11 protein-coding genes and 2 pseudogenes (2 of these 13 cut by a window edge) are annotated in these 57,671 nt (G+C 54.1%); all 13 read right to left on the bottom strand.

Annotation, left to right across the window (positions count from 1 at the left end; genetic code table 11):
• Positions 1 to 863: pseudogene (locus tag ACFYU8_RS31515) on the bottom strand (class I SAM-dependent methyltransferase); its annotated part reaches 166 nt to the left of the window's first position; the annotation flags it as partial.
• Entirely contained in the window at positions 863 to 6,688 is a 5,826-nt protein-coding gene (locus ACFYU8_RS17335; protein WP_390301190.1) for an SDR family NAD(P)-dependent oxidoreductase, read from the bottom strand. The gene ACFYU8_RS17335 and the pseudogene ACFYU8_RS31515, both read right to left, overlap by 1 nt.
• Positions 6,689 to 6,710: 22 nt before the next feature.
• The gene (locus ACFYU8_RS17340) at positions 6,711 to 7,457 is read right to left on the bottom strand and encodes a polyketide synthase (protein WP_390301187.1); all 747 of its coding nucleotides are present in this window, start codon (positions 7,455 to 7,457) and stop codon (positions 6,711 to 6,713) included.
• Positions 7,458 to 7,463: 6 nt separating this feature from the next.
• Positions 7,464 to 8,228 carry an enoyl-CoA hydratase/isomerase gene (locus ACFYU8_RS17345; protein ID WP_390301184.1) on the bottom strand — a complete coding sequence of 255 codons (765 nt, stop codon included), beginning with the start codon at positions 8,226 to 8,228 and terminating at the stop codon, positions 7,464 to 7,466.
• The gene (locus ACFYU8_RS17350) at positions 8,228 to 9,478 is read right to left on the bottom strand and encodes a hydroxymethylglutaryl-CoA synthase family protein (RefSeq protein WP_144619016.1); all 1,251 of its coding nucleotides are present in this window, start codon (positions 9,476 to 9,478) and stop codon (positions 8,228 to 8,230) included. The genes ACFYU8_RS17345 and ACFYU8_RS17350 overlap by 1 nt, the downstream gene beginning before the upstream one ends.
• A gap of 25 nt (positions 9,479 to 9,503) precedes the next feature.
• Entirely contained in the window at positions 9,504 to 10,742 is a 1,239-nt protein-coding gene (locus tag ACFYU8_RS17355) for a beta-ketoacyl synthase N-terminal-like domain-containing protein (RefSeq protein WP_390301181.1), read from the bottom strand.
• Complete coding sequence (locus tag ACFYU8_RS17360) at positions 10,720 to 10,962, bottom strand: acyl carrier protein (protein WP_390301178.1); 243 nt, start codon at positions 10,960 to 10,962, stop codon at positions 10,720 to 10,722. Before ACFYU8_RS17360 ends, ACFYU8_RS17355 begins: the two co-directional genes overlap by 23 nt.
• On the bottom strand, positions 10,959 to 24,323 hold the full coding sequence (locus ACFYU8_RS17365) for an SDR family NAD(P)-dependent oxidoreductase (RefSeq protein WP_390301174.1): 13,365 nt from the start codon (positions 24,321 to 24,323) through the stop codon (positions 10,959 to 10,961). The genes ACFYU8_RS17360 and ACFYU8_RS17365 overlap by 4 nt, the downstream gene beginning before the upstream one ends.
• A gap of 18 nt (positions 24,324 to 24,341) precedes the next feature.
• The gene (locus tag ACFYU8_RS17370; RefSeq protein WP_390301171.1) at positions 24,342 to 29,867 is read right to left on the bottom strand and encodes an SDR family NAD(P)-dependent oxidoreductase; all 5,526 of its coding nucleotides are present in this window, start codon (positions 29,865 to 29,867) and stop codon (positions 24,342 to 24,344) included.
• A gap of 24 nt (positions 29,868 to 29,891) precedes the next feature.
• A complete protein-coding gene (locus tag ACFYU8_RS17375) occupies positions 29,892 to 44,741 on the bottom strand; it encodes an SDR family NAD(P)-dependent oxidoreductase (RefSeq protein WP_390301348.1) in 14,850 nt (4,949 codons plus the stop codon).
• A gap of 24 nt (positions 44,742 to 44,765) precedes the next feature.
• A pseudogene (locus ACFYU8_RS17380) lies at positions 44,766 to 45,626 on the bottom strand (polyketide synthase dehydratase domain-containing protein); the annotation flags it as partial.
• A gap of 2 nt (positions 45,627 to 45,628) precedes the next feature.
• Positions 45,629 to 53,599 carry an SDR family NAD(P)-dependent oxidoreductase gene (locus tag ACFYU8_RS17385; protein WP_390301168.1) on the bottom strand — a complete coding sequence of 2,657 codons (7,971 nt, stop codon included), beginning with the start codon at positions 53,597 to 53,599 and terminating at the stop codon, positions 45,629 to 45,631.
• Positions 53,580 to 57,671 carry the final stretch of an SDR family NAD(P)-dependent oxidoreductase gene (locus tag ACFYU8_RS17390; protein WP_390301165.1) on the bottom strand. 5,640 nt of this gene lie beyond the right edge of the window, so 4,092 of the gene's 9,732 nt are visible here — the last part of the coding sequence; the start codon falls outside the window, past its right edge — the gene reads right to left on this strand; its stop codon occupies positions 53,580 to 53,582. The genes ACFYU8_RS17385 and ACFYU8_RS17390 overlap by 20 nt, the downstream gene beginning before the upstream one ends.

The raw sequence follows: 57,671 nt of genomic DNA on the forward strand, positions 1-57,671 counted from the left end.
ACCGTCTTGACGCTTCGGATCGTTGTCTTCATATTTCGAGTTGCATGCAGCACATTGGTTGCAATCGCAAGATCGAATGCGCCTTCCTCAAGGCCCTGCACCGCCGCCGGCTTCTGGGCATCATATAGACGATAGGTCAAAAACGGGTATTGCGGTCCGTACTCATGCTGGGCATGAAGCAAAAACGCTTGAGAAATATCCGTATAGCAGTATTCTGCAATATGCTCCTGCAGCGGTTTAAGTCCGGCCAGCACCCGTGCGCTTGTTCCGCCCGTTCCTGCGCCGATTTCCAAAATGCGCAAGCGGACAGCAGGATCTTCTTGAACCCGTTCCCTAATAAACGCAAGCGTAAGATCCGATACGATCTTATTGAAGTAATCCGCGATATGATTGTTTTTGTAGACACCCTCGACAAGCGTCATCGATCCGTTCGGGAATATAATATCCGTAGCGGCCGTATTTCCGCACAGCACCTGCGGAAGTGCTCGGAGTGCAGCGTCGACAAGGATCATTTGCGCGCCGGAATCCGGGTGATGCCTCCACTGCTCCAAATGCCGATCCCAATGAGCCCAGACGTCTGCATAGTCTTCTTTCCGATTCGAATCGACGACGTATTCGCCGACAACCTCCGATATAAAGCCATAGCGAAGTAAATAATCGATGCTAGTCTCCAACCATCTGTCGTAAAGCCGAGATTGGCCCAGCAATCCGGCCAGCTCCTCCTTGGATTGCCGCTCTCGGTTAAAGAAGCCGGCAGCTTGCAGCTGCACCCAAAGAAGCTTGACCAGAAGCTCTTCTTCCAGGCGTTTCACATCCCGTATGCTCTCCACCATACCGTTCACCTGACCGCTCCTTTCGTCCATTACGATACACCCAGCTTCCCTCTTATATCTGCGATCCTATCCGCCAACTCTCTGAAGCTCCTGTGCCGGATGACCAGCTCCGGCGTTACATCTATTCCGAGCCGTTGATTGATCATTTCCGTGAGTAAACTCATCTTAACCGGATCAAGGCCGTATTCCGCTAATTCCGCGTCGGGTTCTATGTCCTGTTCGTCGACCTTCAAGAGCATTGCTACTGCTTCCCTCACGAGAGACAGCACCTCTGCCCGCTGCTTCGCATCCGGGATGCTTCCCGTCTTTTCCTCTATAGGTCGTGCTGCAGACGAGAGGGCTTGAAAGGGAGCCGGAGCGAAGACGCTTCTGATCCTGCTGATGACTGATCCGAAGCGTTCAGGTAGAACCGTTATATGCTGGTCTGCGGCGGTTTCCTCTATATACAGCGGCTTGGTCGTTTTGACGAAGCACAGTTGATTCACCTTCCCGGCAAGCAGTCTTTCCACGACGTCCATGGCTTCGTCCGGCTCGACGGACCCCATTCCGATCCGGGCCATTTTCTCGCGGAGAGCCTCGGTTGAAACCGTCCCCACACTTCCCCAATACCCCCAATTGATCGTCTTGACGGCACAAGACCATTCGGAGGCGAGCTTCGCTGCGAAAGCGTCGCTAAAAGTACACCCGGCTGTGTAATTGCTCTGACCACGCGATTTCAGAAACGAATTAAAGGATGAAAAGAACAAAACAAAATCCAACTGCTCACGATCAAATACTTGAGCTGTTCTTACAGCTGTGCCGTTTTTGGCTGCATACCCCGCTTCAAACCGCTGCTCGTCCATTTTTGCCAAACTTTGATCGAGCAGGACGATCGCGGAGTGAACAATGCCATGAATACGCGTATACCGCGCCTTTATCGTCTCGTAGGCCTGTTGAAGCGATGCCAAATTTGCCGCATCCGCCCGGATATAGGATGGCGCAGGTCCAAGATCCCCTAACCGTGCGATCTTAGCCCGAATGGCTTCATCCATCTCTCTGCGGCCAATCCACACGATTTGTGCTTGATAGGTACGGATCATATACTCGGTCCATACCTCGCCAATGCCTCCGGCTCCCCCGATGACGACATAAACGCCGCCGTGCCGGTAAGCGGTACGCTCCATCGGCAAGCTTTTGACAGGAACCAACATCTGCTTGTACCAATCGCCTTTTCGGTAGCCCCATGCGTTTCCCTTGGCATCCCTTGGCAGCGATGGCAGAACGTCCAACGGCAGTTCGTCCTTCAGGCCTATATCTAACAGACAAACGCTCCAGTTCGGATATTCCTTCGCCATCGACCCGACCAAACCATGGACACCGGCATGTGCAAAGCCAGATGTTTCGCCTGCACGAATCGGCTGAGCCTCCACGGTGATGATGGACCAGTGCAAGGGCCTCGATCCGAAGCCGATTTCGAGCAGTGACTTTATTAGCCTAAAAAGCTGGAATACCCCATCCTTTTGTTCGCTGATAATACCTTCGTCCCGCACGGTTTGAATCGGATGAACCGGCGAAATCCATATAATATGCTTAAGATCGTTATAGTTGCTCAGCTTCTGAGCCATATCCTCAATCGAAGCTTCGTTTTCAAACGACAGCGGCTGAGTCGCGGGATACCTGTGGTTGATTTGGTTTATTTGCTCTGGCGTTCCGCCGATCACGATGTCGGCATCCGGAACATGCTGCAGGGCTGGCGCTTCGTTGAATGCGGCAAGTTCCCAGGTAGGAAGCAGAAACAATCCATCAGGTAATTGGTGAGAACCATCAGTCTCGGCTTGATGGGGGTTAAAGCTCCATGCCCCTGATTTCCCTGCACTCTTGGTTGCCAATCCCCGCATGGCCGCACAAACATGGCCTTCCTCGTCACACAAATCGATATCGAAGACGCGTAGCGAATCTCCCGAAGCTTCTGCTTTCCTTATGCGAGTGACCGCCCACATCTCTGAAGTACAAGGACGGTAGACCGTAAGCTCCTGAATCGCAAATGGCACATAGGGCCCGTTTGCACAAGCGTCGATTTGGCGTCCATGATTGTGCAGGGCGAAGCCGATCGTGGACTGAGCGGCAGCGTCGAGCAATACCGGATTGCATCCAATCCGCTGCGTCTCGTCACTCAAGGCGGCCGGCAAATGAATCTTAGCGATCGCACAATCTTCGCCGATTTCAATCGTCTTTACTGCTCTATAACCTGGACCATATGCAATTCCCATATTTTCGAAAGCGCCATAGCACGTTTCCGAATCCAGCTTTGCGACCGAGCATTGGGCGCGAATGGCCTGCACGTCCAGCTGAGGAGGGGCAGAAGCCGCATGAATAACAGCTGTCCCTTTGCTATAAATCGGGCCTTCATTCGCATCAGCCTTCGAAGGTCCTGCCAGAATACAAAATGAAACTTGGTTGTCACCCTCCTGCGTTAAGGAAACATGAAGGTGTCCGGCCGTCGCTTTCGCAATAAAAGGCCGCAGCCATACCACATTTTCCAGCGTAATGGCCTGTCCCTTATGCACGTAATCGGTCGCAAGCTCGACTGCAGCACGGGCCATCTCAAGGTAGGCCATTCCTGGCATGATAGACTGTCCGGAGACAACATGGTCTCGCAGCAGCGTCTCCTCATTTGTAAAAGAAGCGCTGAACCGGGTCTTCCCTAACACCGACGTATTTCTGTGCACAAGCGGATGAAGACGCTCAGTCAAAATCTTCGTATGGAGCGGGTCCCGGTCTGAAGCCTTCGCTTCAAGCCAATACCGCTCCTTCGCAAACGGATAGGTCGGCATGTGGATGCGCTCCCCCCCGTTCACCAAAGGCAGCGCTTGTAAGCCCTGCACCCACTTCTTTGCGGCATCGGCAAGCTTTACCGCTTGAGAGGAACTGGTCTCATGCTCCGATGGAAGTTCTTCGCTGGATGCGATCGCATTCCTTATCTGCCGTCTGTTTACTTTCCCAGAGAATACACAAGAAGAAGGCCTCCGCAGCAAATGGTCCTCCATTGCCTGCAGGAGCTCCTCCTTCGTGTTTGCCGTGAACGCCGCACGGACATCCATCTCTTCCCTCCCCGCTTGCAACGTCAACGCCACATCTGACAAACAAATGTCTGTTTCCCGCAGAAGGAAGGCTTTGAGGGATGCGACAGCGTCGTCCAGCCCATCTTCGGTCTTGGCCGATACCGGGAATAATAGCGGTTGATCCATAGGTGGGGCCGAATGTCCGGGCGATTCCGGATTGTATTCCTCAATGACCATATAGGCGTTCGTTCCGCTAAACCCGAAGGAGCTGACGGAGGCCCGTCGAATGCCGGATTCGATCTCCCACTTCTTCAAGGACGTGTTTACAAAGAAGGGGCTTCCATCAAGTCGGATATGCTCATTCAAGGAATCGAAATGAATGGTTGGCGGCAGCATACGGTGCTTCAGCGACTGTACGACCTTGATGACGCCCGATACGCCGGATGCCGCGAGCAAATGACCGATATTGCTCTTAATGGAACCGAGTGCGCAGTAGCCTTTTTTGTCCGTATATGCGGCGAACGATGCCGTAAGGGCTTCGACCTCGATCGGATCGCCGAGCTTTGTTCCTGTACCATGTGCTTCGACAAGCGAAATGGTTTCCGGGTTAATGCCGAATTTATCAAAGACGGATTTCTCCAGCTCTTCCTGGGAAGCGGCGCTGGGCGCTGTAATTCCGTTTGTCTTCCCGTCCTGATTAATACCCCAGCCGCGTATGACGGCATAAACCGGGTCTTTGTCGCGGACCGCATCGGACAGCCGCTTAAGCAGCAGCACGCCCGTTCCTTCCCCCGGAACGAATCCGTTCGCCCTGTTATCGAACGTATAGCAACGCCCATCCTTGGACAGCATCCCGGATTTGCTCGTCATAATATGCATGGCCGGTCCGCTCATGATATTAACGCCTCCGGCCAACGCCATGTCGCAATTGTCCAGGAGCAAGCTGCTGCAGGCCTCGGAAATCGCGACAAGCGAGGAGGAGCAAGCGGTGTCGATCGCCATGCAGGGACCCTTCAAATTCAGCAGGTAGGAGATGCGTGCGCTTAAAATGGAAACCGAGGTCCCCATCAGATTTTGCGCATGGAGCTCTTCTCCTCTCTCCATACGTCCGTAATCGCCGGTGCCGCATCCGGCAAAGACCCCGCAGCGGCTGCCGGACAAGTCGGACGGACGCAGTCCGGCATTCTCGATGCATGCCCAGCTGTTCGCCAGGAATAGCCGCTGCTGCGGATCCATGTATTCCGCTTCCACGGGCGATATTTGGAAAAATAACGGATCAAATTTGTCTGCATCCTCCAAGACGCCCATCCATTTCGAATACGTTTTGCCCGGCTTCTTCGGATCGGGATCGTAGTATCGCTCGAGAGACCAGCGTTCTGCAGGAATCTCGGATACGCAGTCTTCACCTTTGCAAATGTTGTCCCATAATTCGTCAATATTAGCTGCCTTGGGGAATTGGCCTGACATCCCGATGATGGCAATGCCATCCAGATCAGGCATTTTCCGGCTTTTCTCCTTGGGCATATCTTCCTGGCTACGGACGGCCGCTTGCGCACTGTGCAATTCAAAGGATTCCTGCCTCTGACTTTTCTGCCTTCGCATCCGCTCGATCAGCTCGTCGGTCCGGTCCGTCATGTCCTCCGCCATACGGCTTATGACGACTTTGCCGATATGCTGCCCACTGCTGACATATTCAAGCGCCTCTTGAATTCGCTGAAAGGGGTAAATCCTGGATACGATGGGTACGATTTTCTCCGTTTGAAGCAGGTCAACCATCACATGGAGCAATTCCTTGTTAAATCCCTTCTGGGCACTTAACCGCCGTAAATCAATGCTATGAATCGTTTGGTTATGTACAAGCCCGGAAAGATCCAGATTTCCGCTCGTCTTCAGCGCATGCACGGCCAGCTCCAGGTAGCGGCCAGAAGGGGCCAAACAATTCAAGCCCTTCTGAATCGCGTCCCCGGCCAGCATATTTAGCACAACATCAACCCCGCGGCCATTGGTTAAGGAGGCGATTTCCCGATCAAAGGGCGAGGCGCTGTAATCGATCGCCGCAGCAACGCCAAGCCTATCAAGCAGATCGAGCTTTTCGGCTTTGCTGCTCGTGCCGTAAATCTTGCAGCCTTTCAAATTCGCCAGCTGCAGGGCGATAAGGCCGCAGCCGCCTGTCGCCGTCTGAATGAGCACCTGCTCGCCGGGCGCAAGCTTCCCTGTCTCGAAAGCGAGATAGACTGTGGAGAAAACGACAGGCAGACTGCACCCATCTTCAAACGTTATGTTGGCAGGCTTCCGTACGGCATTAGCGGCGGCAACGTTCACTTCGCTGGCATGGCCGCCCAGCTGCTTGCCTGTAAGAGCGATGACCTCATCGCCGATCCGGAACTCCTCTACGCCTTTGCCGATGCGTGTGACGATTCCGGCTACTTCAAACCCCGGCACGAATGGATAGTCGGGCATCGTCGGGTATAGCCCGTTTACGCACATGATATCCGGAAAATTAACCGCCGACGCCATGACTTGTATCGTCATTTCACCAAAGCTGGGCTCCGATACAGACCATGGCCGCAAAGAAACCTCGCTGATGTGATGAACGTTTGACACGACTAGGCCGGCAGAATCCGATTTCGCTGACTGCCGGCTGTCGACTTTCAATCCCGCTTTCTCCGGTTCCGGACTGCGGGAATCGGCTTGGTCAGCTGGAGACGGGATTTTCAACCCTTCGGCAGCCTTCAGCGCCATAATTCGACGCTTGGCATCTTCAGAACTAACCTCCCCCGCTTGCAAAGCGCTAAGTATCTCTTGAATATTCACCCTCACACCCCCTGCCTGTTCGCTATTTGCCAAATAAGGATAGAATCTTGTCCCGAACTTCTGTCTGATGGAAGGTTAGCTCATGCATCGCGACTTCTTTCTCAATATAATTCGGGAGCTCGGCTCGCATCGTCTCAACCAGATGGTCCTTCAAAGTAACCAACGAAAGGCGCGGCTTTTCCGCGAGCTGCCGCGCCAGCTCCAGAGCATGGCTCATCACTTGGTCCCGGGGAAGGACCGCGAAAGGCACGCCTCTCTTCTCCAGATCCGCCCCGCGGTAATTGCTACTGCTTAGCAGCATTTCATTACCCAGGCTCAATCCCAGCTTTCGCGGCAAGATGTACGTTGCGCCCATTCCCGGTGTGAAGCCGTATTTCATGAAATTGGCCGTATAGACACTCTCACGGCTCATGACGACAAAATCGGCAAACATTCCGATCACAAACCCGCCTCCGATCGCATGGCCCTGCATAGCGGATATGACGGGAACCGGGCATTCCAACGCCAGGCTGTAAATGTTGCTGTCCGTAAATTTCAATTGCCCTTCGAAAATGGCAAGCAAAGCTTCTTGCGTCCCGCCGGAAGCAAAATAAGTATCATACCCGGTCAAAATAACGGCTTTATACCGCTCTGTTTCCTTTACAGTTAGGAAAGCATGCGCCAAACCCTTTACCAGGTCGTCGGAGAACGTGTTTTTGTATACGCGGTCCTGCATGGTGATCCGTGCGATACCCGGCTCGATTTCACGTAGCTCTACAACCGGTTGCATTACACATCAACCTTCCCATGGAAATTGGCCTTTATTGACAAAATTATAGATAGCTGCGAGCGTATCCGGGTCGGCAAACATGGTTTGATTCGCAGCTATTGCCAGCTCCCTGCCTTCCCGGATTAAGGGCTGCAGCTCAATCATATAGCGTTTGTACTTCGCAATCCCTGCCTTCGGTAGACGCTTCAATCGAAGCAGATGACGGCGCAGCAGCGACTCGCTTTCCGGCTCCCAGGCATCGATCAACCCCCAGCGGAGTGCGGTTTCCGCATCGAAGGCCTGTGTCATTAGCGTCATATAATGCGCGCGCTGCATGCCCGTTTTTTGAATAAGAAACGGCATCACACAAGCCGGATACAGACCGAACAGCAGCTCGGACAGGCTGAATTGGGCCGTCCCGTCCGCCAGAACGATATCGCTTGCGGCGATAAAGCCAAGCCCCCCGGCATTTGCCTTACCCTTGACGTGAGAAAGAACGATGTACGGTCCGGTCCGCATTCTCATCCATAACGCATACAGAGGTTCAGGATTGCTTCGCATGGATCGGCCTTCTGCCATATGAGCGTGAATCTCCTGGAAATCTGCGCCCGTGCAGAATGCATGAGGCAGACCTTCCAGCACGACAACCGTCACTTCTTCCTCGCATTGGTCCAGCACGCAGCCCAGTTCCTCTACAAGCTGGTCATTGATCGCGTTGTCCGCTTCGGGCCGGTGCAGTCTGATAAAGCATACGGTTCCCTGATATCGAACATGCAGCGTCTTAAACTCCATTACAGCCACCTGTAAATCCGATGGAAGTCCCGGATCTCTTCCAGGTAAAGCCGTTGCTCGCCCCGCACAGATGCGGGTATACCTTGCAAGTCGAGCTTCGCGTTACGAGTTCCAAACCGGATGCCGTGACCGCTTCTCAGCATCGCTTCATATTCGTCAAAGCCGAGCAGACGGCGCTCCTGCAGACGTTCGCTCAGCTTGAATTTACGCAGTGCCGCCTGGCTTTGACTTGTGGCGACACCGCTGTAAAATTCCGAGCAGCAGCCGGAGCCGTACGAATAACAGCCGATCCGCTTGGGCGTATCAAATGTCCCATGCTCGATTAGGCCTGCCAGTGACAGGAAAACGGTGCCGCCCATGATATTGCCGACACGCTGGCAAAATCGAATGCCGGGAAGGACACGCTGATTAAAGTCCGCGTCGATCTCCGGCGCTTTGGCCTTCGCGATTCTTCGCATCATTGTGCGATGCGCGCCCTTCACCATACCGCCGAAGGGAGTATGAAACGCTAAATATTGAAACGTATCCTTATAGTCGGCTTCAGGCACCCGCGATTTGTAGGCCATAAAGGTTTGTTCGCAGCAATCCAAATACGTGGACAGCGACAAATCGGAATTGCCTGCTTCACTGTCCGGCATCGGGCGGCACGTATCCATCACTTCATAACCGTAATAACCGCTCGCGCCCGTATCGATTTGGAAGACATACGGCGTATCGCTGACCAGAAGGGCAACAGCTCCGGCTCCCGCGCTTAGCTCTGCATAGGACCAGTCTTCGGTCAGCGAGCTCCCGCCCTTAGCCACGAAAAAACGGGATATGTCCGTGGCGATCACCAGCGCCTTGGCCCCCGGGGATGTGCCGGAGAGAATAAATTGGACCGCGGCATGCAGGCCTGCTGTTCCCGAATAGCAGGCCTGCTTGATTTCGTACATCCGGCATCGGCGATTTAAGCCGAGATAATGATGGATATACGTGCTCATCGATTTGCCGAAATCGATGCCGGATTCCGTACAGGTAATCACCAGTTCGATCCGGTTCCGCTCTTCTTCAGACAGCGAATCCACGATCGGCTTCGCGGCATTGACACCGAACGTAATAGGGTCCTCGTAAGACAAGGCAACGGTTTTCTCGAGCATCATCAGATTCTCGAACCGGGCAGTATCCAATTGACGCCTTGCTGCAAGTTCCGGGACATCCAGAAAAGCAGTACCGCCAAAAACATTCATCGCTTCTATTCCAACTTGAGTCAAGCCCCATTCTCCTTTTCCGTTCGTTTTAAATCTTTTGCAAGATGACCGCTGTATTCATGCCGCCAAAGCCCATGCTGAGGCATAAAGCACGAGAAATGGAGTACGGGACGAATTGTTCCTTCACCCAATTGAACGACTCGTCAACCGGAAGCTCCAGATTACGCGTCGGATGAAGGCGGGAGTTGCGCATTTGAAGCAATACCGCAATAATTTCCACGGCTCCTGCCGCACTAAGGCCATGGCCTGTTATGGATTTGGTCGCATTAATGTAGGCATGCGACAATCCGCTGTCTTTAAGCGCGCGCAGCTCCGTTTCATCACCGACCGGGGAGCCCGTTCCATGCGGATTGACGTAGTCGATGTCGGCGGCTGCAATGCCGGCCCGGAGAAGAGCTTCGCGGATCACGCGCATTTCTCCCTCGTAGGACGGATTCGGATTTCGGTTGCCGTCCATCGCGATCGCCGTAGCGGTAATGGCTGCATAAGGAAGAACCCCTCTCTTACCAGCACAAGACGCGCGCTCAATGACGACGGCAGCGCAGTTTTCCCCGTAGATGAAGCCGTCCCGGCCGCGGTCAAATGGCCGGCATGCCAGATCCGGTCTGTCGGCATATTGATCGGAGCCCATTGCGCCCAGATTGCGAAAGGCCGCAAGCTCCATATAGGAAAGGTCGGCCAATGCCCCGACTGCGATGCAAGCATCGACTTCCCCCGAGCTAACAGCTTGAACGGCTTGAGCGATAACAGCCTGACCGCTTGCGGATGCGCCTCCCAATGTAAACGCAAATCCGCGAATCCCAAACTGCTCCGTGCAAAGTCCGCATAAATCACTGTCCATGTACGTCATCGCATAAGTGGGCCTCAGAAACGAAGGACGTTCCGAATACGAGGCATAGGCTTGGAGAGCCTCCCGCTGCTGTAAGTTGGAACCTCCGATAATGAGGCCGATACGCTCTGGCTCAACCTGTTCCAGAACTGCATCCTCCCAAGCCTCATGCATCGTTGCCATCGCAGCCTGCCCGGAGAAGGAAGCCGTTCGCAGCAGCCGTTTAGAAAGACGTTCCGGCATAACCAGCGATTCGATCTCCGCCCCCAGGAAAGCAGAGCTTCCTTTTTGGCGACCTGGACGGTTCAGCACAGAAAAGGCGTGCCGGCCGTCAAGGAGGGCTGCCGCGAAGGCCGCCTGTCCTTGACCAATGGCCGATGTGATGCCGATGCCTGAGATGACGATATCGTCCGGCCTACAGCTTACCCAAGAACCCATCGGCCAGTTCCCCTATGCTCGACATTCCAATAAACTGCGATCTTTGAGTCTGCAAAAGCGACAAATCCTCCATCACCATCGAAATTAGATCCGCGCGATCGACGGAGTTCAATCCGAGATCCGAAAGCCGGTCCTCCAGCCTCAGTTCCCGTCCCTCTAATTCGGGGACGATCTCATACAAATTTTTTATGATAACGGCTGTTATTTCTTGTCTGTTCAATTCCGTTCCTCCTCAAGGATAAGACGACTGACGTAATCGTTAGCCTCATGAATGTCCAGCCTACCGCTTTCTACTTGCTGTAAAATGTCATCCAGCATAAGCGGAGAACGTACGGTCTCCTGTTCCGGGGAAGCGCCTTGACCCCGGCTCAGCTCGGAACTCAGATAGGCCGCGAACTGTCTGATCGTCGAATAGTCATATATTTTCGTCGCCGTGATGCTCGTGCCGTATTGCTTATTAACCGCCTTGATCCATTCGACGCCGACAATCGAATCAACCCCGATGTCCACGAATTTGATTTCAGGATCAATCTCGTCAGGCTGCATAAACATGGCCTCCGCCATGCTCTGGACCAATTGTTCTTCCAGTACCTCCAAGGAAACACCGTTGTTTGGAGGGGGCATTCTTTCTTCGGCAGAGTTCTCATGTTCGGCTGCCGTAAGTGCCGCCGTTTGTTTCGGCAACCGGCTTACGTGATCGTAATCGTGTTCTGCTTCTGCTTTTGCTTCCGTTTCGTTCCCAACCGAAGCGGCCTTCTCAGCGATTACGCCGTGCAAATAGGCGGCAAATTCGCTTAAAGTCGAGTAATCGTATATTTTTGTCGCCGTAATGGATACGTCATACTTCTTATTTACTGCTTTGATCCATTCCACGCCGATAATCGAGTCCACGCCGATTTCGATAAACTTTCTCTCTGGGTCCAATTCGGCACGTTCCATAAACATCGCATCGGCCAAGCTCTCGGCCAGCTGCTCTGTCAACACGTCGAGCGATATGCGCTGCTTCGATACCCCGTCGATCTTCTTCAATTTAATCGGCGGGAGCCGCAGCGAGTGTCCGCTTCCGTGATCGATTTGATCGGGAATGTTCGATAACGGCCTTAACGTAATTGTCTCCACCGCTTCCCGGTCCATCGTTCCAGGCTCATGAATATGAACTTTTGGAGCTGGAACTGGAGCAGGTTCGCTTCCATATGTTCCTTCGAATTGATGTCCTTTGCCGCTAATGTTATACCAGCATTTTTCTTCAGCGAACGGATAGGAGGGCAGACTAATGCGTGTCGGTGCCGTTTTGCCGTAGACAAGCCGCCAATCGAAATCAATACCGCTTACCCATAAAGACAGAAGCGGATCAAACTTCTCAGAAGCAAACCATCCTAGCCAGGTCGATTCATCCGGCGCTCCAGCCTGCAGCTCAGACAGTGCCGCGCCTGACTTCACCCTGCCGAGGTGCAGCTTCTCCATTCGGCCGTTCTCGGCAATCGCCTGCAACCCGCGTTTTAGCTCCAGAACCGAAGAAACGGACATAGCCGCTCGTTCTTCCATCGCCTCACGACCCACCTGAAGGGTATAAGCCGCATCAGACAAGTTATCATCCGTAATCTGCCGCATCGCTATTGCATCCAGATAGCGAGAAGCCAATCGTTTCAATCCCTCTTTGTTCGGCGCAGACAAAACAATCGGAACGGTACTCCCGGCCTGATCGACCGAATGTACCGCTGCGGGCGGATTATATTCTTCCACGATTAAGTGAGCATTGGATCCTCCCGCACCGAACGAAGAAATGCCCGCTATGCGCGGCATTTCCTGCTTTTCTCCGCCTGCTTCGACGACGAGCCGCTTCCATTCCTCCAGCTTCTGCTGCACCCTAAACGGTGTATCCGGGAAGACGATATTCGGGTTCAGCTTCTCGGAATGAAGCGATGGCGCCAGCTCCCCGTATTTCAACTGCATCAGAACCTTCGTTAAGCCCGCAATTCCCGCTGCGCTCTCGCAGTGACCGATGTTGGATTTTACGGAACCGAGCGCACAAGCGGATGTCGGAAGGGCACTCGTTTTCCATACATCACTTAAACCTTTTACTTCGATGGGATCGCCAAGCGCCGTACCGGTCCCATGCGCTTCGATATAGCTGATCGCGCCCGGATCAATGCCCGACTTCCGGATCGCCCGCTCGATCACACTTGCCTGCGCTTTCGGATTCGGAACCGAGTAGCCGTTCGTCTTACCGCCATGGTTGACGGCTGAGCCTTTAATGACGCCGTAGATGCGGTCATTGTCGGCAATGGCCCGTGACAACGGCTTTAACAGAACGGCGCCGACGCCTTCGCCCGGCACGTAACCGTCGCCTCCCTCGCCGAAGCTCTCGCACCGGCCTTTGCTCGACGCGAATTTTCCTTGCGCAAGCGCCAAGTACTTATTCGGATGAATGGAAAGGTTTACACCCCCTGCTATAGCTGCATCGCATTCTCCCTCCCGCAGACTTTGGCAGGCCAAATGTATCGCGGAGAGTGAAGATGAGCACATCGTATCGATAGCCAGGCTCGGTCCATGGAAATTGCAAAAATACGATACGCGGTTCGCAATCGACGAAGCGCTGCCCGACAGCGCCATCGGCCGGCCCCGAACCGTTTCTTCCGCACCATAAAGCTGATATTCCTCGTACATGACACCGACGTAAACGCCTACATTACCGCCAAGACCGGACGAATCGAGCTGCTGCAGGTCCTGCCTCGTGTATCCGGCATCCTGCAGCAGTTCGTACGTGCACTGTAGAAACAATCGCTCCTGAGGATCCATAAACGCCGCTTCTTTGCGCGAAATGTGAAAGAACAGCGGATCGAAGCGATCCACCCCTTCCAGGAAGCCTCCCCATTTGGAATAGGTTTTCCCCTGTTTATCAGGCTCTGCATCAAAGATTGCCTCATGATTCCAACGGTCTGCTGGGATTTCGGTGATGCTGTCGACGCCGTTCCGGATATTGTGCCAAAACGCCTCCACGTCTCTTGCTCCCGGATAGCGTCCGGCCACCCCGATAATCGCGATATCCTCCGGCCGCCATTCGGTTGTAGCACCTACCGATTCAACATCGTTATTGCCGGCTGGCGGTTCTACTTTCTCTACAGCATGGCTGTCATGACGCGAAAGCCCGGCGCGTTCAGGGATGGACGCTGCCGATTCGAACGAAGAACCGTCCTCCAAGCCCAAGACAGCAGACAGACGGCCGAGGTGAGCACGCATCAAATAGCCGGCCAACTCCCTGATCGTCATATATTCAAAGAACAGCGTTTTGGACAACATTCCGAATGATTGTTCCAGACTCGCTGTCAGCTGCATGATGGTCACTGAATCGACACCATATTTCTCGAATGGCGTATCCTCATGCATCCGCTGAATGGGCAGCTTAATTACCGCCGATACAAGCGATTTTAAGTACGCTATGGTCTTCTGCTCCAGCTCATCCTGCGGAAAGGCCGGAATGCCGTCAGCCTTTACAGGCTGCTGCACGACAGCTGCCTGCCGAGCTTGAGCCTGCGGTGGAGACTGGCTCCCAGCCGTCAAGGCAGCCCGCATACGGGAAGGATCTCCCGCTATCGTCAGGACATGGTCCGCTGCAGATACTGCTGCGGCATATAAAGCGTGCAACCCGTCGGCGGTTTCGAGCACAGACATCCCGGTCAGCCTGTTCATCATGGAGAGCGTTTCCTCATCGATTTGCATGCCGCCCTTCTCCCAGAGCGGCCAGGCGATCGAGCAGGCTTTGCCCTTGCGAAGTCCTGAAGCCGTAAGATCGTTCCGATGCGCTGCGAACGCGTCCATAAACCCATTGGCGGCTGCATAGTCGGCTTGACCGAAATTGCCCAGCGTTCCGGCAAGAGAGGAATAAAGCAGCATAAAGTCGAGCTCCATATGCCTCGTTGAACGGTCCAGATGAATAAGACCGGTCACTTTAGCGGCGAATACCCGATCGATGTCTATTTCCGTTTTTTTCAAGATGAAGCTGTCCGCTCGAGTGCCTGCGCAATGAATGATGCCGGACAAACCGCCATAACGAGCTTCTATCCGTTCGATTGTTTCTTGGATGGCGGAAGCGTCGCTGATGTCCAAGCTGCAGTACTCTGCATGGGCTCCCACCGCTTTCAATTCGTCAAGATGCTTCTGTATTTGTTCATCATGAGCGGAGCGCCCCGTTAGGATCAGGTTCGCACCACTAGTTCGCGCGGCGGCATCTCGCGCAGCGATCATCCCAAGCTTGCCGCAGCCGCCTGTGATCAGATACGTGCCGTTATGTTTCCAAGGTACCGGAACCCCGTTTTTGAGTCCCATTTCCACAAGCCTTTGAACATAACGATTGCCGGCTTCATAACGAATGACGTCATCTTCCGGTTCAGACCCATTCTCTTCGATAATCCCGGCAATGACAGGGCCCGCCGAGTCCTTACCCAGTAAAATCGTCTGCCCGACGACACCGGGATGTTCAAGAGCAGCAGTCTTCAGCATTCCGCTTAATCCAACCATGAGACGCTGATTGTCGTTGTACGGGAGCACCAATTGAATCAGCGTCCTGCCTTCCGTACCATGAAGTGCGGATTGAAGCTGTTTCAACATCCGTTTGGCATAAAACGTATAACGCGACTCCAACGTCATACTTTCCAGGCCGTCGCCCAATAGATGAACCTCAGCCCCGCCCCCCTGTTGCATGAGTTGATCCGCAAGCGAGCTGTCCGATCCGCCCAACAAGACGATACGCCTGGTATAAGTCACTGTGTTCTCCGTATAGCAAGGCTTCCGTTCCCATATCGGCTGGAACAAAAGCGTTTCCTTAGGGGTTGCAACAGGTTGATCACGAACCTCTTCACCGTCAATCCGTCTGGACGTCAATCCTCTCATCCGTACACAAACGATTCCACTGCTGTCGATAAGCTCGATATCCAGCTTGCGGATCGGGCTCTCCGGTAGAAGACCGCTGCTGAACCGGATCCATGCCCACATCTCTCCTGAACATGGGCCAAGGATGTCCAATTCCTCCAGCGCAAAAGGAACGATTGGGCTCATGGACTGCGGCTGCCCCTCCATTGCTTCCAGAACTTGACGGGGAAACAAGCCGATCGTTGCCTGGAAGACGGAATCAATCAAACTCGGATGAAGCACATAATCATGCGGCGTGCCGGCTGCTTCCGCCGGAACAAACACGTTCGCCAATGCTTGATCGTTGCCGGTATAGATACTTCTGATCCCTCTGTTGCCGGGTCCATACAAAAGTCCGGCTGATTCGAACGCCCGATAGCATTGCCCGCCTGACAGCTTCGGCCCGCTGCATTGTGCTCTTATGACTTCAATATCCATAATCGGGCTCTCTTCGGGCTCCTGAAGCGATACCGTTGCCGTACAATACAAGGCCTCATTCTCGTCTTCGCCTTGATCGGTAAAGACTTCGCATGCCAATCCTTCGTCTTCCTTACGGAGCCGAATATGCACCTCGGAGGATGCGTCGTTTATGACAAGCGGTTTTCTCCATACGATCTGATGAAGACGAGTGCCTGCCGAACTTAACAGCTTACCGGCTGCAGCCTCAGCGGCAGCGCGAATCATTTCGAGGTAAGCGGCGGCCGGCATGAACTTATTCCCATGAACAACATGATCGCTCAGGAACTGCTCCTTACCGGTAAACAGTGAACTGAAACGCAGCTGCGACACTTCCGATGTATTCCGGTGCAGCAACGGATGAAGAGGCTTTCCGCCTTCTCCTTCCCGAGCAGATATGCTGTCGGTTTCCGGTATCCAGTACCTCTCCTCCGCAAACGGATACGTTGGCAGGCTCATCCGGCGGGGAACCGTATCTTCGTAAAGCAGACGCCAATCGATGTTCAGCCCTTTCACCCACAGACCGAGGATCTTCCCGAATTTCCCTTTTCTCATCCATGCCTTGAACGTCTCCGATAAATCCTCGTCTGTCCGCCACATTTGCATCAGTTCATTGGTCTGGATGTGACCGCGGAAAACGTTGTCCCTATCTTCGCGATCCTCTAAATAAGCAAGCAGCTTATTCTCCAACTCTTCGATCGAACCGACGAGCATCGCCAGCCGTTCCTCCATCGCTTCCCGGCCCACTTGGAGGGTGTAGGCCAGATTCTCCAGGTTTGTGTGATCACAGCCTTGATCGCGTATGAGGGACAAGAGACGCTGCGCAACGAGCTGTAGACGCTCTTCGTCGCGCGCTGAAAGTACAATGATAGCCGGATCGTGCCTATGGTAAGTCTGCTTTTCGCCTGTCACATGCTCGTCTGAAATATATTCTTCGATGACGAGATGCCCGTTGGAGCCTCCCGCGCCAAAGGAAGAGAGTCCGGCGATTCTCGGAATTTCCCTTGCAGTCCCGTCTATGGTCAGAACAGGTCGGTTCCAGGCCTCCAGCGTCCGCTGTACCACAAAAGGTGATTGCTCGAAATCGATGTTCGGATTGAGCTCCTCCGCATGCAGAGAAGGCGCCAGTTGACCGTATTTCATCTGAAGCAATACCTTCGTCAAACCAGCAATGCCTGCTGCGCTTTCGCAATGGCCGATGTTCGATTTGGCCGAGCCGATCGCACAAAAGCGATCATCTGCCGTATAGGCGCGGAAGGATTGGCTCAAGCCCGCGATTTCAATCGGATCGCCAAGCGAGGTGCCCGTGCCGTGCGCTTCGATATAGCTAATGGTTCGCGGATCAATACCGGCATCCTTGATTGCCTCGCCAATGACATCGGCCTGCGCAGCCGGACTGGGTACCGAATAGCCGTTTGTCTTGCCGCCATGGTTGATGGCCGTTCCCTTGATAATGCCATAAATGTGATCGCCGTCCGCAATTGCATCTTCGAGCGGTTTCAGCACAGCTGCACCTACCCCTTCGCCGGGTACGTAACCGTCGCCGTCTTTCCCGAAGCTTTCGCAGCGACCTTTGCTGGAAACGAATTTGCCTTGGGAAAGGAAAATGTATTTATTCGGGTGGACGGATACGTTGACGCCGCCGGCCACGGCAACACGGCTTTCCCCTTGCCGCAAGCTTTGGCAAGCCAGATGAATGGCTGTCAGCGACGAGGAACACATCGTGTCCACCGCCATGCTTGGTCCTTTGAAATCGCAGAAGTAAGAGACCCGGTTTGCGACAGACGAGGGATTACCGGATAGTGCGATTGGCTTCCCTCGGGCAGTCAACTCCGCGCCGTATAGCTGATATTCCTCGTTCATGACGCCAACGAATACGCCAACCCGCTTCGTCTTCCCTTGCCCCTCGGCAGCGAGCGTTTCCCGTGTATATCCGGCGTCTTCGATCGCTTCATAGACGCTTTGCATAAACAATCTTTCCTGCGGGTCCATGATCTCGGCTTCACGCGGCGATATATTAAAGAACAACGGATCGAAGCGGTCGACGCCCTCTACAAATCCGCCCCACTTTGTATACACTTTGCCCGGCTTGCTCTTATCCGGGTCATAGTAGACGCTGTGATCCCAGCGGTCGGGCGGAATTTCGCTGATGCAGTCCTGACCGTCACGAAGCTTCTCCCAAAATTGTTCAACATTTTTAGCGCCCGGATAACGGCCGGCTATGCCGATGATCGCAATATCGTGTACACGACTTCCGTCCCGTGCTTCTGTCGGCCGCTTGGACATCGGGCGTGCAGCTTTGCGGCGTGCTTCCTTTGGCTTCGGTAATACGGTAATAGGACTCATGGAATCTTCCTCCGCTATTTTAGCGCCAACTAACTCGGCCAAACGGAACCGATGATGTTCGATGAAAAAAGCCGCCAGTCGACCGATGTTCGGGTATTCGAAAAACAATGTTTTCGACAGGGAACCGAAGGCTGCTTCCAGCCGGCTGGTGATTTGCATCACCATGACGGAATCGAGGCCGTACGTTTCCATCGGAGCGTCCGGGTCCATCCGGCTGGCGGGCGTGCCGGCCACGGATGATATCAAATTCGTCAAGTACGCGACCGCTTTCTCCTGAAGCGCATCGCTTTGATCCCAAGCGGACGGCTCTTTCATACCGCTTTCGAAAGCCTGCTCCTTCCCTTCGTTCTGTGCCATCCGCATAAAGGCGCGCAACGTTTCTTTCTCACCGTCGATAACGGTGATTTGCGATTTTCCTGCAGCCAAAGCCATGTAAAACGCTTGAATGCCCGTGCTGCTTGCCATTGCCCGCATGCCGCTCTTCTGCTTCAACAGCTTTGCCGTCTCGGCATGAACCTGCATACCGCCTTCTTGCCACAGTGGCCAACAAATCGACAATGTGCGGCCATGCCGTTGTCCGGCTCCCACTAACTCGTTACGGTAGGCAGCAAAACGATTCAGAAAAGCGTTGGCGGCCGCATAATCAGCCTGAGCGGGATTACCTATTACACCTGCTAAAGCCGAGAAAAGTAGGAAGAAATCCAACGGAATATGGCGAGTCGCATCATCCAGATGGACCGTTCCGGATACTTTTGGCCGAAGGACCTGCTGAAGTTCAACCCCGGACTTCTTCTTCAAATACGCATCTTGAATAACACCGGCGCCGTGCAGGATCCCGTTCAATGTACCGTATTTGCGGCAAATCTCTTGGATTAGCGTTTCCACTGCCTCCAGGCTACCGACATCCGTTTGCCTGTATTCCACCGTCAGCCCTCGATTGGTTAATTGCTCTATCCGTTCGCGCTTGTTTTGGTCCAGCGCTGATCGTCCCGCAAGGATCACGGCAGCGCCACGGGTCCTTCGCGCAATTTCTTCCGCAAACAGCACGCCAAGCCCGCCTGTCCCCCCGGTTATGAGGTAAACCCCGCCATCCTTCCAAGGAACAACTGCAGACGACTCGGGAAGCGTACGCATCTCGCGCCAGCGCAGAATGCTCTGCTGCTCCCTATTCAATCGGATGTGCTGCCATTCTGGGTGCTTTGCGTACGCCCCTAGTAATTGGGCGAGGTGCTGCTCACTCGACTGAGCTTCAAGCTCGATCAGCTGGCCGGCTATTCTCGGCTCTTCCATGGCCGCCGTTTTGAGCATTCCCGACAACCCCGCAGCCAATTGCTGTTGATCGGTATGGCCGATAAGCAGCTGTATAATAGTGGAGCGGCTATCCTGCAGCACTTCCTGTACGATACCGAGCAGCTGTTCTGCATAAGTATGGTAACGCAGGTCGATCTTATCCTGATGTTCGGTCTGCAGGGCGATGCACCGGACGTCATCCCCCTGTCCTTCGATTTCCTTCAGAGCGAAGGCACAGTCTTCAGTAGCGACGACAATTCGGCGCTCATATCGGTGCACAGCTTCGTTTGTACCTATAGAATCCTCCGCCGTTTCCCATATCGGCTCGAACAATAACACCCCCTCGTCCGAGTGTGTGTTGGCTTGTACCGAACGGGCAGCATACCCTTTGATCCGTACGCATAAACGGCCCTGAGCGTCAACCAAATCGATATCAATCTTCTTAATGCCGCCATGCATCCCCGAGTCGTGGCTGAATCGCAAATACGCCCACATCTCGGCATCCATGGCATGTACGATATCGAGCGTTTCAATAGCGAAAGGCAGAAGCGGGCTTAAACGAAGACTGCCATCCAATGGGCTTACGTTATTTTCTCCGAATACAAGACCGGCCATCGATTGGAGTGCGGCATCCAGCAGACCTGGATGCATCGTAAAAGGCTCCACGCTCCCTCGATCAGCAGGCATCGACAGCTTCACCAGCGTAGCCTGTTCTCCAATATGAAGCTGCTCGATGCCCTTGTGGGTGATGCCGTAATGAAAGCCGATCTGTGCAAACGCCTCGTAGCATGCTTCCGACGAAACCGTATGGCGGCATGCCGCTTGCGCCTCCCGCACATTCAGCCGCTCCTCCGGCGCGGCTGCCGTCCACCTTCCCGAACCTTGAAAATGAACAACCGCTTCTTCCCTGTCTTTATCCCCCGACAAGCTGTATACCTCGAACGTAATTTCCTCATTCTCTCCGGAAGCGAGCGCGATGTGAAGGACAACCGGTTCATCCCGCGCAATGAGGGGTTGTACCCATCCAACATGCTTCAGCTGCAGGATTCGTCCGTCGTCAGCAGCCGATTCAGTAGCAAGCCGTACGGCTGCATGAGCCATTTCCAAGTAAGCGGAGCCGGGAAAAATCTTCTGGCCGTTTAGCACATGGTCCGTGAAGAAGGGCTCATCGCCCGTGAATACGGAGCTGTACCGCTGCTCCGTAAGCGTCGACGTATTGCGGTGCACCAGCGGATGAAGAACTTCCGATTGCTGCCGTTCATCCCGCTTCACCGACTCACTTACTCCGCTAAGCGGCACCCAAAATCTCTCCCGTGCAAAGGGATACACCGGCAATGAAATCCGTCTGTATTGACTGGCTGTAAACAGCTTGTCATACGCCAGCTCATAGCCTTGCTGATACAAGCTGGCAATCCTTTCTAACATCTCCGGCTTATCGAACTCCGAATTACGCCATTCCATGATGCACGCCAGACCCTCGTTCTTCTTGATCGCATCCTCCTGCCGTTCCCATTCGTGCACGACCGACGTAAAGAGGCCCGGCGCGCTCCCCTCAAGGAGCCAGCGGTTCAGCACAGCGACAAGAGCAGTCACATCCTCGATGACACAGGCCAGACGATGCGGCAAATGCTTACGTCCAATCAGCAACGTATAGCTCATATCCCCTACATCCGCTTCGGGATGCTTGCCGCAGTAAGCGATAAGCTGCTCCGCCTGCTGACGCAGCTGCGCGTCGGACTGCGCCGACAGCACCAGCAAATGACTGCGCGTTGGCCTTGGCTGACGATCTATCGTTGGCGCTTCCTGAAGGACCATGTGCACATTCGTCCCACTGAAGCCGAATGAACTGATCGCCGCGAACCGGCTTTCACCCGGCTCAGCAGGCCATTCCTTGAGGTGGGTGTTGACGTAGAAGGGGCTTCCTTCCATTCGGATATTCGCATTGCCCTTCTGATAATGAAGAGATGGCGGAAGCTTTTTATATTTCAATGACAACATTAGCTTGATCAACCCCGCGATGCCCGCTGCAGCGATCGTATGGCCGACCGTTGTCTTAATAGAGCCGATCGCACAGTATTCCGTTTTGGCTGTGTAATGTCTAAATGCGCGCGTCAACGCCTCATGCTCGATGGGGTCGCCAAGCTTAGTACCGGTGCCGTGTGCTTCTACCAGTTGAATGCGCCCGGGATCGATGCCGAATTGTTCATACACTTCGCGCTCGAGCTCTTCCTGTGCAGCACCACTCGGTGCCGTAATCCCGTTGGTCGTGCCGTCCTGGTTCATGCCCGATCCGGCAATGACACCGTAGATATGGTCGCCGTCGGCAATCGCATCGCTTAACCGTTTGAGAACAACCGCACCGACGCCCTCTCCCGGCACAAAACCGTCCGCCCGTTCATCAAACGTATAACAGCGCCCGGAAGCAGACAGCATGCCTGCCCGCTGTGCACTGTCGTGGAAAGTCGGGGTAGACTGAATGAACACACCCCCGGCCAAGCTCATATCTGTCTCACGCACCCACAGTCCCTGACATGCAAGATGAACAGATACGAGTGAGCTGGAGCAGGCGGTATCGACTGCTATCGCCGGGCCTCTCAAGTTCAAATAATACGAAATTCGAGCAGCTACGATAGCACCGGCATTTCCCCACATCGCCTGCGCCGGGGGATTGTCGCCGATCAGATGCATATAATCGCCGATATTGTACCCGACATAAACGCCGCACCGGCGGCCTTCCATTGCCGATCCGGCATAGCCGGCGTCCTCCAGCGCTTTCCAGGACTCCTCCAGAAACAACCGCTGCTGAGGATCCATGTAAACCGCTTCCGTTCCCGAAATATGAAAAAAGTACGGGTCGAACTCGTCATAATCATCAAGTAAGCTACCATAGCGAACGATATTGGAGTCCGACTGTTTCCATCGCGTGATTTCCCCGACCAAATCCGTTCCACTGGCCAAATGCTCCCATAATTCTTCCATGCTACGGGATTTGGCAAACCTTCCGCTTATGCCGATGATGGCAATCGGCTCCTTATGAGCCGGCCCTTGGGCTCGTGCATCCGCCTTCTGGAACGCAGGGGGCGATTCGACTTCGTTCGGCCTAACAGCCGCCTGCGGCGCTATGCGGTCCGCAGCTCCGAAGACCCGGGAAACGGCTTCGCCGTGCTCAGCCAGCAAATAGCCTGTAAACTGATTAATCGAGCTGTATGTAAACAGAACGGTCGTCGGCAGTTCAAGTCCAAGCTCCTCATTAACCAATTGGATTAAGTGAACGCTCGTAATGGAATCCAGCCCGTAATCGGCAAAAGCATGGTTCGGAGCGATCTGATCGCGGTCAACCTTAAGTGCTGTCGAGATGTGCTTTCTAAGCATGAGCTTGACAGCTTGCACGTATCTGTCATTGTCCTGAGCAGTCCAATCCGCTTTCGGTTCCACTTTTCCGGTATCATCTGCCGTTGTGGAGACAATCATCGCCGCAGCAGTATCCATATTCGACCCAGTTCGTTTTGCTGACGATGTGCCGGATTTTCGTACAACGCCATCGCTCTGGCAAGCGATAATTTGCTGTCCCAAGCTCCGGGCTTCCTGCGCCGGGAAATAAACCGACTGGAACCCCTCCTGCTCCAAAACTTTCGTCCAGGTCTCCGAAGTTAAGGCGGGCGAACCCGGAATGCGCAGCCAGTCGTCCTCATAGAGCCACCAGCCATCCAGAAGACCGAATGTCAGGTGAGCGAAGAGCGTATTGTTGCTCATCTCATTTAGCAGCAATAAACCATTTTTTTTCAGTGCAGATTTAACGGTGCGCAGCGTATGCCGAATATTTTTTGTCGCATGCAACACATTTGACGCGATGACCATATCGAATGTGCCTGACGAAATCCCCTGTTCCTCCAAGGGCTCTTCAACGTTCACGATCCGGCAGCTTAAATAGGGAACTGCCGGTCCGTATTGTTCTTGTGCACGGATAAGAAGTGCTTTCGATAAGTCGCTGTAAACGTACTCCGCGATCTGTACCCGATAAGGCTCCAGCTTGCGGAAGACCATCTCGCTCGTATCGCCCGTTCCCGCTCCCAGCTCAAGAATGCGCATCTGTTGCCCTTGACCCAGACTTTTTACATATGCGGCCGCTGTATTGGCCAACACCTCGTTAAAGTAATCCGATACCGGATTATATTTATAGATGCCTTCGACAAGCTCCATCGAGCCGTTTGGAAACAGAACGTCAGTGGCGGAGGTCCGGCCGGTCAATATCGCCGGAAGCGCCCGAAGCGCTGTTTCCAACAGGTTGACTTGGGCATGTAAATTAGGATTGTGCAGCCATTCCTTCTTGGCGGCCGCCCACTCTTCCCACACCTCGTTCAGATGAACAGGAGGAGCTGCTTTCGCAAGGCCCTGTCCTTGTGGCAGCCTGATATACCCCTGTTCGGTCAGCTGTGTAAGGCTCTCTTTAAGCCAGCTTCCATAGCGCGAATGCACCTTGGCCTTCAGAGCGTCCAAGTCAAACGGATGCTGTGTAAACCGTCCGAGTTCCCACAGCTGCCCCCACAGCAATTTATAGGTTAACGCGTTTAATTGATCCAAGACGAACAGGCCCCTTTCTTATGGCGTGATTTCCGATCGTCCGACAAAACGGGACACAGCTTGTGCCATCTGGTTCAACGTCGTCCAATCTGTGAAAGCCTGCATTTCCGCTTCCATCATGAAGCTTCTGTTAAGCTTGCTTAAAAGCTCGGCCAGCTGGACCGTATCCAATCCGTATTCCGCAAACTCAGCGTTCGGGTCGATTTCGTCGGGATGGACGTCCAGCAAACGGGACGTTTCCCCGATCAAATCATGCAAAATCAGTTCGGCTTGACCGTACGGCCCAACCGGTTGGCCTCGTTCTATGTTCATACCGGCAATGAGATCAGGAAGTGCCGGCAGCTCCACCATTGACCTGTAATCGCCGCTGAAGCCCGGGGTGTCGAACATGACGTCTATTAGCCTCTCCGAAGCAAAGCCTGCTTCCATGACACTCTTCGAGGCTTTAATAAATGCCATCTGCTCGATCGGACTTGCAAGCAGCGTCTCCAACGCCTCCATCGCATCGGAAGGCGTTATCGAACCGATGCCGTCACGCACCATTCTTGCCCGATAATCGTCCGAAGCGACAATGCCCGCACTTCCCCAGTAACCCCAATTCATTATCTTCATCGCACACGGCCAGTCACTGGCCAAACGGATCGCGAAGGCATCCTTAAACGTGCAGCCTGCTGCATAATTGCTTTGACCCGCTCTTCTGGCGAAGGACATCATGCCTGAGAAAAACAAAACAAAATCAAGCGGCTCTCTGCGGAATATTTGCGCTAGCCGTACACTGACATCAATCTTGGCTCCAAGCCCTGCCCGGAAGTCGTCCTCCTGCATATTGGCGAGACTATGGTCTCGCAGGACGATTGCAGCATGAACGACACCATGAATGGCGCCGAAACGTGCTTTGATGACCTGATAAGCATGATCCAGCGCTTGGGCATCCGCTGCGTCCGCCTCTATATAGAATGGCTTTGGCCCCGTAGTGGACACCCGTTCGATTGACGCGCTGATCGACTCATCCTGCCTACGGCGTCCAAGCCAGACTATCTGGGCCTGATAGCGGCGTATCATGTACGCCGTCCAGACTTCACCTATACCCCCGGCCCCGCCAATAACGACGTAGACGCCGCCTTTCCGGTAACCGTTGTGCTGCATGCCGGAGGCGAGATTCACGGGAGCCAGCCTTTGACACAGCCATTCCCGTCCCCTTAAGCACCACGTGTTTCCTTCCTTATCCGGAGGAAGCGTCAACAGCGTTTCAATTGAAGTCTCCCAGCCGGGCTCCAAATCCAGTAAACGAATCTGCCAATGGGGATATTCTTTTGCAAGCGCACCTATCAGTCCATGCACACTCGCATGAACGGGATTTATCCTGTCCCCCGTGTATGCCCGCTGGGTTTGGAAGGTGAGGACATCGACACTCAGCCTTTTTCTGCCATATCCTGCGTGCAGCAGCGCCTTGATCAAACGGAATAGCAACAGGACACCAACCTTTTGCTCGGAAAGTAGTGAATCGTCATGAAGCAAAAATTCGGAAGGCGGCGCAAGCCAAAATAAATGATCGATGACGCCGAATCGTGCCAGCACCATAGCGATCTGCTCGATATCATCCTCTTCGCCCACGTTGACTGTAAAGGCGTTTGGATAATGAACCAAGAGAGCATCCCGGCTTTCAGCCGTTCCTCCGATGATCACAACGCTTCGGCTGTTCGCTCCGGGGTACGCAGGTCCGGATTCAACAGGCACAGGCTCCCAAACAGGTGTAAGCAAAACATGTTCAAACGCTTCCGGACGGTTCTGTGGTTCGCGGATAAAGCGCTGCTTCTCAGCTGCCAAGTCTGGACTAGCTTCAGCTTCCTTCTTCTTGCCGCTGCCCGGCAGCCAGTACGTTTTGCGTTCAAAAGGATAACCCGGCAAACTCACCCGCCTAGCTGGCTTGTTCTCATACATCCGGGTCCAGTCTACCTTCAGACCCTTCACCCATAATTGCCCAAGCCTGTCAACATTCCGGAGCTCGATCCAACGGCTTACACGGCTTGCAAGATCGTCTTCCGCTCCGATCGAGGCCAACTGCTCCTTATCCGATTTCGCATGGCCGCGGTATATCGAACCGTCATCCGACGTCTTATTCAAAAAATTTCGTAAGCGAAGGGATAACTCTTCCTTCGAAGCCGTGGTAAAAGCAAGCCTTTCATCCATCGCCTCGCGGCCGATCTGAAGCGTATAAGCGATTTCCGCCAATTCCGCATCCGCCAATGATCCGCTGTCCAAAGCCGAAAGCAGTCTCTCCGCCTGAATACGCAGCCGTTGCTCGTTTGCGGCCGACAGCAGAATAAGCATCTCTTCACTAGCGGATGTTTCTTTTCGAGCTTCACTCACAGGCGGAATATACTCCTCGAGCACAATATGCGCATTGGCGCCGCCTGCGCCAAAGGAAGAAATGCCCGCAATTCTCGGATACTCTTCCTCTTTGTCGTTCAGGCGAACGACGGGTCTATCCCAATCCGCCAGCTCCTGCTGGACCATAAAAGGCGTGTTTTTCATCGGAATATTCGGGTTTAGCGTTCGCGCATGCAAGCTCGGTACGAGCTTCCGATGCTTCATTTGCAGCACGATCTTCGTTACGCCGGCCACACCGGCCGCCGCCTCAAGATGACCGATATTCGATTTGACCGAACCGATCGCGCAATATTGGTTATCCTGCGTATCTTGGCGGAACGCTTGTGTCAGCCCGGTAATTTCGATCGGATCGCCCAGCTTGGTGCCCGTACCGTGCGCTTCGATATAGCTTACAGTTCTGCTGTGAATGCCGGCTTTGTCGAGCGCTTGCCGGATCAGCTGTCCCTGGGCATTCGGATTTGGAACGGTGTAGCCATTTGTTTTGCCGCCATGATTCACACTGGTGGCTCTGATCACGGCATGAATCCGGTCACCGTCGGCAATGGCTTGCGACAGCCGTTTCAGCAGCAAAACACCTACCCCTTCTCCCGGAACGAAGCCGCTACCGCCGCTGCCGAAGCTTCTGCATTTGCCGTCGGTGGACAGCATCCCATGTGCGCTAAGCTCGATATAATTAGACGGATGAAGATATAAGTTGACGCCTCCGGCGATTGCCAATTCGCATTCCCCGCGCAAAATATGCTCGCAAGCTTCATGAATAGCGGTTAACGAAGAGGAGCACATCGTATCGATCGGCATGCTCGGACCATTGAAGTCAAACAAGTACGAAACTCGATTGGCCACGGAGCTAAAAGACGTAAAGGGAAGCATGCGCTCCCCCTGTTTTTTGAACTCAGGTCCGTACAGATTAAACCCTGTTTTCGTTATTCCGGCGAAAACGCCGACTCGACCGCCGTACTGCGAAGCCAGATGCTCTCTCGTGCAGCCCGCATCCTCAAGCGCATGCCAGCAGCTTTCGAGAAAGAGCCGTTCCTGAGGGTCCATGCAGGACGCCTCCAGCGGCGATATTTTAAAGAAGAGCGGATCAAAGCTTGTCGCATGCTCCAGAAATCCGCCCCACTTGCTATAGCTTTTCCCCTCGGAGACCGCAATCTCCGAATTGGGCTCATAGAAACCTTCGACCGGCCAACGACCCCCAGGAATTTCGGTTATGCAGTCCATGCCTGCGGCAAGATTTCGCCAGAACGCGTCCAAATCTTCGGCCTGCGGATATCTGCCGCTCATCCCGATAATCGCGATCGGTTCCTTCTCTGCCGGCTGACCACTCTTTCCTGCAATGCCGACCGATCTGCTGACCGTTTGATCACTTTCACCGATCGGTGACAACCGGGGCATCGCACCGGAGGACGAAGCTGCCGCCGCGTCATTTTTCTCCTGTGTATCTCTCTCGGCCAGTCCAATCCAATTGAGACATTGATGCGGATACGTTGCGCTCAAATAATCGGCTACGCCTCTTAGTGTCTTGAATTCGTAAAACAGCGTTTTGGAAAGCTCACCGAAGTCATTCGCGAGATTGCGGTTCAACTCGGTAATCATAATCGAATCGATGCCATACGTTTCCAACGGTTCATCTGGATCAATGCTGTCCGGATTGAGCCTCGTATAGCCCGAGAACAAATGAATCAGCCGTTTCAGCGTCCGCTTGTCCAAGTTTGGATCCAGACTGACGCCTTCGACAAGATCGGCCGAAGAACGGCTTCGGTCATTTTCTACAAAACGGGTTAGCTTAGCACCAGCACCGTAGAGTACCATGGCCCGGCTCCCTCCGCTTGCAAGCGCAGCGTAGAATGCACGGATGCCGATCATTCCCGGCATCGCCGCCATCCCGGTCTCACGTTCCAATGCTTCCTCGGCTCCGGGTTCGAGCTGCATCCCGTTCGATCTCCAGAGCGGCCAGTTGATTGCGATCATTCCTGACCTGTTGTGGTCCGTCTGTTGTCTCCATGCGGTATAAGCATCCATAAAGCCATTCGCCGCCGCATAGTCTGCTTGGCCGGCATTGCCATATACACCCGCTACGGATGAGAAGACGGCAAACACGTCCAGCTTGATATCCTTGCTAGACCGGTCCAAATAGACGAGTCCCTTCACCTTCGGACCGAGCACCTCGATAACCTGATCACGCGTTTTGCGGTACAAATATTCATCGCGGATGATGCCTGCCGCATGTAGAATCCCATTCAAGCCGCCATATTGATGCCGAATTGCATCGATCAATGCAGCAACTTGACGTTCTTCGCTTAGATCAACCTGCCTATATTCGACCTTAGCGCCAAGAGCCGCCATCCGTTCGATTCGGCCGGATGCTTCGTCATTCAGCGTTGCCGATCTTCCAATTAGTATAAGAACAGGCCGGCTCACCTGCCTTGCGATTTCCTCAGCAAATAACAGGCCGAGTGCGCCCACTCCGCCTGTTATTAAATAGATGCCGCGGTCTTTCCATGGCATTCGCACCTGCTCCTGCAGGACAGTCTCCTTCTTCCACGCGGAACGGTAACAGCGGCCGTGCCGGGATCGGACAGCACTTGTGCTGCCGCCCCCCCAAGCACCTGCCTCAAGCGCACTAGAAATATCTCCCTTACCATTTTCCGACCATTCGAGACATTCTACCGTGAGCTTCGGATTTTCTGCACGTGCGGTTAACAGTAAGCTGTATAATCCGACAAGCCATGGCGACTCCTCTTTATTTGCGATGAAGAGCTGCACAAGCGTTTCCCGCCCGGTGTGATTATGAAGAAGGCGCTGGAGGCGGTCGACGATTTGGAGTGTATAAGCCTCATACCGCTGCTCGATCGGCTGCTCTGAGAATTCAAGAACAAGCCATTCGGCTTTGCCTGTCATGCATTCTAATTTATCAGCGCGGATCTCGATCGACTCGCCAAATATGATCAATCGGTCCTGATTGAGCCCAGGGGGGGCCGATGGAAACTTTGCAGTTTCCTCTTCGGACGGCCGAAAAAGCAGCACGCCGTATTCATCATTTGCTTCGGATGGGGCGCTCTGCTTATACTTGTTCAACATTCGAAGGGCCTCCGGCTTGGACAGACGGCCCTCTTGGACTCCACTCAACACATCTTGCAAAAAATCTCTCATATTGACCTCCCGGTTAGAAGCCTACTAAGACAAAGATGATAGGATTCGTTCCGCTTTCTGGACGGCGGTCTCCAACGTTATGGTTTCGTCGAGAAACTGATCTAGAAGATCACCGAAGCCGTCTTCATCCGTCTTCGCCTCTTCCCGTTGCTCCGCTTTCTTTACCCAATGACTTTCTTTGGCAAAGGGGTATGTCGGCAATGGAATCCGCTGCTGCTCCCCTTCCAGGAACAGCTTGCGTAAGTCCAGCGAATAACCGTGAACAAACAGCTCGGCACAAGCCAGCAGATGCTCTCGTGCCAGGCCGTCGACATTATCTCGGTATGCCTGGATGCTTTGATTTACTTCGTCGATTCGCCGCTCTTCTTCATCCCGCACGCCAGCAGGCTGCAGTTCTGCTTGGACAACGTCTTGCGCATGGCCGTTATCCAACCATTTGCCAAGCCGTTCGAGTAGCTCATGCCGGGAGGCGGCGACGCATGCAAACCGGTGCTTCAAGTGCTTACGTCCTGCCAGCAGCGTAAAGCTGACTGCGGCGCAGTCCAACTGCGGGGAGTGTTTGCAGTGCGCAGCCAGCTTTTCAACCTGTTGGCGCAGCTGTACCGCGGTCCGTCCCGACAGCACGAACAAGTATGCGGATCTCGCCTCCCGTCTGCGAACCGGCTGAGGAGCTTCCTCAAGAACAAGATGCGCATTCGTTCCACTGAATCCGAATGAGCTGATGGCCGCCATTCGTTTCGTTCCCTCGCCAAGTGTCCAATCCCTAAGCTCCGTATTGACGTATAAGGGACTATTTTCGAAAGCAATGCTTGTGTTGCCCTTTTCAAAATGGAGTGAAGGCGGCAGCTTTTTGTGACGCAATGACAGAATCACTTTCAACAAGCCCGCAATGCCTGCGGCAGCAGCCGGATGGCCGAGATTCGATTTAATCGAACCGACCGCGCAATAGCGGTTATCGTCTGTGTAATGTCGGAACGCCCGGGTCAGCGCCTGAAACTCGATCGGATCTCCCAGCTTCGTTCCCGTTCCATGCGCCTCCACCAGCTGAATATGGCGCGGATTGATGCCGAAAGTATCATACACATGCCGCAGCAGGCGCTCCTGTGAATTCGCACTTGGTGCCGTAATGCCGTTTGTCGTGCCGTCCTGATTGATGCCGCTGCCGCGGATCACGCCATAAATATGATCGCCGTCGGCAAGCGCATCCTTCAAACGTTTGAGAACAACCGCACCGGCGCCTTCTCCAGGCACGAAGCCGTCGGCCCTTTCGTCAAAAGCATGGCATCGGCCGGTAGGAGAAAGCATACTGGCACGATTGGAGACGGTATAAAATTCAGGCGTTGATTGGATGAATACGCCGCCCGCGAGCGCCATGTCCGTTTCCCTTGTCCACAGGCTTTGACAGGCAAGATGAATCGCAACCAGCGAACTGGAGCAGGCTGTATCCACCGTTACCGCAGGCCCCTGCAGGTTCAGGTAATAAGCGATCCGTGCAGGTATGACGGATCCTGCATTGCCCCAGAACGCCTGAGCCGGCGCTTCGTCTCCAAATAATCTCGCGTAATCGCTGCCGCAGCTTCCGACATAGACGCCGCATCGCCGCGTATGCTCTCCCGGTCCCGCATATCCAGCATCCTCCAGCGCTTTCCACGATTCCTCGAGAAAGATGCGCTGCTGAGGATCCATGTAATCGGCTTCCACGCCGGTAATGTTAAAGAAAAGCGGATCGAAGCAATCAATTGAGCTTAGAAAGCTTCCATGGCGGCAGCTTTTGACCCCTTCCGGATCCGGGCCGCTCCCACGGAGTTCCCAGCGCGTCACTTCTTCTACCAAATCGGTCCCTGCCTCAAGATGTGACCATAGCTCTTTCACCGAATCCGAACGAGCAAAACGGCCGCTTATCCCGACAATGGCCACCGGTTCTAAAGGCGTCGGAACCTGCGGCATGCTTGCATTCTCCATAGCAGAAGAACTGGCTTCGGGTTCGGACAGGTAATCGCCTCCGGGTATACGCACCACAATCTTGCCGATATTTTTCCGGTTCTCCAACTGACGATAGGCTTCTTTAAAATCAGAGAGAGCGTAAACGCCGCCGATTGTCGGCCGTATGACCCCTTGCCTAATCAGAGCTGTCAACTCGTCCCAATAAGCTTGTATCGCAGCCGGTTGTTCGGCTGACAACGCTCTTAAGTCAACGGAATAGAACGCCCTGTTTTCGTTCAACAGCGACAAGTCGATGCTCCGCGCGGACTTCAGCGCGGTTAAGGCGAGCTCAATATATCGGCCTCCCGGAGCCAAACACCGGAATCCTTTCGACATCGCGTCCCCGGACAGTGTGTTCACAACGATCTGTACCCCTTGTCCGTCCGTAAGACTCTTGAGCTCCTGCTCGAAATCGTCTTCCCTGTAATTGATGAGCTTCGAAACACCGATACCTGCAAGATAGTCCAATTTTTCCTTGGAGCCTGCGGTAGCGTATATTTCCGCGCCGTAATGACGGGCTAGCTGTACGGCCATCAAGCCGATTCCTCCCGCCGCCGTCTGAACAAGCACCTTGTCGCCTGGCTTGACTACCGCTTTGCGAAAGGCGTCCATCATCGTAAGGCCGACTGCCGGCAGCGAACAAGCTTCTTCGAAGGACAGAAAGTCAGGCTTTGGAAGAAGCGACTGCTCCGAGCATACGATGTAGGTCGATTGCGCGCCTATACTCTCCCCTCCGATCACAACCACTTGATCACCACGCCGGACGGAGGTCACCGCTTTACCGGTATCGATGACAACACCACTTGCCTCAAAGCCGGGCGTAAAAGGAAAAGGCGGCATCACTGGATACAGACCTTTGGCGCAAAGCAGATCGCCAAAGTTCAATGAAAAGGCGCGTACCTCAACCAGCACATTATGCTCCGCCAGCGGCGGCACTGCCGATTGTTTCAATTGAAGCTCGTCGATACCGCCGGGGCGTTCAACGACTATATGATGGCGTACCCGCGGCTTCTGACTCTTTTCCTCCAGCTCGAAGGCAGCTGCATCTTCTGCGGCGCGATACCCGTCCTCTGATGCCCCCGGCGCCGGGGCCCGTTCTTCAGCCATGACCTGTGGCGGGGATTGGGCAGCGTTTTTATCCGGCTGCTGGTACTTGCTCAGCAGTTCCTGCCGATGCTCGCGAAGCAGCCAATCAGATAGCCGCTCGACGCTGTTATAGTCAAAAATGATCGTCGTCTGCAGCTGTGTCTCGCAGCGCTCATTAATGATGTTAATGAGGTTGACCGCAATGATAGAATCGACGCCGTAATCCGAGAAGCTCCGATCGTCCTGGATTCGGCCCGCATCGATTTGCAGTGCATCCGCCACCGCTGTTCGAATAACGGTTTGGATAAACGAGCCGAGCGCCCGGTCCGTAACGTCACGGGCACCGTTTGTGCCGCTTGTGGACGGGCTGATCGGGAGCGGCTCCTGCCCCTGGAAATCCGACGGGACGCTCGCGCAACCGCTTAGGTACTGCCGGTACACGCCGTCGCTCTCCGCAGCAATGACAGCGGCGCCGAGAAAATGACCTTTCCGTGCTGGATAGAAGATGCTCCGGAAACCTTCCTCCGCCAAAAGCCGCTGCCACATTTCCTTAGTTAGCGCCGGACTGCCGGGAATGCGTACTTCGGCATCCTCATGCAGCCACCAACCTTCCAATAACCCGAAAGTCACGTGCATGAACAGGCGGTTTGCATGGATCTCGTTGATCAGCAATAACCCGCCCGAGCGCAGGGCTGCCTTTGCATGACGCAACGTACGGCTTATCCGTGCAGTGGCATGGAGCACATTCGTTGCTATGACAAGATCGAAGCTTCCTTCTTCAATCCCTTGCTCGGCAAGCGGACGTTCAATATCGACCATTTTGCAGGACAAGTAAGGAGCCTGGGCCCCATACGCCTGCTTTCCGTGAATCAGAAACGCCTTTGATAAATCCGTGTAAAGATAGTCGGCCATGTAGGATTGATACGGTTCTAACCGCTTGAGTACAATCGCACTCGTCCCTCCCGTACCCGCTCCGATCTCCAGGATCCGTATCTTGGCCGACTTGTCCAGCGCCAAGCGTTCCTGCACATAAGCCGCCGCCGTATCCGCAAGCGCTTCATTGAAAAAATCAGCCATCAGATTGTTTTTATAAACAGACTCCACCAATCCGAAGGAACCGTTCGGGAAAATAACATCCGTTGCCGGTAATTCCCCGACCAAAATGCGCTGGAGGGCGTGCAGCGTTTTTTCTGCCAACTCGGCTTGTGTATTCATATTGCCATTGCTCTTCCATTCGCTTCTCGTCCGGTGCCATTGCCGCCACTCTCCATCCAGATCCAGAGGGCGTGTGTCCAATATGCGCACCGTGCCGTCCTCGCGCTGAACATAACCGGCCCGTTCGAAGGCGGCTATGGTTTCTTGATGCCAGCTGTAGTAGGCCGGCAGCATCCCGGACGCACCGTCTTCAACACTGCTAATCCAGCCGCCTTCTCTGTAGATCGCCCACATCAATCTGCAAATGGCTGCGTCCAGCAACGCCATGGGGTGCCCCATATCGGATTGTATACGGCCAAGCCACGAATCATCTGCTTCCTGCATGCGGTTTCGAATTCCTGGAAGCAGTGAGCTGCGGTCAGCCTGCATGACTAGACGTTCATCATGCAGCATTCCTGCAAGCGGCACCGGCTTTGTCATCTTCAGCATCACCAGTTGGTCCAATGGTCCTACAAGCAGCAATTCCAACGCTTCCATTGCCTCGTTCGGTTCAATGGAAGCTACGCCAAGCGAGTCCATTTTCTTCCGGTACTCCTCCGAGGCAACGACGCCTACGCTTCCCCAATAACCCCAATTCATCACCTTGACCGGGAAGGGCAGCTCCTTGCCAAGCCGATGGGCATAAGCATCCTTGAAGGTGCAGCCGGAAGCATAATTACTTTGACCGGCCGGTTTGGTATATGAATTAATGGAAGAAAAGAACAGCATAAAATCAAGCTGCTCAGCCGCGAATACTTGCGCCATCCGAGCACTGATATCCACTTTCGCCGACAGCGCCGCGCGGAAGCGTGCTTCATCCATGTTTGCCAAACTTTGATCCAGCAGGACGATCGCGGAATGGATGACGCCATGGATCGCGCCATAGCGTGACTTCACTTCGTCGACAGACCGCTGCAAAGACTGTTCGTCTTTGGCATCGGCCGAAATATACCACGGCTCTATCCCATAAGCCGCACCCAGTCGGTCTATCTTAAGCTGAATGGTTTCATCCAGCGATTTCCGGCCAATCCAAACAATTCGTCCTCTATATTGGCGGATCATATATTCGGTCCACGCCTCGCCGATCCCGCCTGCACCACCGATGACGACATAAACGCCGCCTTGACGGTAAAGGCTTTGTTTCGGTACGGCTGCGGCCACCGGAAGTATTTGTTGACGATACCACCGGTTATCACGATAGGCCCATACGTGGCCTTCCGGGTCGGCAGGCAGACGGAACAATTGATCAAACGAAAGGCTGCCGCCTGCTTCCAAATCGGCAACCCGTATCGCCCATAGCGGATATTCCTTGGCGATCGAGCCGGCCAATCCGTGTACGCTGGCAGCGGAAGAACGCACGGCGTCATCGCGTTGGACCGAAACGGCTTGCTGGGTGATGAAGCTCAAAGCGATACGCTTGCTCCCATAACCCAGCGCCAATAAGGCCTTTACGAGTCGAAACAGATGAAGGACACCCTTTTCCTGTTCTTCGATGGGAGCATCCGAAGCGGCAGCCCCGGCCGGTTCCCGTGCCGCAATCCACAACAGATGCTCGAATTCGCCGCACGCCCTTAGCTTGTGGACCATCTCCTCGATCGTATCCGAAGCCTTCAGGATGATGCTCGGCGCTGCCGGCCACTCATGCTGATTTTCACGAACGGCCGCGCTTTCGTCTTCCGCAATGATTACGGTTCGGTTCGGCGGCTGGACGCCGCTTGTTTCTACTTCCACCTCGTCCCAGACGTAAGTCAGCAAATCCGACAAGGTCTGGTCAGACTTCCCGGAAGCATAATCCGTGTTCGACGACATCGCGTTATCCGTCGCATTCCGATCCGTCAAACGGGACGAAAATCCCTTTATTGCCACGCATACGGTCCCTTGTTCATCACACAGATCGATATCAAGCTTATCAATGTGGCCGTCTGCAGCCTCGCCGCGTGTTGGCCGCAGCCAAGCCCACATAACCGTTTCGCAGCGGTCAAACAGCTCAAGCTCATCGATTGCAAACGGGAGCTTCATCTTGCTCTCTTCCGTCCTGTCCATAAAGACAACCGCCGCTTGCAGGGCGGAATCCATTATGCTTGGGTGCATCGTGTAGCGATCCTTCGTGCTCTGCACGCTCGCGGGCAGCAAGAGCTTGGCGAGTACGCCCTCCGGCCCTGTGTAAACCGCGTCCAATCCTCTTTGCCCGGAACCGTATTGAATACCCATTCGTTCAAATGCCTCGTAGCAGCTCTGAACGGACCGCTTCTGCGTCAGCGTAGTTTTCAACGCTTCAAGCAACACCACAGGTCGTTCCCGCATCTCGAAAAATGCTCCTGCCCCTTGACAATGGAGAACGCTCTCTTTCTCGATTTGGCTCGTAACCCGGTAGCTGACGTCTCCGTTTTGTTCCCGCTTCACCCCGATCCGAACGTCCAGAGGCTTGGCAGCCACAGTCATGGGCCGTGCCCAAACGACTCGTTTCAGACGGATCCCGAGTCTGCTCTCCCGCTCGCCGCCCGCCATCATCCGAATCGCAGCTTGAGCCATCTCCAAATAAGCGACACCGGGCAGAACCGGTTCGCCGTTCACAACGTGATCCCTGATGAAGAATTCCTCTCCGGTAAATGTCGAGCTGTATTTCATGTCCTGGAAATCCGATGTATTTCTTTGTACCAATGGGTGGAGTACGGCTTGCTTTGTCGCATCACTTTCCGTCTGTGCATCCGCATGCGGTTTGACTTCCGGCACCCAATACCGTTCATCGGCAAAAGGATAGGTAGGCAGCGGAATTTTGAAATTCCTTCCCTTCGCGAACAGCTCGTGATAATCAAGCTCATAACCTTGTACGTAAAGCTCAGCTATCGATGACAAACGTTCCATATAGTCTGTGGCGCCGTCCGCATGCTGCAGCTCGCGAATGCACTGGTTTCCATACCGTTTCAAAGCAAGCTGCTGCCGCGCTCCATTGGCGTCTAGCTCGGACTGGAATATCCGAGGCGTGGCCTCACTGCCGATCCACGAAGACAGCAAGGACGCTAATTCACGGGTATCACGTACGACAAGCGCCAGTCTGTGATGGAAGTGTTTCCGCCCTGTAAGTAGCGTAAAGCTTATGCTGCCGCAATCGGCGTCAGCGTTGGCTAAACCGTAATCCAGAAGCTGTTCCGCTTGCCGGCGCAGCTGCTCCTGCGTACAAGCCGACAAGACGATTAGGAAGCCTTGCCGTTTGACGGACTTACGATTGATTGCAGGGGCTTCTTCGACAACAAGATGCGCGTTCGTCCCGCTGAACCCGAACGAGCTGACGGCTGCGCGGCGCCTGCTTCCTGTTTCGGCCTCCCAGCTCCTCAGCTCGGTATTGACATAAAACGGACTTTCTTTAAAATCAATGCCGGGGTTGCCGTTACTAAAATGCAAGGACGGCGGCAGCTGCTTATATTTGAGCGCCAGCATTACCTTGAGCAAGCCGGCAATACCCGCAGCGGCTGCGGCATGGCCCATATTGGTCTTGACGGAGCCGATGGCACAGTACTCCCGCCGCTCCGTATAATGACGAAACGCATTCGTCAGAGCTTGATATTCAATCGGATCGCCCAATCGCGTGCCGGTTCCGTGTGCTTCGACCAGCTGTATACTTTCTGGATCAATGCCGAACGAATCGTAAACATCCCGTTCGAGACGCTCCTGGGATAACGCGCTTGGAGCCGTAAGACCGTTCGTTGTACCGTCCTGATTTATGCCTGAGCCTATGATGACGCCATAGATGTGATCACCGTCAGCCTGAGCGTCACGGAGCCGCTTCAGAACGACAGTCCCCACGCCTTCACCGGGTACAAAACCATCTGCACGTTCATCGAAAGCGTGGCACCGTCCCGACGCGGACAGCATGCCCGCTTGATTGGCGCTCTCATAAAAGCTTGGTGTCGACTGAATGAAAACACCGCCGGCCAACGCCAATTCTGTTTCCCCGGACCTTAAGCTCTGGCAGGCCATGTGGATAGCGACAAGCGAGCTGGAGCACGCGGTGTCGATGGTTACCGCCGGTCCATGCAAGTTAAGATAATAGGCGATTCGTGCAGGAATGACCGAACCGGCATTGCCCCAAAACGCCGGCGCCGGCGCCTGCTTGCCCATCAGTCGGGCATAGTCGCTTCCGCTGCTGCCGACAAACACGCCGCATTTTCGCCCATCCATTCCCGCTCCGGCGTAACCAGCATCTTCAAGCGCTTTCCACGCTTCCTCTAGAAATAAACGCTGTTGAGGATCCATATAATTCGCTTCGTAACCCGATATGTTAAAGAAAACCGGGTCGAAACGGTCGATCGCATCGACATAGCTGCCTTTCGAACAGAAACTGTTTTTCCCTGCCTTGTATGAGCTAAGATCCCAGCGGCTTGCCTCCTCGATCAAATCGGTCCCGTTTGCCAAATTGGCCCAAAATTCCTCCAGCGTTTCCGACTTGGCAAACCTGCCGCTCATCCCGATCACGGCAATAGGCTCCGGCTCTCGGCCTTGTTCCCCGCTGTACGGTGCTCTCGGCAGTTCCACATTGTCCAACCGCTTGACTAAATCCGCCGTTTCTTGATATCGATAAGGCTCTGTAACCGTAACGACGAGCTTGCCGATGGCCGTCCGATCCTCAATAGACCGGTAAGCATCCGCCACCCGCTCAAACGGGATAACCTCATCAATAACAGGGCTTATCGTTCCTGCTTCGACAAGTGCAAGCATCTCTTCGACATAACCGCGCAGCTCGGCCGGATTCTCGTTAGCAAGCTTTCTTGAATTGATGCTATAAAAAGTCTGATTCTCATCCAGCGCTGATAAATCGATCGTCTTCGCGGTTTTGAGTGCCGTCATCGCCAGCTCGATATAACGGCCTCCCGGCGCCAGACAGTTGATTCCTTTCTGAATGGCGTCCCCGGGAAGCGTATTGATAATGACATCGATTCCATTCCCGCCGGTCAGCCTGTCGATCTCTTCCTCGAAATCGGTCTCCCTGTGATTGATCCTATAGTTCACACCGAGCGTTTCCAAAAATTCAAGCTTACGGTTGGACCCGGCTGTAACATATATTTCCGCACCATAATGACGCGCAAGCTGTACCGCGATAAGTCCTGTTCCGCTTGCCGCGGTATGGATGAGAATTTTCTCGCCTTTCTTGAGATCCGCTTTGCGGAAAGCGTTGATCATCGTCATGGCGGCTGCCGGAATGGTACAAGCCTGCTCAAACGTGAGGTAATCCGACTTCTTGAACAGCTGGTCTTCCCGGCATGTGATCATGGTAGAATGTCCGCCGAAAGAAGCCCCGAGCGCCACAATCACTTCATCGCCCGTGCGAACGGTCGAAACGTCAGCACCGGAGGCTACAACAACCCCGCTTGCCTCAAAGCCCGGTGTGAACGGGTATGCCGGCATGGTCGGGTATAGACCCTTCAAGCAGAGAAGATCGCCGAAATTCAGCGCAAAGGCACGGACCGCGATGCGAACCTCATCGGATCTCATCTCCGGAACGCCGGATTGTGCAATCCGCAGCGAATCAACGCCCCCGGGCCGCTCGATCACGACATGGTGATACGTCGGTTTTTCCGCAGGAAGGGGAGCGCTCTGACGCTCACTGACTGCAGACGCCGGAGATCCTGCCGGTTGCGATCGAAAGCGATTGTTCAACGCAGGCATGCTAAGGCCGCTTTGGACGGGCTGCTTTGCCGATGCCTGCAGGGCTCGTGCGCCCTCTTCCTCTCTGCCGACAGCCGGTTCGCTCCGCTTGAGAAGAACGGTTATTTGATCCGTATGCTCCTTGATCAAAAACGCACATAACCGCTTCACGTTATTGTAATCAAACAGCACCGTTGTCTTGAGAATAAGGCCGAAGTGATGATTCAGGCTGTTCACGAGACTGACTGCCACAATGGAATCTACGCCGTATTCGGAGAAGCTTTTCTCATCCTGAATACGCTTCTCGTCCATTTTCAAGGCTTGCGCGACATATTCCCGTATCGTCTTCTTGACATAATCTTCAATCCACTGTTCTTCCATATGTTCACCGCTTCGGTCCGTATTGGTTAGGTCATGAAGCCGCTCGTGCCGCTCTCCGGCCGCAAGCCGCTTAGGTTGATCTAATATGCCGTCGCTCAACGCGGCGATAATATGCTGGTCCCATGAATGGCGACCATCAGAAGGAATCATGATCCCGTGAAAGCCTGTCTGGGCAAGCAGGGACTGCCAGACCGGCACATGCAGGCCCGGACATCCTGGAATTCGAAGCTCCGGATCTTCATAACGCCACCAGCCCTCCAGCAGACCGAATGTCACATGATTAAACACGGTGTTGCCGGTAAGCTCGTTTAACAGAAGCAGTCCGTTTGCGCGCAGTGCGGATTTGACATGATACAGCGTCTTTTTCATATCGCGGGTCGCATGAAGCACATTGGCCGCAATCACGATATCGAAGCTGCCCTTCACAATTCCCTGCCCTTCCAACGCTTGTTCGACATCGAATAAATGGAAGGAAAGGTACGGATATTCTTTGCCATACTTCTGTTCCGCATGGAGCAAGAACGATTTGGATACATCCGTGTAGCTAAAATCGATGATATGCGCTTCATAAGGCTTCAGCCTCCGAAGCACCGCCTCGCTCGTTCCGCCGCTTCCGGCTCCAATTTCCAAAATCCGTATTTCCGCATTCGGATCAAGCGCAACCCGTTCACGTACGTAATCCGCCGCCGTATCCGCGAGCAGGTCATTATAAAAGTCGGCTACGCGATTATTTTTGTAAATGCCCTCCACCAGCGCCGCGGACGAACCCGGGAACATGACATCCGTCGGCCTAACGCCATCGGAGAGAATCTCGGAAAGCGCGCGCATCGTCGCCTCCACAAGGGAAGCTTGTGCAGAGACATCGTCATGGTCCAGCCATTTGTTCTTGTTCGCTTCCCATTCTACCCAGGCTTGCCCGAGAGTTACCGGCTCTTGAGCCGGGGCGTAAACGCCGTTTTCCTCCGGCATTAAATAGCCGCTGCGGACCAGCATTGCGACGCTTTCTTGAAACCATCTCTGATAGGAGCTCAGCAATTCCGTCTCCGAGGGTATATAACCTCCGAAAGCTGATAAAGAGGCCACCCATCCTGTTTCGCAAAAATAAGCCCAAAGCATTCGGCACACTGTGCGGTTCATATCGTTCATACGATCGATTGCTTCCGACACTTTGGCTTTGTCCTGCACCGTCTCTTCATCGCCATCCAAAATTCGCGATACTCCTCCGGATCCGCTAAGATACTCCGCTATTGTATTGATCGTCATCGTCTTAAACGCGGGCAATTCGGATGGCCGTATTTCAAGCTGACAAGCTTCGAACAGCTGATGAGCCCATTCATTCAGCTTGATCGGGTCCATACCGTATTCCTCCATCTCGGCGTCCGGATCAATCTCGTCTTCCTTCACACCTAAAATGGAAGCCGCAGCTTTTATCAAAACCAGCCGCAGCTGAACGGCCGTGCGGCTTTCAGCGGAACATGCCTGAAGCGCAAGTTCTCGTTTTGCGGTCAACGCCCGAGTTACAAGACCTGTCATCCGGATACAGACACGGCCTTGGTCATCACATAGGTCGATATCGAATGTGAGATCCCAGTCCTTACCATTGCCTTCATCCGTGACGCTCCGGATATAAGCCCACATCGATGGCGTGCATCCGCGGAACACCTCAAGTGACGTCAACGCAAACGGCATCGCAAGCGGTGCTTGCCCGTATTCTACTGCAGCCAAACCAATGCAAGCCTGCAAGGCGCCATCCATCATGCTGGGGTGCAGCACAAAGTCATCCCTTGTTTCCGCAATCAATGAAGGCATCGACAGCTGCGCAAGCAGTTGCCCGTCGCCGATATATATCACGGATACCGAGCGATGCGAGGGACCGTAATGAATGCCCATCCCCTCGAACGCTTCGTAGCATTGCCCGGTCGATAACTGTCGTCGCGAGCATTGTTTCCGAATCTCATGGTAATCTAAAACGGGCGGCTCAGCCGCTTCTACGACCAGCACGGTTCCTTGACTGTGCACGTTCTCCCCAGCTTGTTCCTCCGGTGCCCCGGTATAAATCCGATAATCAATTGTCCCGTTGTCGCTTGGCTTCAAGGTGATATGGGCATGTACAGGTTCATCGCCTGCAAGGATCGGCTGCGCCCATACCACCTGTTGCAATCGGATGGATACCTCCGGCAGCGACTTTCCGATGGATAGGACAGCCGCTGCTCGGGCCATCTCCAAATAAGCGACTCCCGGAAGGATGCGCCTGCCTTCAACCTGATGGTCCTCCAAATAAAATTCAGTTCCTTCAAACCGCGAGCTGAAGCGCTGTACGGTGAAATCCGATGTATTGCGGTGCAGCAGTGGATGAAGCGGATCAGCACCCGCTGCCGTTTGGGTGCTTTTCATATCCGGGATCCAGTATCTCTCCTTGGCGAACGGATACGTCGGGAGCGAGATCGGACGAGGCTGTAGCGCTTCGTATCGGCGATTCCAATCATAGACGCCGCCCTGAACCCATCGTTCGAGAACCTTCGATATTTCCTCGTTCTCGAGTATTTCGGGCTTGCTTCCCCTGCTGCCGGATCCAACACTTCCCTTGTACAGCAGCGGAATTCCTTGGCGGCCATCCAAATAAGCGGAGAGCTTATATTGAAGCTCCTCAACCGATTCAACGGCAACGGCCAACCGTTCCTCATGCTCATCCCTGCTGGTCTGCAGCGTATAAGCAATCTGCGCCAATTCCGCTTCGCTATTTTTCGATTTTCTCATCCACTCGACGAACTGGCGTACCTGCTCACGCAGCCGTTCTTCATTTTTGGCCGACCATATCAGCGCATAAGGGGTTCCTATTACCAGAGCGGCCGATGCTTCTTCCACATATTCTTCGATGACGACATGGGCATAGGAGCCGGAAAAGCCGAAGGAGCTGACACCCGCCCGTCTCGGAAGTCCGTCCCCTGTGTCCCAGTATTGATTCTCCCGGTTTATGTAAAGCGCCGAGTCTTCTAGTTGGATGTAAGGGTTTATTTGATTAAGCTTCGGCATTGCCGGTATTTGCCGATGTCTCATCTGTTGGATGACTTTGATGACGCCGGCGATTCCGGCAGCACCTTCCGTGTGGCCGATATTCGACTTCACGGAACCGACCGCGCAAAACAGCTTCTTGTCGGTGAAACGCTCAAACGCTTTCTTCAAGCTGCTTATTTCGATCGGGTCCCCGAGTGCCGTACCGGTGCCATGCGCTTCGATATAACCGATCGATTCCGGCTCAATCCCCGCGTCCTCCCAAGCTTTCGCAATGACATGTTCCTCGCCCTCGATACTTGGTGCCGTAAGGGACGGCGTATGTCCTCCATGCAGCGCCGCTGAACCTTTTATGACGGCGTAGATGCGGTTGCCGTCTTTCTTCGCTTGCGACAGCGGTTTAAGCAGCATGCTGGCGATGGCCTCTCCCGGTACATACCCGTCGGCGGCTGCATCAAACGTATGGCAGCGGCCGGTGGGAGATAAGGCGCCGATACTGCTGAAATACCGGTAGTGCCAGGACGACAGCAGCAGATTGACGCCGCCGACAAAGGCCATCTTACACTCCCCATTTTGCAAGGAACGGCAAGCCGTATGTAAAGCGAACAAAGACGAGGAACACGCTGTATCTATCGCCATGCTCGGGCCTTTCAAATCAAAGATGAACGATACCCGATTGGCGACGACGGTCTGCGCATTGCCTGTCCCCATATGAGGATCGACGGGGAGATTCATTTCCGCGATTCGGTCTGCGTAATCATGAACACACACCCCGACAAATACTCCCGTGCTGCTTCCCCCTAACTGCTTCACAACGCCTGCATCCTCCGCGGTTGCGTAGACGCTTTGCAGCAGCAGACGGATTTGCGGATCCATCCATTCGGCTTCTCTTGGCGATATGTTAAAAAATTCCGCATCGAACTTATCGACGTCATCGATAAAGCTGCCCCATTTGCAATACGTCTTATCCTTGGCCCGGCGGTCTTCGTCGAACCAAGGCCGGAAATCCCAATGGTCGGGCGGAATCTCTTTGATCAGATCCTTCCGGGATACGATATTTTCCCAAAACGTTTCGATATCGGACGATTCTGCAAATAATGCGTCCATCCCGATGACCGCGATATCTTCATGGTCGACTTCGTTTCCTGCGATCTGGCCGGCGGTCGACGAATGAGTCTTCGGCTTTGCTTCCGCAATCGGTGCAGATGTCGTTCCCAGCAGCTTCTGGAAGGCCTCCCTATGCTCCTTGCCAAAATAGGACGCAAGCTCCTCAATGCTTGGGTACTCGAAGAACAAGGTCGGATAGAGCTCGGAGCCGATTTCCCGTCCAATAACGCCTGTAAGTGCAATAAGCTGGGCGGAGTTTAGACCAAGCTCCATTAAATTCGCCGTAATGCTGCAAGACTTTAACCGACCATCGGTGACCGTCTCCACCTGACGCACCAAATAGCCGATGATGGGCTCTTCCAGAGCCTCGATTCCGCCATCAGCGGAATCATTCGTTGCAGTCTCTTCACCTGAGATTGCTGACAGACGGAGGCGCTTGATCGAACATTCCATCAGCTCCGCCGCCACTATGCCGGTGTTTTCAATCAGCTCTGCATCGAAAACGATCATTTCGTCCGATTCTTTCAAATGATGGATATGGATCCAGCATTGGTGCAATCGTTCGGTTTTACGGAAGAGCACATCCTTGACCGCAAACGGCAAATAACCATCCCAACCGGTCGCCTTATTCAAAAGGGGGACGACCGAGAGAAACGCACTGTTCAGAAGCAGAGGATGAATACTCGATTCGGATTCCTCGGAAGCCGATTCATCGGTCAGCTCAGCCCGGACAAGAATATAGTCCTGTCCTTTGTATACACGCTGAATGGTTTTGAAGCTTGGCCCTAATTCAACGGTTCGATTGATCTCATAGATCCGATCCAGCTGCTCGTACAGTTCGGCTGATGCCTGCAGCCCGGCCAGATCCAAAACCCGGTTGCTTGCCTGCCCTACAAGAAGCTCGCCTTTAGCGGTGAGCGGTCTGTCCTCGGAGGAGAGGTCCCCATACACGGTCTCGAAGCCCGCGGCTTCATAGCTGTCCTTCTCGAGCTTCATCTCGACGATCACCGGCTGCGCAGGATCGACTTTTATAGGGCTGATGAAGGAAAGATTCCGAATTCGGCCGCAGCTTTCCCTCTCATAGAGGGCAAAATAAGCATCCATAGCCATTGAAGCATGAGCGACGCCTATGATAACGGGTTTGCCGCCGACTTTGTGGTCACGCAGAAGCGTCTCATCGTAATGATAGGTTCTCGTCCACCGGCGGTTGGCCGCTTCGAAAGCAGGCTGTTGCGGAATCTGGCTCGCAAGCCGCTGGACTTCCCGGACTTCCTGAAGAGCCTGCTCGACCTCCAGATTGCCGTTTTGTACCCGTTCAAGAAGACGTTCCAATTCTTCCTTTTTCATGTCCATCCTTACACCTCGATATCGAAAAAGTACTGCATAGCCTCGCTTTTGGACATTTCGCCGCGCGAAACTCTCTCCAAGATCTCGCGCAGCTGGGTTTCCCCGCTTCCGTGGACGGAGGCTTCACCATCATCCGTTCCATAATCGAATGCGTAATGGGGAAGATTCACTGTTCCCGCTGGAGGGTGATGCCTTAGACTTTCCAAATCTACGGATCTTCCTTGAACCCATTGAAGGGCAATCCGGAACAGCTCTCCAGCATGGTCCTGCCGTTGCGTGTTTACCGCATGTACAGATTTGCCCAGCCTGCAATTTGGCGAGATGAACATATCCGGGTCACGCACCTCTTCCCCTGCTCTCAACGCTTCCAGCTTCAGTCGCAGATCATCAACAGAACGATAAATGATAGCCAAACGGTATTCCAAATCGTGGTTAATCCGAATGAGCGAGTCCGAAAGCGCTTCTGCCGGCAGATTGCGTTCCTTTCTTAGCAGTCGTAGCATACGATCCGTATAGCTTCGTAGGCTATATTCGGTTTTGGCCGACCAAACGGCCAGATACTCTGACGGCGGGTCAATAGCCGCATCCGCCCCAGTTTCTGTCCGGATGCGCGGACCGATATACTCTTCAACTATAAGTACGGCATATGAACCGCCAGCACCGAACGAATTGATCATACTCCTGCGTGGGAGCGGGTTCCCATTTGACGGGTCAACCTTCTGCTCCCAGGGCTCGAATTTCTCCTGCAAGTAAAAAGGCGTGCCTTCCAGTTTAAGATTCGGATTGCGCACGTCAGCATGAATCGATGGAACGAGCATGCGGTATTTCAATTGCAGCAGCACTTTACTGAGCTGCGAGATGCCGGAAGCCGCTTCAAGATGCCCGATGTTGGATTTGACCGAGCCGATAGCACAATATTGCTGCTTGCCGGTAAATCGCGAGAAAGCACTGCGTAAAGCCGCGACCTCGATGGAATCGCCCAGCGGCGAACCGTTAGCCGCGCACTCGACGTAGTTGATCGATTCGGGATCGACCCCCGAACGCTTGATTGCCGATTCTATGAGCTGTGCCTGCTGCTTCGGATCGGGGACGCTATATTTTTGCCGGCCGCCGCCATGATTAACGCCGCTGTACGTGATGACCCCGAGGATCCGGTCTCCGTCACGTTCAGCCAGCGAAAGCGGTTTGAGCAGCACTGCCCCGACGCCTTCTCCAGGAACATAACCGTCACCGTCGCCGAACGATTTGCTCTTACCGCCGGTCGCGAGAAAATTGACCTGCTCCAGCGCCTCGTATTTGGACACGTCAAGCGTCAGGTTGACTCCGCCGGCAACAGCCATGGAACACCCGTTTTGCCTTAGGCTTTCGCAAGCGAGATGTATCGCGGTAAGCGAACTGCTGCAGGCGGTATTGACCGTTAAGCTAGGACCTGTCAGGTTGAAAAAATGCGATGTCCGGTTTGCGATCTGCCAATCGGTCCGATTCGAATGAAGCGCCGCCTGCTCCAACGACGGCATCTGCCAGCCATATTGGCTGTACATCGTTCCGGCAAACACGCCGATACCGGCCTGCTCCCGGTTCTGCCAATGCTGTATCGCCGATTTGGAATAACCTGCGCTCTCGAGCGTTTCCCAGACCGTCTCGAGGAAGAGCCGTGCTTCCGGTGGAAGATCCCGGGCTTCTTCGGCATCCATTTCGAACAACCGATGGTCGAAGCGATCGACCGCATCTAAAAACCCGCCGTAATACGGGGCCTTCTGCTCGGTTTCCTTGACCGACGACCCCCGAAACAACGTTCGGCACCATCGGTCAGCAGGCGCTTCCGTGATGCAGTTCTCTCCCGAACTAAGCCGCTCCCACAGCTCCTCCAATTGATTGGCTTTCGGGTATCTGCCCGCTGCCCCGATTATGGCGATACCTTCCTGCTTCAAGGCATTCGAATTCACATCCTGCTGTTGCGTATCGACAAACGCTTCACGGACAGAGACCGGGCTGGAGGGCGGCGTTACGGAAATATGCGGGGCTGGAGGCTGCTCCTTAACATCCGCCTGCCATGATTTTCGAATCCGTTCCGCATAATGATCGGCCAAATAAGCAGCTGCCTCACGAACAGTGTTATGTTCAAAAAGGAGCGTTTTGGGCAACTCTCCGGTCAGCTTCTCCAGCTCGCGGATCAGATCCAGCTGCATGATGGAATCCATGCCGTATTTATCGAATGCCGTATCGGGGTGAATATCGTCCGGAGGTATCCCGATAATACCGGCCAGCTCCTGTTTTACCCATACCGTTAATTCGTCCCGGAGCACCGTGCCATGATGATGAGCTTTAGGTTTTCTTGGACGGGCAGGACGGTTCACCAAACGGATGTAGGCCCTTAACCGTTCCGGATCGCCATGCATGAAAAGCAGTTGATCCCGGTCGGTGCCAAATGCCCGGTACAAAGCCTGCATACCGTTCATTGCCTTCATGGGAGCCATACCGATCCTGTCTCTTAGGCTCTGCTCCGTTTCGCGGGTAACTTGCATACCGCCATCCTGCCATAATGGCCAGTTAATGGAGAGCATTCTGCCTTTACGGCCGCCGGCGGATGATTGACCGTTTCGATATGCAGCGTAGGCATCCATAAAGCCGTTCGCCGCAGCGTAATCGGCTTGTCCGTAATTGCCGAGCACAGCCGCTGCAGCGGAGAATACAAGCACCCAGTCGACTTCCAGCTCCCGGGTTGCGTCATCCAAATGGACAACTCCCTTTACCTTCGCACCCATAACATCAGCAACCTGAGTCTTGGTTTTATGAACAAGAAGACTGTCTCTCAGCAAGCCTGCGGCATGAATGATTCCGTTCAGCCGACCGTACTTGGACCTGACGGCTTGGATGACGGCAACGGTCTGCTCCTTATCGGATACGTCCATCTGCATGTACACCGCTTGTGCGCCTAACCTTCCTAAAGCGGCAAGCTTCTCGTGGATCTCTGCACCGGCCGGCGTTCTTCCGGAAAGCACAAGCGTCGGAGAGGCGACTTTCCCTGCGATCTCCTGGGCAAGTGCGTAGCCCAGCCCGCCGGCACCGCCTGTAATGAAATAAACGCCCTCATGCTTCCACGGAATGTCCGCCGCCGAAGGCATCTCCTCTCGTTCAACCCAATGCTGAACCTGTCGAACGCCCTTGCGATAACGAATCATAAAGTCTTCCGGGCAGCTCTTGTTCTCGAAAAGCTTCCGAATTAAGTCCTCCGCTCGAACATTTTGTTCCAGCTCGATGTACTGCCCGATGAAACTGGAATACTCTAGACATGCCGTCCGAAGCAATCCGGTCAGACCCCGGAACAGCCAATCGCTTTCCGAACTGAACGAAGCAATCTGAATCAGCGACTCCTGGTTAACGCCTTCCGAATGGATGGATTTGAGTTCTTCCATCATTTGAACGGCGTAAGTCTCGTAACGCTCCGTTAATTCCGCTGCACGGCCGGCGCTAAGCGTCACATATCGGGTCATGCGGCCGGCTTCCGATTGTACGAAGTTGACGATCGATTCATTCGGTTCGCATAGGAAGACGATATGCCGCGATGCCGTTTCGGAGTCGTCTTCACGGACGGCCTCCTTTTCTACCCATACCGGCTCCCACAAGAGTGTTTCATTTCCTTGTTCGGCTGCTACGTCTTCCAATTTGGGCTCCCGGAATGCTAGACCAATAAGCCGTGCACAAACGTTCCCTTGTTCATCGCACAAATCAATGTCGGCCTGCCGGATCCGTTCATCGAACGGCGCATTCGCGCTCCGCCTTATATGGGCCCACATGTCCGATGTACAGCTCTTATAAACACGAAGCTCCTTAAGTGCAAAAGGAATGACCGGTTTAATTCGGTCAAGAACGCGACTTCTGTCCGCGAGGTCCGCCGTGGCTACGACGCCCGCCGCTTGAAGCGCTGCATCCAGCATGCCGGGATGAAGTCCGTAATGACGGGCCGTTTCCCGGGCGGCTGCCGGCAGCCGAAGCTTGGCCAGCGCTTGTTCCTCGCCGATATATAGGTGTTCGATGCATTGGAAGGTCGGACCGTAATGCATGCCTATCTGCCTGAAAGCCGTATAACACTGCTGTGCATCCAGCATCGCTAAGCCGCACTTCTGCTGGATTGCGTCTAGGGTAACATTCTCCGCACGAGAAAACGGTACGACCGCTGCTTTGCCTTGGTGGCAGCGTACCGCTTCGTCCTTGTCGGCAGCTGCTGTGGCGTATATCTCATAGTCAATGGTACCGTTATCTCCGGTTTTCATATGAATTTCAAGCTCCGAATGCGGACCGTCCACGCTATAGGGCCGGGTCCAGAACAGATCCTTCAGCCTGATTTCATAGTCTCCGCCGCTTGATCCAAATGCCAACCCGACAGCAGCTCGGGCCATCTCCAGAAAGGCTACACCCGGTAATAACGATCGTCCCATAATGACGTGATCCGCCAGAAAAAACTCGCGGCCGGTGAACGTGGAGCGAAAGCCTGTTCCTTCAACCGCCGGTATTTTACGGTGAAGCAGCGGATGTAGGCCGGCGCCCTCCGACGGTTTTGTCCGGACAGCTGGCCTTGCGGCGGATTCAGGCACCCAATAACGTTCCCGCGCAAACGGATAAACAGGAAGCGCCAACCTGATGAAACGGCCATCCGCAAATAAACGGTCGAATGACATCTCATAGCCTTGCGTATACAGCTCCAAAATCGACGCAATCCGTTCCAAAAAGTTCATTCGCTCGGTTTCCCGCGCACACGCATCCATACAGGCATAGCCATAATGATCGCTCGGGAGCTCCTCTAGAGGCAACTCGGCTCCGGGATCGGATTGAAACAGGTCTACGGCTTGCCCGTTCTCCAGCCATGCGGTCAACCGCTCCGCCAATTGTCCGGCGTTCTGCACGATGCAGGCGAGCCTGTGCGGAAAGTGCTTTCTGCCCAGAAGAAGCGTAAAGCTTACATGTCCAAGATCGACATCCGGTTCGCCTTTGACGTACGCCAGCATTTGTTCCGCTTGCCTGCGCAGTTGTCCGGCTGTCCGAGCCGACAGTGCGATGAGATAGGCGGGCTTGTGCGTACGCGGCGGCGCCGTATCCGGAGCTTCCTCGATTACCATATGGGCGTTCGTTCCGCTAAATCCGAATGCGCTGATGGCGGCTCGTCGTTTCCCCCCTGCCTCAACCTCCCAATTCTTCAGCGATGTATTGATGTAAAATGGACTATCAGATGCCTCTATGTTTCCATTTATCGATTGAAAATGCAGCGAAGGTGGCAACTTCTGATGCTTCATGGCCAGCAAAATTTTCAGCAAGCCCGCAATTCCTGCTGCCGCTGTCGTATGTCCGATATTCGTTTTAATCGAACCCAACGCGCAATATCCGGTTTTGCTCGTATGCTGACGGAATGCCCGGCTGAGCGCTTGGTACTCGATCGGATCGCCCAACCGGGTTCCGGTCCCATGCGCCTCGACCAATTGGATGTCCGCCGGGTTAAGACCGAATGAATCATACACCTGACGCAGCAGCATTTCCTGAGATCTCGCGCTTGGTGCCGTTATCCCATTTGTTGTCCCATCTTGATTCGTGGCACTACCGCGGATGACGCCATAGATGGAATCGCCGTCTTTCAGCGCATCCTGCAGCCGTTTCAACACGACGACACCTACACCCTCGCCCGGAACGAATCCGTTGGCACGGTCGTCGAATGTATAGCATCGCCCATCTGCGGAGAGCATTCCAGCCCGGGTTGCGCTAATATAGAAGCCTGGCGTAGGCTGAAGAAACACCCCTCCGGCAATGGCGGCCTCGGTCTCGCGGCTCCACAAGCTCTGACAAGCCAAATGGATGGCCACGAGCGAGCTGGAGCACGCAGTATCTACCGTTACTGCAGGCCCCTGCAGATTGAGATAATACGATAGACGTGCGGGAATAACGGAACCTGCGTTACCCCACATCGCTTGTGCCGGAGGCCGACCCTCGATCAGCTCGGCGTAATAATTCATATTAAATCCGGCATAAATCCCGCAAGCTCGTCCATCCATTCCCTTTCCGGCATAACCGGCATGCTCCATTGCCTTCCAGGCCTCTTCCAGAAAAAGCCTTTGCTGCGGGTCCATATAGGCAGCTTCCGTCGGGGAGATGTTAAAAAATAACGGGTCAAAAAGATCGAATCCTTCGATGAAGCTGCCGAAATTGCAGAAAGAATCGTTCTCCATATAAGAAGACAAGTCCCAACGCGTCACCTTCTCAACGAGGTCGTCGCCATTTTCCAAGTGCTCCCACAATTCCTCGAGTGTATCCGATTTGGCAAATTTACCGCTCATGCCGATGATGGCAATCGGCTCTTTATAAAAGGCCTCTCCCAACTGGTCCGTATCATCGGAGGAAACGGTTTTCTTCTCTTGCTGCACGGGCAGCTTTCGATGGCCTGCCTCCTTATCAGAGGACATGGAAGGTACGTTGCCATCTGTTCCTGCCCATTGAGCCGTAATAACCGGACCGAACGCACTCCACAAATAATCAGTCAATTTCCGGATCGAGCTGTAATCGAACAAAATCGTCGTGGGTAAGGCGGTCCCAAAGACGTTGTTGATCTGCTTAACGAATTGAACCCCAGTAATGGAATCCAAGCCGTAATCTGAGAACGATTCATCCGTATCGATGCGCTGTTTGTCGAGCTTTAGCGATACGGACAAGTTGTCCATTAATATACTCCGGATGCGCCGTTTAACTTGTCCTTCGTCCATTGCATCATGTACAGAGACAGAGTCTTTTCCCGTCTTCTTCACCGTGATGGAAGAAGAACCGGCCGCTGCCTCCATCTCTGCAGCATCAGCTTCGCTGATTCGCGCTTGGCGAACGATACCGTCGCTTTGGGCAATAATGATCTGCTGCCCCAGCGCATGAGCTTCCTTAACGGGGAACAACACGTGCTGAAAGCCTTCTTGACTCAGAACCCTTCTCCAGGTTTCCGGGTAAAGGCCTGGACAGCCCGGGATCCGAATCATATGATCCTCATATAGCCACCACCCTTGCAGCAGCCCGAATGTCAGATGGGCAAACAGCGAATTGCCGCTGATCTCATTGATGAGCAGCAGACCGTTTTTTTTCAGCAGCGTCTTGGCGTTTCTGAGGGTTGACCGAATATTGGCTGTCGCGTGAAGCACATTTGACGCAAGCACAAGATCGTAGACGCCTGTTTGAATTTGCTGCTCGGCGCAAGGCTTCTCGACATGATAGAGCTGGCAGGTCAAGTATGGCGCCTTCGTTCCAAAGACGGCTTCGGCATGCCGAAGAAATCCTTGCGAAATGTCCGTATACTTATATTCCGCTATCCGGTCCTGATACGGCGTCAGCTTACGGATCACCATGGCGCTCGTCCCGCCTGTGCCCGCACCGATTTCCAGCAATCGAAACCGCGCATGCGGATTTTGTTTCAAACTTGCTTCGATATAGGCAACAACCGCATTAGCCATTCCCTCATTAAAGTAATCTGCAATCTCATTGTCTTTATAAATACCCTCAACCAATTCCATGGAAGAGTTAGGAAAAAGGACATCTGTAGCTGGCAGCTTGCCTGTTAAGATGTCCGGGAGCCGATGAAGCACCGCATCAAGCAAGGGGACCCTCGCGCGCAAGCTCGAATCTTCCAGCCAGGCCTGTTTGCGGTTATTCCACTCGCTCCATGCAGTTTCCAGCCCGGTGCTTCGATCGTTAGCAAAATAAGCCGTATCCTTCATCCTCAGCCAGCCGTGTTCTGTCAGAACGGCCAGGGTGTGCTCAAACCAGCGCTCATATTTACCGTCTATTCCTGCTGCTGCCATTGATGCGGACGTAATAGAACCGGCTTCCGCAAATTCCCCCATGGTTCGAAGCTGCTGCCATAGCAGCCGGCATAGCAGTTCTTCCATTTCCTTCATACAGAAGCCTCCATCTCCGATTTTTTCCGAATCCGGTTGTTTATCCGATCTGCTCCGCAAGGAAGTCCTCCAATTGTCCAAGCGTTGCCTGTTGAAGGAGCGTATCGCTTGTCATAGCAAGCTTATAGTGATCGGAGATCCACCGGGAAAATTCAGCCAGCTTAACAGGGTCGAATCCATACTCATAGAATGGGATGTCCGCTTCGATTTCTTCCGCTTGCACATTTAATATGCTCGCTGCCGCCCGTAGCAGGGAATTTCCAAGCCGGTCCGCAGACTCTCCCTCTCTAAGCAAGTCCGAAGCTTCAGCCTTCGGTACCGCGGGCAAACGAAGATGATTGACGATATGCTCGAAAGACAGGCTGTCCTCTTCCGGATAAGCTTCCAGCTCATCGGCCATCGGCTGGCCAAACGTTTCATTACCTGCCGCTGTTTTCATCAGGGCAAGCTGATCGAAAGGTCCGGCAAGCAGCGATTCCAGCACGTCCATCGCCTCACCCGGTTCAATGGAGACAATGCCTGCTTGCGCCATTCTCCGGCGGTAATGCTCTGACGACACAGCGCCCGTGCTGCCCCAATAGCCCCAGTTCATGATCTTCACGGCACATGACCACTCCGTCGCCAGACGCTGCGCGAACGCATCCTTGAATGTGCAGCCTGCCGCATAGTTGCTCTGCCCCTCCTGCTTCAGAAACGCGTTCATTGATGAGAAGAACAGGACAAAGTCCAGCTTTTCATGGCTGAATATTTGCGCCATTCGTACGCTCACGTCTGTTTTCGGGCGCAATCCCGCAGCGAACCGCTCCTCTTCCATGTTCCCCAGGCTTTGATCCAGCAGTACGATGGCTGAGTGGACCAGACCGTGGATGCGTCCGTATCTGTTTATTATTTCCTCATACGCCCGCTCCAGCGCCTTCCCGTCAGTCGCATCTGCTTGGATATAGCGTGGAGCCGGTCCAAGCTCCGCCAACCGATCGATCTTGGCCTGTATGTCGGTATCCTTCCCCCGTCTCCCGATCCAAACGATGTTCGCCTGATAACGTCGAATCATATATTCGCTCCACACTTCTCCGATGCCGCCCGTACCGCCGATGACTACATAGACGCCACCCTTCTTGTATACGGTACCTGCAGTCTTAGTCATGCGCACCGGCATCAGTCTCTGCCGGTACCATTCCCCGAACCGGTACGCCCAGCCATCGCCCCGCGCATCCGGCGGGAGTGCGAACAGTTCCTCGAGCGGCCAGCCGTTATCCGTCTCCATGTCCGCAAGACAAACGGACCAGTTCGGATATTCCTTGGCCATTGAGCCGATTAGCCCGTGGAGGCTTGCATGGGCAGGCTTAATCGCTTCGCCGCGGTAAACCCGGGCGGTTCGAACCGTGATGATGCTCCACCGTAACGGCTTCATGCCATATCCAAGGGCCAACAAGGCTTTTAGGGTCCGAAACAGGAACAGTACCCCTTCACGCTGCGCCTCCAACATGGCCTCCGATTGCGCTGTCTCTATCGAATCATCCGGAGCAATCCAGATCAAATGCCCGATCGGACCGGACAACTCCAGCTTCCGTGCCAATTCCGCCGTGCTATCTCCCGCATGTAGCTGCACATCCGATGCATCCTCCACATGCCGCCTGATCTCCGCGACCCTTGCGGCCGTACCGCCAATAATAACTGTGCGGCCATACGGCTTCCGATCAGCCGCGTTTCGTACTGTCGGTGGTGCAGAGTCCCACACCGGCACGAGCAATCCGTTATGTGCAAGCGGAGATCTAAATTCCTCAACGGAAATAACCTTTGCCTTCTCATCAGGCTCAAGAACGGGCTCGGAAGTATGTCGTTCTAAAGAGCGGAACGCCCCTGATTCATCCGTAGACGATACTGACGGCAGCCAGTAACGCTCCTGTGCGAACGGATAGGTGGGCAGACTGACCCTCTCCGGCTTATCGCTTTCTTCATATAGACTGCTCCAGTCGATATCCAACCCTTTTACCCATAGATCCAGGAGCTTCGCGTATTTACCTTTGGCCATCCAGGCCCCGACCGCTTTCATCATATCTTCGTCCACCGCAATGAGCGCAACGGTTTCCCGGTTCTGTTTTACCGATCCTCTGTACAAATCCGGAATTCCTAGCTGCCCATCCACATATTGGATAAGCTTTGCCCGCAGCTCCTCGATCGTTCTTACGACGATGGCCATACGCTCTTCCATCGCCTCCCGGCCTACCTGGAGTGTGTAAGACATGTTAATCAGGAAAGAATCGTCATTTTCAAGGTCTTTATTAACCGCCTGCAGCAGATGCCGAGCCTGTTCTTTTAATTGGTCTTCACTTCTGGCGGAGAGCACGATCATGCATTCTCGCTGAGCTTTTGGCGCATGCACGGCACGCTTACGATCCGGAATATACTCAGCAACGATGAGATGAGCGTTCGCACCGCCGGCTCCGAATGAGGAAAGGCCGGCCATTCTCGGCTGCTCCTCGATTTCCCCGTCAAGCACCATCACCGGACGCTCCCACTCCCCTAGCTCCCGCTGAACCTGAAACGGCGTAGTAGCAAAATCGATAAATGGGTTGGGCGTGTCGGCATGCAGCGACGGTACCAGCTTCCGGTGCTTGAGCTGCAGCAGCACCTTGGTCAGGCCCGCTATGCCTGCGGCACTTTCGCAGTGACCGATATTCGATTTAACGGAACCGATCGCACAATATTGCTTGTCCTCCGTATAAGCTTCAAACGCTTTAGAAAGCCCGGCAATTTCAATCGGATCCCCAAGAGATGTGCCCGTACCATGGGCCTCTACATAGCTGATTGACCTCGCGTCTATACCCGACTCCTTCAACGCGCGCGCAATTGCGGAAGCCTGCGCATTCGGATTCGGAACATAATAACCGTTCGTTCTCCCGCCGTGATTAATAGTTGTCCCCTTAATGACGCCATAAATCTGGTCACCGTCGGCGACGGCCTTCGCAAGCGGCTTCAACAAGACGGCTCCAACGCCTTCCCCGGGGACATAGCCGTCTCCGCCGTCTCCGAAACTTTCGCACCGGCCTTTGGTGGACAGGAAATTGCCTTGGCCAAGCAACAGATATTTGTTCGGATGCAGCGAGACGTTTACGCCGCCAGCAATGGCTGCATCGCACTCTCCCCTTTGCAGGCTGTGGCATGCAAAATGGATGGCCGTCAGCGAGGATGAGCACATCGTATCAACAGCAACGCTCGGACCGTTAAAATTACAAACATACGATACCCGATTTGCAATCGACGCCGGACTTCCGCTCAGCGCGACCGGATTACCGTTCATCGTCTCCCGAACTCCGTAAAGCTGGTACTCCTCGTACATGACGCCTGCGAATACCCCTACACTGGAACCGGCACCGTCCCCTTTTCTTCCGGCAAGACTGTCCCGGGTGTAGCCAGCATCCTCGATTGTTTCATAGACACACTGCAAAAAAAGCCGCTCCTGAGGATCCATAAGCTCGGCTTCACGCGGCGAAATATTAAAAAACAACGGGTCAAACTGATCGACGCCCTCCAGAAACCCGCCCCACTTGCCATTTGTTTTGCCGGTCGTTCCTTTGGCAGGGTGGAAATAAGGGGTATGATCCCACCGTTCCTTCGGAATTTCTGTCACGCAATCGACGCCCCCTTGCAGCAGCTCCCAAAACTCATCCATATTTCGCGCACCCGGATATCTGCCAGCGACACCGATTATCGCGATATCAAGGGGGGCGCTTCCGGGAAGGCTGCGCTGCTTAGGGGCGGCATCCTCGCTTTCCTTCTCTGTTAAAAGTACCGTTTGCCGCGCGGCAGAATGTTCCGGCATACGCGCATCTTCCTCCAGCACCTTCGGCTGAGGACGATCGCTGAATAATTGCGCACAACGTGATTCGTGCCGCTGTATGAAAAACTTCGCCAAGTCACGCAGATTTTGATATTCAAAAAACAGCGTTTTCGGCAAGGAGCCGAACAGACGCTCGAGCTGTCCCGTCAATTGCATGACGATAATGGAATCCAGCCCGAACGTCATCATGTGCGCATCCGCTTCCACCCGATGCAGAGGCAGCCGGATGACGGAGGAAACGATCTCCCTCACTTTTAGGAGGACACGTTCTTCCACTTCGCTCGAAAGGGT

This window comes from Brevibacillus sp. NPDC003359 (assembly GCF_042878995.1).
In the GTDB taxonomy this organism is placed as follows: Bacteria; Bacillota; Bacilli; order Brevibacillales; family Brevibacillaceae; genus Brevibacillus.

Coding starts and splice junctions, on each gene's coding strand:
- ACFYU8_RS17355 (WP_390301181.1), bottom strand. CDS start 10,742: ATGGGTTCTTGGGTAAGCTGTAGGCCGGACGATATCGTCATCTCAGGC.
- ACFYU8_RS17345 (WP_390301184.1), bottom strand. CDS start 8,228: ATGGAGTTTAAGACGCTGCATGTTCGATATCAGGGAACCGTATGCTTT.
- ACFYU8_RS17370 (WP_390301171.1), bottom strand. CDS start 29,867: ATGAGAGATTTTTTGCAAGATGTGTTGAGTGGAGTCCAAGAGGGCCGT.
- ACFYU8_RS17340 (WP_390301187.1), bottom strand. CDS start 7,457: ATGCAACCGGTTGTAGAGCTACGTGAAATCGAGCCGGGTATCGCACGG.